Raw genomic sequence first — 56,680 nt, 5'->3', positions numbered from 1 at the left:
AGCGGGCGGCTCGGCAAGGGTCGTGCGCTGCCGTCGAGCCGCCGGCTCGCGAGCGATCTCGGCGTGTCGCGCAATACCGTCAGTTTCGCGTTCGAGCAGCTCGCCGCCGAGGGTTACCTGGAGATGTCCCACGGCAGGCGTCCGGTAGTGATGGTCGAGGGTGGCGAACGCATCGAACGCACAGGCGTTGCAACATCGCGTGTGCAACCCCGGCTCTCGCCCTGGGCCTCGAGGCTGCGCGAGACGGATTGGCCGATGTCCTATCTCGCGCGGTTGCGACCCCTGAGGCCCGGCCACGCCGATGCCCGGGAGTTTCCGAACGAGATCTGGGCGCGCTGCCTGCGCCGCAGCGCCGTGCGCGCTGCGAAACGCGAGCTCGGACCGATCAACCGGCCGCGTCTGCGCGAGGCGTTGGCGCACTACCTCGCGAGCAACAGGGGCGTGCGCGCGGCGTCAGAGCAGATCTTGATCCTGCCGAGCGCGCAGGCGGCGCTGACCTTGATTGCAGCCACCCTCATCACGCCCGGAGATGAGGTCTGGGTCGAGGATCCCGGCTATCCCGGCGCTGCGGCCGCCTTCCGCGCCTCCGGCGCGCGCGTGGTTGGCCTGGGGGCTGGACGAGCAGGGCATGCAGCGGGTGACCGGAATGGCCGCGCCAAAGCTCATCTTCATGACGCCGTCGCACCAGCACCCGACGGGGCGTTTGATGTCGCTTGCCCGCCGCACCGAATTTCTCACCGCAAGCCGGCCGGGCAAGACTTGGATCATCGAAGACGATTACGACGGCGAATTCCACTATGACAGCCGGCCGGTGCCGTCCTTGCAAGGGCTCGATGCCCATGGCCGCGTGTTCTATGTCGGTACCTTTTCAAAGGCGATGACCTCGGACATCCGGCTCGGCTACCTCGTTGCACCGCCGGCCCTGCGCGATACGCTGGAGATCGCGCAGCGGCACATGGGGTCGATCGCGGCCAGCCATATCCAGGAAGCACTGGCCGAGTTCATCGCCGATGGGCATTTTCTCGCGCATCTCCGGCGGATGCGCCGTCTCTATCATGCGCGCCGCGATCATCTCGTCAGCGAGATGGAACGCCGTCTGGGCGATGTTCTCGAGGCGGAGGTGCCCTCGGGCGGTATTCAGCTCGTTGCGCGCCTCAAGCGCGGCAGCACGGACCGGGCGGCGGTCAAACGGCTGGTCGCGGCCGGAGTCGAGACGCGGGCGCTATCGAGCCTGTCGCTCGGCCAGCCGCGCGATCACGGCCTGCTGCTCGGCTTTGCGGCATGGCGCGAGAACGAGATCAGCGCGGCCGTGCGAACGATGACGTCCTGCTTCTAGAGCGATACCTCAATCCGCGGCCTTCGTCACGATGCGGATCTCCGAGGTCAGCGTTCGGTGTACCGGACACTTGTCGGCGATCTCCATCAGCTTCTTGCGCTGTTCGGCATCGAGCGTGCCTTCCATCGCGATCACGCGATCGATCTGGTCGAGCATGCCCTCGCGCGTCTCGCACTCCGCGCAATCCTTGGCGTAGATCTTCGAATGCTTCAGCGTGACGGTGACGCGGTCGAGCGGCAGCGACTTGCGGTCGGCATAGAGCCGCATCGTCATGGAGGTGCAGGCGCCAAGGCCGGCGAGCAGGAAATCATAGGGTCCGGGGCCGGCATCCTCGCCGCCGACGGCAACCGGCTCGTCCGCGACCAGGCGATGCGGCCCGACCGAGACGATCTGGTTGAACTTGCTCTTGCGCGTCTCCTGCACCACGACCTGGCGCGGCGCCTCGGCGAGATCCATCGCCCTTGCCGGCTTTGCCGTCTCGATGTAGCGGCTCGCCCAGGCTGTGATCACGTCGGCTACATAGAGCGCGTCTGCAGGCTTCGTGAGCAGATGATCGGCGTGGTCGAGCGAGATGAAGCTCTTGGGATGTTTTGCCGCGACGAAGATCTTGGTCGCATTTTCGATACCGACAGTGTCGTCGACCGGCGAATGCATCACCAGGAGCGCCTTGTGCAGGCCGGTGACGTCCTTCATCAGTTCGTGCTCGACGATGTCGTCGAGGAATTCGCGCTTGATCCGAAACGGACGTCCCGCGAGGGACACTTCAAGCTCGCCTTGCGAGCGGATTGTTTCGACATGTTCTTTGAAGAGCCCGGTGACGTGCGCCGGATCGGACGGCGCCGCGATGGTCGCGACCGCCTTCGCCTCTGGAACCTTCTCGGCCGCAGCAAGGATCGCGGCGCCGCCGAGGCTGTGTCCGATCAGGATCGACGGCGCCTTGCGGACTTTGCGCAAGTGGTCGGCGGCGTGGACGAGATCGGCGACGTTGGAAGAGAACGTCGAATTGGCGAAGTCGCCCTCGCTGGAGCCGAGTCCGGTGAAGTCGAAGCGGAGTACCGCGATGCCTTTGGCCGCGAGCGCCACCGCGATGCGCTTGGCGGCCAGCGTATCCTTGCCGCAGGTGAAGCAATGCGCGAACAACGCGTAGGCCGCCGGCTCGCCGTCCGGCAACTCCAACGCCGCTGCAAGCTGATGACCGCCTTCGCCCTGGAATTGAAAGCGTTCCGTAGCCATGGGCTTTCCCCGTTCTGCTTGAAATCTAGTCGCCCGAATAGCGCTGTTCGGCCCAGGGATCGCCGCGGTTATGGCAACCGCGGACTTCCCAGAAACCCCGCGCATCCTCGGTCAGGAATTCGATGGCCTGGAGCCATTTGGCGCTCTTCCAGAAATAGAGATGCGGCACGACCAGCCGTACCGGACCGCCGTGCTCGTTCGTCAGCGGCTGGCCCGACCAGCTATGGGCGAGCAAAGCGTCTTCCGCGGCAAAATCTTCCAGCGCGAGATTGGTGGTGTAACCGTCATAGGAATGCAGCACCACGAAGCGCGCATCGTCGCGGGGCTGGCAGATCGCGAGCAACGCGCGCGTTGCGAGGCCCTCCCACTGATTGTCATAGCGCGACCAGGTCGTCACGCAGTGGATGTCGGAGGTGAATTGCGCCTGCTTCTGCGCGCTAAACTCCGCAAAGCTCCAGAACAGCGGATTGTCGATCGCACCATAGACGTCGAGCCGCCAGCGCTCGCGCGAGATCTCGGGTGAAAGGCCAAGATCCAGCACCGGCCAGTCCTTGGTGAGGTGCTGGCCGGGCGGCAGCCGATGATCCTCCAGGCGCGTGATCCTGCCGGTGAGGAAGCGGCCCTCGCGCGCCCATTTCTCCTTGGTGCGCGTCAGCTTGCTGTCGGGCGGTGGCTCGTTCTCGTCGGCCATTGGCTACTCGTGGCGATGCATCGCGGACGCATGCTTGGTGTCGCGCATCGTAGCATAGATGATCAGCGAGATGCAGATGATGCCGCTGAGGTAGAAGTAGAACCATTCCTCGCGCCCGACGCTCTTGAAGTAGAGTGCGATCGCAGGTGCCGTGCCGCCGAAGAGCGAGACGGTGATCGCATAGGGCAGGCCGACGCCCAGAGCGCGGACATTGGTCGGGAACAGCTCGGCCTTCACCACCGCATTGATCGAGGTGTAGCCGGCCACGAACAGCCAGGCGGCGCAGATCAGGACGAACGCGACGAACGGCGATTTGGTCTCTTTCAGCGTCATCAGCAGCGGCACGGTCGAGAGCGTGCCCGCGATGCCGAAGAAGATCAGGAGCGGCTTGCGCCCGATCTTGTCCGAGATCGCGCCATAGATCGGCTGCAGGATGGTCGCGAAGATCAGCGTGCCGAAGATCACGAAGGTGGTCTGGTCCTCGGTCAGCCCGACCGAGAGCTTGACGAAGGTCTGCATGTAGGTGGTGAAGGTATAGAACGCTGCGGTGCCGCCGGCGGTGAGGCCCATCACCAATAGCAGCTCGCGCGGATATCTCAGCAGGTTGGTGATCGAGCCGGTCGGCTTGACCACCTTCTTGGCTTCTTCGAACGCTTCGGTCTCATGCAGGCTGCGCCGCATCACCGCGGCGAAGATCGCCAGCATCGCGCCGATCGCAAACGGGATGCGCCAGCCCCAGCCCTTCAGCTCTTCCGGCGTGAGGAAGACCTTTTGCAGGAGCAAGAGCACGATGATCGCGGTGAGCTGGCCGCCGATCAGGGTGACGTACTGAAAGCTTGAATAAAAGCCGCGGTACCGGGGGTCGGCGACCTCGCTCAAGTAAGTCGCGCTGGCGCCGTACTCGCCGCCGAGGCTCAGGCCCTCGATCACGCGGGCCAGCGCCAGGATCGCGGGCGCGGCGAAGCCGATCGTGGCGTAGGTCGGCGTCACCGCGATGATCAGCGAGCCGAAGCACATGAAGACGACCGACAGCGTCAGCGAAATGCGCCGGCCGAAATGATCAGCGAGATAGCCGAAGAACCAGCCGCCCAAGGGGCGCATCAGGAAGGTCGCGGCGAACACGACCGCGGCGTTCAATTGTTGGACAACGGGATCGTTGCCGGGGAAGAAAGCCGGAGCGAAATAGAGAGCGAACGCCGTATAGGCGTAAAAATCATACCATTCGACGAGATTGCCGACGGAGCCGATGAAGATCGCCTTGATCCGCCGCTTGGCATCGGCGACGTCAAAATGCTCGGAGGCCGGTTTGATTGCTTGCTCTGTCATATCCGGCCTCTCCGCTCTGGTTTTGGAGAGGCCTACATCGCCTTTCCAAGCAGAAATGGCAACTGGCGGGGGCCTCTCACGGTGCCCTGCGACCAAGTCACGGTGCCTGCCGGGTCGAGCCGGAAATCCGGAATCCGCTTCAGCCACTCCTCCAGCGCGACCTGCATCTCCATCCGCGCCAGGTTGGAACCGACACAGCGGTGTATGCCGAGGCCGAAGGCGGCGTGGCGGTTTTCCCGCCGGTCGATCACAACTTTGTCAGCGTCCGGAAACATCTTGGGATCGCGGTTGGCTGCCGGGAAGGACAGCAGCACCATGTTGCCCGGCTTGACCGGGCAGCCCGAGACCGTCCTCTCCTTGACCACCTCGCGTGCCATCGTCACCGGGGAATAAGCGCGCAAGAATTCTTCGACGGCCGTCGGCATCAGCTTGGGTTCGGCGATCAGGCGCTCGCGGTCGGCCGGCGTGCGGGCGAGATGCCAGAGCGAGGAACCGATCGCGCTCCAGGTGGTATCGATGCCGGCGATCAGGAGCAGCCGCAGCGAGCCCAGTACGTGCGCTTCCTCCAGCGGCTGGCCGTCCTTGTTCCTGGCATTCATCAGATAGGAGATGAGATCGTCGGTCGGGTGCTTCCTGCGCTGCTCGATATGCGCCCTGAAATAGTCGCTCATCTCGTGGACGGCCTGGAGCAGCAGGTTCTCGTCCTTGATGCCGAGCTCCAGGATCATGTGGATCCAGTTGATGAAGAGGTCGCTGTCGCTTTCGGGAATGCCGAGCATATGCGCGATCGCACGCACCGGAATGTGCTTGGTGTAGCGTGCCGCCGCATCCACCTTTTTCTCGCCGATGAAGCCGTCGATCAGTTCATTGCAGATCGCGCGGACCCGCGGCTCGAGCTTCTTCATCGCGTCGGGCGTGAACGGCGGAAGCAGCAATTGCTTGGCCGGTTTGTGCGCGGGCGGATCGGAGGTGATCGGCGGGGCGGCGTTCTGGGTCACCTCGGGCCGCACGTCGCGCACGATGATGCGGCGCGAGGAGAAATGCTCTGGATCGTTGGCGATCTCGCGCACCGCTTCATAGGTCGTCGGCAGGTAGCAGCCGAGGAAGCGTCTGGTGTGCACGACCGGGCTTGCGGCGCGCAGCTCGTCCCAGATCGGGAAGGGATCTTCCGTCCATTGCGGATCGGTGTGGTCGAAATCGTTGAGCCAGTCGGTGACGGGCGGATGGACAACGGGTTGGCTGACGTCGGACATCTCAGGGAATCCTCGAAGCTGGTGTTCGCTGAAGGCACGCGCGTCGTGAAAGGCGCGCTATTCCTTGATTACGTCGATCGCGATTTCCGGGCAGTTGGATCTGGCAAGCCAGGCCTTGTCTTCCAGCCCGGCCGGCACGGTGCCGTCCCCGGCCTCGCGGGCGTTGCCGTATTCATCGAGCTCGAACAGTTCCGGCGCCAGTGCCTTGCAGCGGGCGTGGCCCTGGCATTTGTCCGGATCAACGTGAACCTTGAGTCGCTCTGCCATTGGCGTCCTCGGTCGTATGCGCGGGCCTGGAAGGCCGGACGCGTTTCCCCATGTTCGATTTATCGGCGCCCTTCGCCGATCTAAGTTATAGTATATTACATTCGCGGTGGGCTTCCCCTGTCAAGCGCAAACTTATAGGTTTCGCGTCAACATGCCGTCACAACTCGTCCGCAAGCCGCAGAACACCTATCATCACGGCGATCTCCGCGACGCTCTGATCAAGGCCGCCTTGCGCGAAGCGGAGCAGGCCGGAGCCGAGGCGATCAGCATCAAGGCGCTGGCGAAAGAGCTCGGCGTCTCGCAGCCGGCACCGTACCGGCATTTCGCCGACCGCGAGGCGCTGCTCGCGGCGGTGACGACTGAGGCGTTCCGGCAATTCACCGCCGTGCTGCGCGCGGCGATGGCGAAGCCGTCTAAGCAGTCGAAACTATCCCGGCTGGCCCAGGCGACGCTCGATTTCGGCCTCCGCCGCAACGGCATCTATCGTCTGATGTTCGCATCGCGCACAGTGTCATGCGCGGCCAAGGGCAGCGAGCTGCATGAGGCCACGCGCGAGACCTTCGCACTCGTGATCGAAGCTCTGGATGCACCGGCTGTGGGTTACTTGCGCGAGCGGCAGGCGCTCAAGATCTGGGCGGCGCTGCACGGCGTAGTGATGCTGGCCGAGCAGGGCCTGTTCACCGGGGAGGCGGCGCATGCCACGCGTGAAGAACTCGTCGAGGATTTCGTCAACGAGACGAAGACTGCGCTTGCGGCCGCGATCAAGGACGCGCGGCGCCGGAACAAGGCCAGCGCTTAAGCCTTCGCGCCAAGCAGCGTCATCAGCTTCTCGACCGCGCTGTCCGGTGTGGTCACGACGGGCCGCCCGGTTGCCTCCGCGACCAGCGGCGCCGTGGCGGCGATGCTGAACTGCGCGAGCGCGACGACGTCGCAGTCGCGCAAGTCCCGCGAAGCCTGAGCGATCAGCCGGTCATGCTCGGCGCGGTCGCCGCGGTCGAGCGCGGCCAGCGCGCCCTCGGCGAGCTTCGGTACGACCTGGACCGAGGCCGGAAACTCCGGCGGCATCGAGACCAGCGTTGGCGGGAAGGTCGAGAGCAGGCCGATCCGCCTGCCCATCGTCACGGCTCGCTCGATCATCGCCTCGTTGGGCTTGAGCACCGGCATCGGTGCATGCGCGCGCGCCACCGCCTCGATGCAGGGACCGAAGGCCGAGCAAGTGAACAGGATCGCGTTTGCCCCCGTCGCCACCGCATAATCGCCGAGCGCGAGGAAGCGCTCGGTCATGGCGTCGCTGAGCTCGCCGTCGTGCGCCAGGTCTGCCGAAAGGCTGTCATCGAGCAGGTTCATCAGCCGCGCCTGCGGCCAGGCCTTTGCGAACGCAGCCTCGATCGGCGCGATGGAATGCTTGAGGGCGTGGATGAGGGCGATGCGAGGAGGCGTCGTCATTGAACCTTGTTACCTGGCGAAGGTATCGCGCCCCGGACGCAGCGCAATGCGCAGTATTGCGCTGCTGAGCCGGGACTCATTCGTGGCCACTAGGTCCCGGCTCAGCGCAGCAGCGTTACACGCTGCAGCGCGTCCGGGGACACACGCGAGTGTCTACTTGAACGGGATGGCGTACATCAAACCGCCCTTGCTCCAGAGCCCGTTGAGGCCGCGCTCGAGCTTGAGCGGGCTCGCCTTGCCGACGTTGCGGTCATAGATCTCGCCGTAATTGCCACCGGCCTTGATCGCCGCGACCAGCCACTTGTTATCGAGCCCCAGTCGCGAGCCGAGGTCGCCGGAAGCGCCGAGCAGGCGCTGGATCGCGGGCGTGCTCGACTTCGTCATCTCCTCCACATTGGCCTGCATCACGCCGAGTTCCTCGGCCTCGATCAGTCCGTAATGCAGCCAGGTGATGATATCGCTCCAGACCTCGTCGCCGTTGCGGGTGAAGGGCCCGAGCGGCTCCTTGCTGATGGTCTGCGGCAGCACGACGTAGTCGGCCGGGTTTGGCGCTGCTGTGGTCACCGCGCCGGCGAGCGCGGAAGCGTCCTGGGTCATGGCATCGCAGCGGCCGCCGAAGAAGGTCTGGTACATGGTGTCGACGCGATCGAACACCAAGGGCTTCCAGTCGATGCCGTTGGCGCGGCCGTAGTCGCCGAGCGTGACCTCATGGGTGGTGCCTTGCGCGACGCAGACGGTAGCGCCCTTCAGATCCTTGAGCTCCTTCACGCCGAGATCCTTCTTCACGACAAAACCCTGGCCGTCGTAGAAGTTGATCGGGCCCTGGCGGAGGCCGAGCGTGACGCCGCGCAAATAGGTCTGCGTCGAGTTGCGGTAGAGCACGTCGATCTCGCCCGATTGCAGTGCGGTGAAGCGGTTCTGCGCGGTCAGCGCGACGTAGCGTACCTTGTTGGGATCGCCGAGCACGCCGGCCGCGAGCGCGCGGCAATAGTCGACGTCGAGGCCCTTGAAGTTGCCTTGCGAGTCCGGCGCGGAGAAGCCGGCAAACCCGGTGCTGACGCCGCACACCAGCGTGCCGCGGCTCTTCACCGTATCCAGCGTCGCGGCCGACGCCATCGCCGTCGATGCCACGAAAACACCTGCCGCGATAACCACTTTCCTCATCATACTAGTCTCCCCTCAGTGATTGACATTACGCAACACGTTGTCGACGGCCGTGCCGAGCTTGTCGACGATCAGGTCGATCTCCTCCGCGGAGGCGATATAGGGCGGGGCCAGCAACACATGGTCGCCGCGAACACCATCCACGGTGCCGCCGCCGGGATAGCAGCCGAGCCCGTTGGCAAAAGCCTCGGCCTTGATCTTCTGGTGCAGCTTGAGCGCGGGATCGAACGAGGTGCGGCTGGCGCGATCGGCGACGAGCTCGATTGCCCAGAACAGGCCCCGGCCTCTGATATCGCCGACATGGCGGTGATTTCCGAAGCGCTCGATGAGGCGCTGCTCGAGCTGCTTGCCACGCTCCTTCACCCGGTCGAGCAGGCGATCCTCGCGGATCACCTCCTGCACCGCGAGCGCGGCCGCGCAGGCGAGGGGATGGGCGAGGTAGGTATGGCCGTGCTGGAAAGCGCCGCTTCCCGCGCGAATCGTCTCGATGATCTTGCCGCTCGCGAGCATCGCGCCGATCGGCTGATAGCCGCCGCCGAGCCCCTTTGCGATCGCCTGGATGTCGGGTGCGATGCCCTCCTGCTCCCAGGCATGCGTGGTGCCGGTGCGGCCCATGCCACTCATAACCTCGTCTAGGATGAGCAGCGCGCCGTGCCGCTCGCAGATCTCGCGCACCGCCCTGAAGTAGCCGTCCGGTGCCGTCACGGCGCCCGCAGTGGCGCCGACGACGGGCTCGGCGAGAAACGCCGCGACGGTGTCGGGGCCGAGCCGCTGAAATTCGGCCTCTAACTCGGCGGCAAGCCGCGCCACGAATTGGGCATCCGACTCGCCGTCGTGCTTCTCGTGATAGGCGAAGGCCGGCGCCACATGGCTGAACGCGGCCGAGAGCAGCGGCGCATAGGGCGCGCGGCGCCAGGCATTGCCGCCGGCGGCGAGCGCACCGAGCGTGTTGCCGTGATAGCTCTGCCGGCGCGCGATGAAATGCTGCCGCTGCGGCTCGCCACGCTCGATGAAGTATTGCCGCGCAAGCTTGATGCTGGCTTCGATTGCCTCCGATCCGCCGCTGACGAAATAGGCGTAGGCGAGGCCGCCGGGCTCATGGCCGACGAGCATCTCGGCCAGCGCTTCCGCCGGCTCGGACGAGAAGAACGCCGTGTGGGCATAGGCCAAGGTCGAGGTCTGCTTAGCTATCGCCGCAATCACGCGTGGATGCTGGTGGCCGAGGCAGGAAACGGCTGCGCCGCCGGAAGCGTCGATCACGCGCCGGCCGTCCTCGGCAAAGAGATAGACGCCTTCGCCGCCGATCGCCTTGGGTGGCGTTTCGCGCAACGAACGGTGCAGCACGCGGCTGGTGCGAACGGCCATGGTCAACCTTTCTCTGAGACGTAGGTGGAGGCTGCGGCAAGCCGCGCCTCGGTGTCCTCAAGGCGTTTCTTCGCGGTCATGCCGCCGAGCGAGAACGTCACCGCCGCCAGCGATTGTGCGATTGCGATGGCGCCGGTGAGGCTCGGAAAGAAGCCGGGCGGCGAAGCCGCTTCGAACAGCAGCACCTGATCGGCGCCCTCGGCCATTGGCGCCGACACGCTATCGGCGATCGCTATCAGCGTCGCACCGGCACGGTAGGCGGCCCGTGCGACACGGACGCTCGCGTGGGTATAGGGCATGAAGCCGATGACGATGACGGCTTCGCCGGGGCGGAAGGCGCCGAGATCGAGGTCATCGGGCCCGGAGCCGCCGACGATCTGCACCTGATCGGGTCGGAACAGCCGTAGCTCGTAGTTGAGCAGTTCCGCGACACTGCGGCAGCTACGATAGCCCGCGATCCAGATCCGCTTTGCGCTGTGGAGCGCGCGGGCGGCATCCGCGATCGATTGAGCCGGGATCCGCGGAAGACCGGCGGCCTCTGCCTTCAGTTTGTCGGTGACGAGCGTGACATCGGCGTTGGGGCCATGGCGACGACTTTTGGCGCGTCCGGAGAAGGGGGAGGTCTGCGACGGCCGCCGGGCCTCCGTCAGCGCTGCGCGCAACTCCTCCCAGCCGGAATAGCCGATCGCCTTGGCAAGACGCGTGAATGCGGCGGGATCGGCGCCGGCTTCCGCCGCGAGATCGCGCATCGAACGGGTGGTGGCGTCGTAATCATTGGCCGCCACGAAACGCCCGACCTCCTGCAATCGCAGGGGGAGCGATGGCAATGCGCTGCAGAGTTCGCTCAAGGGCGAGGATTTCGCGGGCTCGACCATGAAACATTTGTTGCACGAATTGCAGATTGGTGCAACAGTTGACGTACGCTGCCGGAAATCGCCGCCTCTGACGAAGGATTTTTGTGCTGTGACCACCGATCATCCCAGACCGCCGCCGCGCCGCAGTTTTTTCGGCGCATGGGGACGCCGAGAGCTCAAGGGCCTATTCTGGCAGCTTCTTGTCGTCGGGATCGCGGTCGCGGTCATCGCCTTCCTCTGGTCCAACACCGTCACCAACCTCTCGGCCCGCCGTATCTCGACCGGCTTTGCCTTTCTCGGCCGCGAGGCCGGCATGCCCATCGCAGACAGCCTGCTCTCGTACAGTCCGAGGGACACCTACTTCTGGGCCTTCGTCGTTGGCGTCGCCAACACCTTGCGCGTTGCCGTCATCGGAATCGTGCTCGCGACCATCTTGGGTACGCTGATCGGCATCTCGCGGCTGTCGGCCAACTGGCTGTTGTCGCGGCTCGCCGCCGTTTATGTCGAAGTGCTGCGCGACATCCCGCTGCTGCTTCAGCTTCTGTTCTGGTACGTGCTGATGCAGGCACTGCCGGCCGCGCGCTTGGCGTGGCGGCCGGTCGACGGTGTGTTCCTGTCCAATCGCGGCCTCATCCTGCCGTCGATCCCGATCGGGATGCCCCAGCTTTGGGTACTCGGCACGGCCTTGCTGGGCCTTGCCGCGTTCTATGTCATCCGGCGGGCGTTGATCGCGCAGCAGATGCGTGACGGCAAGCCGCGCAAGGCGTGGCCGATTGCCCTCGGCCTCATCGTTGTGCTGCCGGCGCTGGTGTCCGTGCTGCTTGGCGTGTCCTGGAAAATTGAATGGCCGGAGCTGCGCGGCTTCAATTTCGTCGGCGGGCTCACGCTCGCGCCGGAATATTTTGCACTGCTGATCGCGCTCATCACCTACACATCGGCCTTCATCGCCGAGATCGTGCGTAGCGGCATTCAGTCGGTACCGCGCGGCCAGTGGGACGCCGCCAATGCGCTCGGCCTGCGCCGCAGCTTCATGCTGCGGCAGATCATCCTGCCGCAGGCGCTGCGCGTGATCGTGCCGCCGATGACGAGCCAGTATCTCAATCTCACCAAAAACTCTTCGCTCGCGGTCGCGATCGGCTACCAGGATGTGGTCTCGATCGCGAACACCACGCTGAACCAGACCGGGCAGGCGATCGAGGCGATCGCGCTGATCATGGCGGTGTTTTTGACGATCAGCCTCGGCATCAGCTTCTTCATGAATTGGTACAACGCGCGTATCGCGCTGGTGGAGCGCTGATCATGACGGTGATCACCGACGTTCCGGACGCACCGCGCGCCGCACGCCGCCCGCAAACGGGTAACCCGGTGCTGCGCTGGCTCCGCGCAAATCTGTTTTCGTCGATTCCAAACTCCATCATTTCGCTGGTGCTGCTGGCCGTGCTCGCCAAGGGTATCTTCAGCTTCGTGCAATGGGGCATCGCCAACGCCGTCTGGCTGACGCCGGCAAACGATTCCAGCGCCTGTCGCGCAGCCCGCGGTATCGGCGCGTGCTGGGCGATCATCCCCGAGAAATACCGCTTCATCCTGTTCGGCACCTATCCGTTCGACGAGCAGTGGCGGCCGGCGCTGTCGGTGCTCTTGTTCATCGCGCTGTTCTATCTCTCCACGCGCCGCGCCTGGTGGCGCCGCGAACTGATCTATATCTGGGTCGGCGCGCTGGCCTTGATCAGCGTACTGATGTGGGGCGGTGTGTTCGGGCTCAGCTTCGTCTCGCAGGACCGTTGGGGCGGGCTGCCGGTGACGCTGATCCTCGCTACCTTCGGTCTCGCCTTCGGCTTTCCGCTCGGCATCCTCGTCGCGCTCGGCCGGCGTTCAAAGCTGCCGGCGATTCGTTCGCTGAGTGTGCTCTATGTCGAACTGATCCGTGGCGTGCCGCTGGTGAGCCTGCTGTTCATGGCGAGCGTGATGTTTCCGCTGTTCATGCCAAGCGGCTTCAATATCGACAAGCTATTGCGCGCGCAGATAGCGATCATCCTGTTTGCAGGTGCTTATCTCGCCGAAGTCATCCGCGGCGGCCTCCAGGCCGTGCCGCGTGGGCAATATGAGGCCGCCGATGCGCTCGGACTATCCTACTGGCGCAAGAACCGACTGATCATCCTGCCGCAGGCGATCCGCCACGTCATTCCGCCGCTGGTGAATACCTTCATCGCGTTCTTCAAGGATACGAGCCTCGTCCTCATCATCGGCATCTTCGATCTGCTCACGACGGCCAAGACCGCGATCATCGATCCCGCTTGGCAGCAGTTCTCGGTCGAGGTCTACATCTTCGTCGCCGCGATCTACTTTGCGTTCTGCTTTGCCATGTCGCGCTACAGCCGCAGCCTGGAGGCGACGCGCGGGAGGTGACGTCTCCCTCGTGTCCCGGACAAGGTGCAGCGCGTCAGCGCTGCGCCGCAGAGCCGGGACCCAGAGGATGCACAGTGGATTGTTGATGAATGGGCCCTGGCTCTGCAGCGCACCGCTGAAGAAGCGCTGCGCTGCGTCCGGGGCACGAGAGAAGTTACTTCTTCACCCTTGGATCGATCGGCGTCGTCTCGCGCAGATCCAGAATATCCTCCAGCGCCTTTGCACCCGCTAGCACCTGCGCGTCGGCACGAGGCGCGCCGACAATCTGGATGCCAACCGGCAGGCCCGAGGCGGTGAACCCGCAGGGCAGCGACAGCGACGGACAGCAGGCGAGCGTGACGGCGTAGACGATGCCGAGCCATTCGACATAGTTGTCAAACCTCTTGCCTGCGCATTCGGCGACATAGCGGTTTTCGACCGGGAAGGGCGGCACGATCGTCGTCGGCACCAGCAGCAGATCGTAGGTCTTGAAGAATTCGATCGCGCGCGCGGTCATTCCGACGCGCTGCGCCTCGGCGCGTTCGAGTTGCTCGACCGTGAGCTTGAGGCCTTCCTCGATGTTCCAGATCACCTCGGGCTTGAGGAGATCGCGCTTGGTCCGCAACAATTGCGCCTTGCTGATCGCGAAATCGAACGCGCGCAGCACATGGAAGCATTCATGCGCATCGCGCCAGTCCGGATGAGCCTCCTCGACCGTGGCGCCGGCCTCAGTGAAGCGTTCCGCCGCCTTGCGCGTGATCGCCTTGATCTCGGGGTCGACCGGCGTGATGCCGAGATCGGGTGAATAGGCGATGCGCTTCGGCTTTTTGCCGGAGCACGCGGCCGACAGGAACGAGGCTGCGGGCGCCGGCAGCGACAGCGGATCGGCCGCGTAGTCGCCGCTCATGGCATCGAGCAGCAGCGCAAGGTCCTCGACATTGCGGGCCATCGGGCCCTGGACGCCGAGGTTACGGTCGATCGCCGATTTCGGCGTGTGCGCGACGCGGCCGATGCTCGGCCGCATGCCGACGATGCCGCAGAAGCTCGCGGGATTGCGCAAGCTTCCACCCATGTCGGAGCCCTGCGCGAGCCAGGCCATGCCGGTGGCGAGCGCCACCGCCGCGCCGCCCGAGGAGCCCGCCGCCGACTTCGATGTATCCCAGGGATTGAGCGTTGCGCCGAACACCTCGTTGAAGGTGTTGGCGCCGGCGCCGAATTCCGGCGTGTTGGATTTGGCGTAGACGACGGCGCCGTTGGCCTCGAGATTCTCGACCATGAGGTCGGACTTCGCGGGGATGTTATCCTTGAAGATAGGCGAGCCCTGCGTGTTCAAGACGCCGGCGACGTCGGAGAGATCCTTGATCGGCACCGGCAGGCCCGCGAGCAGTCCGCGCGCACCGGCCGGCTTCTGCATCAGCGCCTTCGCGCTATCCCGCGCACGATCGAAGCACAGCGTCGGCAACGCGTTGACCTTGTCGTCGACCTCCGCGATGCGTTGCTCCAGCACATCCAGCAGCTCGAGCGGTGTGACGTCGCCCGAACGCAGCTTGTCGACGACAGCGCATGCGGTTTCGCGGATCAGGTCTTGAGACAATTATTTTACTCCTGTGCCAATTCTTGGTGTCGAAAAACTCAACTCCACCCCGCGCTGATGCCGCCATCCACCGTGTAGATCACGCCCGAGGTGTAGCCGGAGCGATCCGAGGCGAGGAATGCCATGAGGTCACCGATCTCGCGCGCATGCGCGGGACGGCCGAGCGGTAGACCCTTCTGGAATTCCTTGTAGCGGTTCTCGTCGCCGAACTGGTGCTTGGCCCGCGTCTTGAGCAGCGTGACGTGGCGGTCGGTTCCGACCGGGCCGGGATTGATGCCGACCACGCGGATGTTGTCGGCGAGGCTCTTGCCGCCGAGCGCGCGGGTGAAGGCCATCAGCGCGGCATTGCCGGCGCTGCCGCAGACGTAGTTGGCGTCGAATTTCTCGCCGGCCGCGCCGATGTCGTTGACGATGACGCCGCCGCCTTTCGCCTTCATTTGTGCGTAGACCTGCCGTGTCAGGTTGATGTAGCCGAACACTTTCAATTCCCAGGCGTGCCGCCAGGTGGCCTCGTCGATCTTGTCGATCGAGCCGCCGGGAATGTCGCCGGCATTGTTGACGAGGACGTCGATGTCGGTGGCCTCCTTGGCGAGCCGCGCCACGTCCTCGGCCTTGCGCAGGTCCACCACGCTCGTCGCTGTATCGATCTGGTGCGCGGAGCGCAGGCGGTCGGCCAGTGCCTTGAGCTGGTCGCCGCTGCGGGCGGCGAGCAGGAGATGACAGCCTTCCTCGGCAAATGCCTCGGCGGCGGCTGCGCCGATGCCCTTGGACGCGCCAGTGATCAGGACGCGCTTGCCACGCAGATGCAGATCCATGGATGACTCGCTCGGTGGGAACAGGATGAAATCAGTAGGCGGTCGGCCGCGCCATGGTCAACATTGCAGTGCAGCGTTGCACTGCCCGCGAGTTTGGTCCATTGCAGGGCGATCAAAACGCGGCGGCTGCCGGACCAACCAAGGACGTTCTCGATGAGCAAAAAACAATACCGCATCGCGGTCATTCCCGGCGACGGCATCGGCAAGGAAGTGATGCCGGAGGGCCTGCGCGTTTTGGAGGCGGCGGCGAAGAAGCACGGGGTCGCCGTGCATTTCGACCATTTCGACTTCTCGTCCTGGGACTATTACGAGAGGCACGGCCAGATGATGCCGGACGATTGGAAGGAGAAGATCGGCAAGCACGACGCGATCTATTTCGGCGCGGTCGGCTGGCCGGCCAAGATTCCGGATCACGTCTCGCTGTGGGGCTCGCTCATAAAATTCCGCCGCGAGTTCGACCAGTATGTGAACCTGCGCCCGGTGCGGCTGATGCCGGGCGTGCCGTCGCCGCTCGCGAACCGCAAGCCGGGTGACATCGATTTCTGGGTGGTGCGCGAGAACACCGAAGGTGAATATTCCTCCGTCGGCGGCCGCATGTTCCCGGACACCGATCGAGAATTCGTCACACAGCAGACGGTGATGACGCGCACCGGCGTCGACCGCATCCTGAAATTCGCCTTCGAGCTCGCGCAGTCGCGGCCGAAGAAGCACCTGACCTCGGCCACCAAGTCCAACGGCATCTCCATCACCATGCCCTATTGGGACGAGCGCGTGGAGGCGATGGCGAAGAAGTATCCAGGCGTGAAGTGGGACAAGTACCACATCGACATCCTGACGGCGAACTTCGTGCTGCACCCGGACTGGTTCGACGTGGTCGTCGGTTCCAACCTGTTCGGCGACATTCTTTCTGATCTGGGTCCTGCCTGCACCGGCACGATCGGCATCGCGCCATCCGGCAACATCAACCCCGAGCGCAATTTCCCCTCGGTGTTCGAGCCGGTGCACGGCTCGGCGCCGGATATCGCGGGCCAAGGCATCGCCAATCCGATCGGCATGATCTGGTCGGGCGCGATGATGTTCGAGCATCTCGGAGAGAAGGAAGCCGGCAAATCGATCGTCGATGCGATCGAACGCACGCTCGCCGAGCGCACGCTGCGCACTCGCGACCTCGGCGGCAATGCCGACACCACGGCCTGCGGTAAGGCGGTCGCAGAGATGGTGGATTAGGGCAGGGAGCTGCCGAAAGGGACTAACTGTCTCTTGCGTTGGCTAACTCCGCTATCGCGGCAAACTCCGTTGTCGTCCCGGCGAAGGCCGGGACCCATAACCCCAGGGAGGGGTTGTGGCGCGAGCTGGCAACCCGAGCCTTCCCATAACCACGTCCTGTGGTTATGGGTCCCGGATCTGCGCTCCGCTTGTCCGGGACGACACCGAAAGATAGCGCTTCTTTCTCCAATCACCCCGCGATCTTCTCGATCGCCGCCTGGTCCAGGCCGAACTTTTTCCCGGCGTCCAGGATCTCCTGCCACGTATTCGGATCGACCGGGACGCCCTCGGCGAGCCGCTTCTTCTTGGTCTCACGCTCGGGCTCTCCGGCGATCTTGACCTTGTCGACGCCGGGGCCGGGCGGCGAGCCGGTGTGCCAGGCGACGAAGCTCTCGACCTCGCGCGCCAGATTCTCGGCGGTGCCGAGCTTGGTCGGGTCGATGATGATCGAGAGCATGCCGTTGAGAACGCGGCGCTTGCCGTCGGCCGGCCCCTTCACAGTCTCGCCGCCGGAGAGCGCGCCGCCGAGGATTTCGCACACCAGCGCGAGCCCCGAACCCTTGTGCTCGCCGAACGGCAAGATGGCGCCGTGCGGCGCGATCACGGTGTAGCGCGGATTGACGGTCGGCTTGCCCTCATTGTCGATGATGGTGCCGGGCTCGAGCTCAACGCCTTTGTTGAAGGCGACGCGCGTCTTGCCCTGCGCGATCTTGCTGGTGGCGAAGTCGAGCACGATCGGCTCCTTGCCGGCGCGCGGGATGCCGACGCAGAACGGGTTGGTGCCGTGGCGTGCATCGCTGCCACCCCAGGGCGCCACGATGGGCCGCGAGATCACGTTGACGAAGTGGATCGAGACCAGGCCGTGGTCGATGCACTGCTCGGCCCAGTGGCCGATGCGGCCGATATGGTGCGAGTTGGAAAGGCCGATCACGCATACGCCGTTGCGCTTGGCGCGCTCGGCGCCCAGCTCCATCGCCTCATAGCCCATCACCTGGCCGTAGCCGGTGAGGCCGTCGAGGGTGAGCAGGGGACCCGTGTCCATCACGATCTTGACGTGCTGGTTGACGGCGAGGCCGCCTTCGTTGACCGCTTCGGCATAGCGCGGGATCATGCCGACGCCGTGCGAGTCGTGGCCCTTCAGGTTCGCCTCGACGAGGTTGGTCGCAACGAGGTCCGCCTCGCGGTCCGTGGAGCCGCCCGCTCGGGCGATGGCGCGGATGACGTTGGTGAGGGGCTCGGCTTTGATGGTGCGGTAATCGGCCATTGTTGTTGCTCTTATCGTTTCGCGATCCGGCGGCAGTGCTCCCACGCCGCAAAAATCAGGTTCTCGCTGGCCTCCGGCGTGCGGAAGGCTGAATGCGCCGACAGCGTCACGTTCGGCAGCTTGGTCAGCGGATGATCGCCGGGCAGCGGCTCGATGTTGAAGACGTCGAGGCCGGCATGACGGATGTGACCCGACTTCAGCGCGTCGATCATCGCTTGCTCGTCGACAATGGCGCCGCGCGCGGTGTTGATGAGGATGACGCCGGGCTTCATCTTCGCGATCCTCTCGCGCGTGATCATGCCGCGGGTCTCGTCGTTGAGCAAAAGATGCAGCGACACCACGTCGCTTCTGGCCAGCACCGTGTCGAGGTCGGTGAATTCCACGCCCGGATGGCTTTTCGGCGTGCGGTTCCAGGCGATCACCTTCATGCCGCTGCCCAAGGCGATGCGCGCGACTTCCGCGGCAATGCCGCCGAAGCCGATCAGGCCGAGCGTCTTGCCGGTGAGCTGCATGCCGTCCTCGCGCAGCCAGTTGCCGACGCGCATCTCGCGATCCATCATCGCGATCACGCGGGCTGAGGCCCACATCAGCGCGATCGCGGATTCCGCCACCGCGGTGTCGCCATAGCCCTTGATCAGATGCACGGAGATGCCGAGTTGGCTAAGCTCCTCCGGATTCATATAGCTGCGCGCGCCGGTGCCGAGGAACACCACGTGCTTGAGCCCTGCACACTGCTTCGCGACCTCGGTCGGCAGCGCAGTGTGGTCGACGATTGCGATCTCGGCGCCATCGAGTATCTCAGGATACTGCTCGGGCTTGATGTCGGGATCGCGGTGGATCCGCACCTTGGGATCGCCGGGCCTCGTTAGCCGCTCCATGATCACGGCCAGGGCTTCACTGGCGTCGACGAAAACTCCGCGCATGACTGTCTCCGATCAGGACGCGACGCCGGCGATCGCCAGCACGGTATGCATGAGGACGTTGGTGCCCGCGGCGCAGTCGGGCTGCGTGGCGTCTTCCAGCTCGTTGTGACTGATGCCGTCCTTGCAGGGTACGAACACCATCGCCGCCGGAATGACCGTGTTGAGGTTGCAGGCGTCGTGGCCGGCACCGGAGGTGATGCGGCGGCTGGAATAGCCGAGGGTCTTTGCCGCGTTCTCGACGGCCGCGACGAGCTTCGGATCGAAGTGCGTCGGCGGCTTGCGCCAGACCAGGTCGAGCTTGACCTCGACCTTACGACGCGCGGCGATCTCGGCGATCGCAGCGCGCAGGTCGCGATCGAGCGCGTCCATGATGGCGGCGTCGGCGCTGCGGCAATCTACGGTGAAGGCGACCTCGCCGGGAATGACGTTGCGCGAGGGGCTGGCGATCACGGCTTCGCCGATGGTGCCGACTGCGTTCGGCCCGTGCTTCCTGGCGATGGCCTCCATTGCCAGCACGATCTCCGACAGCGTCGCCAGCGCATCGCGCCGCAGCGGCATCGGCGTCGAGCCCGCATGGCTCTCGAAGCCGGTGATCTTGCCGTCGTACCACAAGACGCCCTGGCCGGAATCGACCACCCCGATGGTCTTGCCCTCGGCCTCCAGGATCGGGCCCTGCTCGATATGCAGCTCGACGAAGCAGCCGAGCTTCTGGAAGCCGACCGGCCTGTCGCCACGATATCCGATGCCGTCGAGTGCCTGGCCAACCGTGGTGCCTTCGGCGTCCTTGCGCGACAGGATGTCGTCGGTGGTGAAGTCGCCGACATAGGCGGCGGAGGCCATCATCGCCGGTGCAAAGCGCGAGCCTTCCTCGTTGGTCCAGTTCACGACGCAGATCGGCGCCTCGGTTTCGATGCCGGCGTCGTTCAGCGTGCGGATGACCTCGAGTGCGCCGAGCGTGCCCAGAATGCCGTCATACTTGCCGCCGGTTGGCTGCGTGTCGAGATGCGAGCCGATGCCGATGGGCAGTTTCGACATGTCGCGGCCCTTGCGCAGTCCAAACATTGAGCCGAGCGCATCGACATGCACCTCAAGGCCGGCATCCTCGCAGGCCTTGCGAAACCAGTCGCGTACCTGCTTGTCCTCGGCACTTAGCGTCAGCCGCCGCACGCCGCCCTTGGCCGTCGCGCCGAACTGCGCGGTCTCGTGGATGGAGCCCCAGAGGCGGGCGGAATCGATTTGCAGATTGGTGGCGGCTCGGCTCATGCGTTCGTTCCATTGTCGCTGTCATTCCGGGGCGGTCCGCAGGAGCGAACCCGGAATCCAAGGATTCCACAATGCGCAATTGCGCATTGGGGTTCTCGCTCCCGGGCCGCGCTTGCGGTCCCGTCGCGAGCCCCGGAATGACGTTGAAGATTGTCCGGCGTCCATTTCAATGACGCGCCGTCGCGACGGCGTCAACCGCGAGGCTGGTCTGCGCGATCTGCCGCGCGAGCTCGGCGACGCGCTCGACCGCCACGACGTCGGGCGAGGCGAGCCAGCTCGCCGTGAACGTCAGTGGCGAGATGTTGAGGTCGGTGTCGAGCAATTGCAGCCGCCCGTCGGCGAGCTCATTCTCAACGATGGCCGCCGGAATCACGGCGATGCCGAGCCCCTCGACCGCCATGTGGATGACGGTCGCAAGCGACGCGGAGGCATGAAGACGAATCGGCGGCAGCTCCGGTCGATCGAACATCTCGCGTACCACCTCGTAGGGCCGCGTCTTGCGCGGGAAGGTGATGATCGGGAACCGAGCAAGCTCGGCTCGCGTCACCGGACCGCTCCCGAGTCCGAGCGAAGGGCTTGCAAGGAGGCCGATCGGATAATCGGCGAGCACGCGGTTGTGCACGCCAGAAGCCGATAGCGGCCCCACGACGAAGGCAAGCTCGATCTCCTGGCCGAGCAGGCGTGCGGTCAGATTCGGCGTGATGTCGACTTCGATCTCCAGCGACAGGTTCGGATAAGCCTGGTTCACGCTCTTGACGAGCCGTGGCAGCCAGGTGTGCACGATGGTTTCGGCGACGCCGAGCCGCATCACGCCGCGCATCGCGGAGGCGTTGCCGATCTCGGCCATCATTGCGGCGCGCAGGCCGATCAGCTTTTCGGCGTAGACCATCATCTGCCGACCGCTCGGCGTGGGCGATGCGACGCGATGATCGCGGTTGAGCAACTTCACGCCCATCTCGCGCTCGAGCTGGGCGATGCGCTGGGAGATCGCCGGTTGGGTGGTGTTGAGCCGCGCCGCGGCGCCACGGAAGCTGCCGAGCTTTACGACCCAGAGGAACGTTTCGATCGATCTGAAGTCCAGCATTGGAAGGATTCTCCCGATCGATAAATCCGTTTTATCGATATTGATTAGAAAGGACGATTAGACTTTATAGCACGCTTGGTGTTGGCTGTCCTTGTCGAGTTTATAGGCAGGTCGATCCCATGACTGTTTTAGTGGCAGCGCAGCAAACTGAAACGCCCGACACCCTCCCGAGCCGTCAGGCCCGGCTCGCATACCGCGATGGGCTCGTCGCCTCCACCGCGGGCATCGCCCCCAGTTTCGTCCAGGGCAATCTGGCGATCCTTCCCGAGAAATACGCCAGCGCCTTCCACCGCTTCTGCCAGCTCAATCCAAAGCCGTGCCCGATCATCGGCATGTCCGACGTCGGCAGCCCGCACATCCCTGCGCTCGGCGCGGACCTCGACATCCGCACCGACGTGCCGCGCTATCGCGTCTGGCGCGACGGTGAAGTCGTCGACGAGCCGACCGATGTGACCCGCTACTGGCGCGACGATCTCGTCACCTTCGTGCTCGGCTGCTCCTTCTCGTTTGAAGAGGCGCTGCTCGACGAGGGGATGCCGATCCGTCACATCGAGCGCAATGTGCGCGTGCCGATGTACCGCACCAACATCGCGTGCAGCGCGTCGGGCCCGTTCGCCGGTCCCATGGTGGTGTCGATGCGTCCCTTCAAGCCGGCGGACGCGATCCGCGCGGTGCAGATCACCTCGCGCTATCCCGCCGTGCACGGTGCGCCCGTGCATCTCGGCCATCCGCATCTGATCGGCATCAAGGACATCGCAAAGCCCGACTACGGCGATCCAGTGCCGGTTGCCGATGATGAGATCCCGGTGTTCTGGGCCTGTGGCGTCACGCCGCAATCGGTCATCAACGCCGCCAAGCTCCCCTTCGCGATCACGCATTCGCCGGGGCTGATGCTAGTGACGGATCTCAAGAACAAGAACATGGCCGTGATTTAGTGGGCAGCGATTGCTGCTTCTTCAGGCTTTACGGCATCCATCAATCGCTCCATTCGAGAGCCAAAATTCGTAACAGGGGAATTTGCCATGACGATCACTCGCCGCGACGTATTGTTGGGTGCCACCGCGACTGCGGCGCTCGTGCCGCTGGCGGCCCGTGCCCAGACCTCGGAAGTCGTGATCGGCGTGATCTATCCGTTCTCCGGCGGCAGCGCGCAGCAGGGCATCGATGCGCAGAAGGCCTATGAGACCGCGCTCGAGGTCATCAACAAGGACACCGATTTCGACCTGCCGCTGGCGAAGGGCGAGGGCCTGCCCGGCCTCGGCGGCGCAAAAGTCCGCCTCGTGTTCGCCGACCATCAGGCCGATCCGCAGAAGGGCCGTGCCGAAGCCGAGCGCCTGATCACTCAGGAAAAGGTCTGCGCCATCATCGGCACCTATCAGAGCGCGGTCGCCGTCACCGTCAGCCAGATCTGCGAACGTTACCAGATCCCGTTCGTGTCCGCCGATAATTCCTCGCCGAGCCTGCATCGCCGCGGCCTGAAATATTACTTCCGTGCATCCCCGCACGACGAGATGTACTCGGCCGCGATGTTCGATTTCTTCGATGCCATGAAGAAGAAGGGCACCAAGATCGAGACGCTGTCGCTGTTCCACGAGGACACCATCTTCGGCACCGACTCCGGCAACGCACAGGCCAAGATCGCCGCCGAGCGCGGCTACAAGATCGTCTCCGACATCAAGTACCGCGCCAACTCGCCGTCGCTGTCGGCCGAGGTGCAGCAGCTCAAGACCGCCAATGCCGACGTGCTGATGCCATCGAGCTACACCACCGACGGCATCCTCCTAGTGAAGACCATGGCCGAGCTCGGCTACAAGCCCAACGCGATCGTGGCGCAGGACGCCGGCTTCTCCGAGAAGGCGCTCTATGACGCCGTCGGCGACAAGCTCGAAGGCGTGATCTCGCGCGGCACCTTCTCGCTCGACCTCGCGCAGAAGCGCCCTATGGTCGGCAAGATCAACGACATGTTCAAGGCGAAGTCTGGCAAGGACTTCAACGATCTCACCTCGCGCCAGTTCATGGGCCTGATCATCCTGGCGGACGCGATCAATCGCGCCAAGTCGGCCGACGGCGAGAAGATCCGCGATGCGCTCGCCGCCACCGACATCCCGGGCGAGCAGACCATCATGCCGTGGAAGCGCGTGAAGTTCGACGAGGCGGGCCAGAACAACGATGCCGACCCGGTGTTGCTGCAATATCGCGGCGGCAAGTTCGTCACCGTCTTCCCGCCGCAGGCTGCGATCGCCGAAGCGGCCTGGCCGATGAAGTAAGCGGGGCGCGCAGGCAGGGTGGGGACCAGGCGCTGTGACAGCCGAGAGGACCGTACTGCTTAACCGCGTTGTCATTGCGAGCGCAGCGAAGCAATCCAGAAATGTATCCGCGGAGATAGTCTGTATTGCTTCGTCGCATCAGCGCAAAATTGCTTCGCAATTTTGTCGCGAGCTCCTCGCAATGACGGAAGCTGTAGCTCCCGCCCTCATCCTGAGGAGCGGGCGTAGCCCGTGTCAAGGACGAGGGCGGGCCCATCCTTCGAGACGCGCGCTGGGGCGCGCTCCCCAGGATGAGGTCGGAGTGTGGGGGACGATGCAGTGACAGCCCAAGCTATTATCCAAAGTCTCGCGAGCGGCCTCCTGATGGGGCTGCTCTACGGGCTGATCGCGGTCGGTCTCGCGCTGATCTTCGGCCTGATGGACGTTGTGAATTTCGCCCATGGCGAGTTCCTGATGATCGCGATGTACGCGACGTTCTTCCTGTTCGCGTTCTTCGCCATCGACCCCTTGCTGTCGGCGCCGCTGGTCGCCGCGGCGCTCTTCATATTCGGGGCGGTGGTCTACTTGTTGATCGTGCGCTTTGCCATGCGCGCCAAAGCAAACGCCGGCATGGTGCAGATCTTCTCGACGTTTGGTCTCGCCATCGTGATGCGCGGTCTCGCGCAGTTCTTCTTCACGCCGGATTACCGCAGCATTCCGCAGTCCTGGCTCGGCGGCAAGACAGTGTCGGTCGCCGGCATCTTCCTGCCGGAGCCGCAGCTCATCGGTGCGCTGGTCTCGATCGCGGCCTTTGCCGGCCTCTACTTCTTCATCAACCGCACCGATTTCGGCCGCGCACTGGAAGCGACGCGCGAGGATCCCGGCGCGGTGGCGCTGGTCGGCATCGACAAGAACCGCGTGTTCGCACTCGGCTGGGGCCTGGGCGCCGCGCTGGTCGGTCTGGCCGGCGCGATCATGGCGGTGTTCTTCTACGTCTATCCCGACGTCGGCGCGTCCTTTGCGCTGATCGCGTACGTCACCGTCGCGCTCGGCGGCTTCGGCAGCGTGTTCGGCGCCTTCGCCGGCGGCATCGTCGTCGGTCTCGTCGAAGCCGTTACGGCGCTTGTGCTGCCGCCGTCGCTGAAATCGGTTGGCATCTACGCCGTCTACCTGTTGGTCGTCTTCATCCGGCCGCGCGGCCTTTTCGGGTCGATGTGATGGACAAGAATTTTGCCGCGCGGCGCCGCCGCGACCTTCTGATCGCCGCTGTTCTCGCGGTTCTGGCAGCGCTTGCGCCGTTGTTCGTGAAGGACGTCTACGTCCAGAACATTCTTATCCTGACCCTGATGTATGCGGCGCTGTCGCAGAGCTGGAACATCCTCTCCGGCTATTGCGGGCAGATATCGCTCGGACACGCACTCTATTTCGGCATCGGCGCCTACACCACCGAACTCCTGTTCACCAAGTTCGGCGTGCTGCCCTGGTTCGGCATGCTCAGTGGCGGCGTGATCGCGGCGGCGATCGCAATGGCGCTCGGCTATCCCTTCTTCCGCCTGCGCGGACATTACTTCGTGATCGCGACCATCGTCATCGCCGAGATCGGGCTCCTGCTGTTCCAGAACTGGGACTGGGCCGGGGCCGCGCTGGGCATCACCATCCCGGTCCGCGGCGATAGCTGGCTGAAATTCCAGTTCATGCGCAGCAAGCTGCCGTACTTCTATTTCGCGCTCGCGCTCTGCTGTCTCGCTTGGTTCGTCACCTGGTGGCTGGAAGATTCCAAATGGGGCTTCTGGTGGCGCGCGGTGAAGGACAATCCGGATGCCGCCGAAAGCCTCGGCGTCGTCGTGTTCAATTCCAAGATGGGTGCGGCCGCCGTTTCCGCCTTCCTCGTCGCCGTCGGCGGCAGCTTCTATGCGCAGTACCTTGCCTATATCGACCCCGAAAGCGTCATGGGCTTCCAGTTCTCGCTGCTGATGGCCCTGCCGGCCGTGCTCGGCGGCATCGGCACGCTCTGGGGCCCGGTGCTTGGCGCGGCCATCCTGATCCCGATGACGGAGCTGACGCGCTCCTATATCGGCGGCTCCGGACGCGGCGTCGACCTCATCGTCTACGGCACGCTGATCGTGCTGATCTCGCTGGCCTTGCCGCAGGGATTGGTGAGCCTGTTCTCGCGTGCGAGGGCCAAGAACCAAGTCAAGGGAGCCACACGATGACCGCGCTCCTTCAAACCCGCGGCGTCTGGCAACGCTTCGGCGGCCTCGTCGCCAATAGCGACGTCTCGGTCTCCGTCGGCCGCGGCGAGATCGTCGGCCTGATCGGCCCCAACGGCGCCGGCAAGTCGACCCTGTTCAATCTCATCGCCGGCGTGTTGCCGCCGACCCAAGGCTCGATCTGGTTCGACGGGCAAGACGTGACCCGGATGCGCGCAGCCGAGCGCTGCCAACTCGGCATCGGGCGCACCTTCCAGGTGGTCAAGAGCTTCGAGACCATGACGGTCGTCGACAACGTCATCGTCGGCGCGCTTGTGCGCACGACCGTGATGCGCGAGGCGCGCCGCAAGGCGCATGAGGTGCTCGAATTCACCGGCCTTGCCGCGCGCGCCGACGTGCTCGCGAGCGACCTCGTGCCGGCCGAGAAGCGCCGCCTCGAGGTCGCGCGTGCGCTCGCGACCGAGCCGAAGCTGCTGCTGCTCGACGAAGTCCTCACCGGCCTCACGCCGACCGAGGCGCAGACCGGCGTCGCGCTGGTGCGCAAGGTGCGCGATGCCGGCATCACCGTGCTGATGGTCGAGCACGTCATGGAGATCGTGATGCCGCTGGTCGACCGCGCCATCGTTCTCGACCTCGGCAAGGTGCTGGTCGAGGGCACGCCCGCCGACGTCGTCCGCAATCCCAAGGTGATCAGCGCATATCTGGGAGATCGTCATGCTGTCAGTGCATGAGGTCACGACTGCCTATCAGGGCCTGGTCGCGATCTCCGCAGTCTCGATCGAGGTCGAGAAGGGCGAGATCGTCTGCGTCGCCGGCGCCAACGGCGCGGGCAAGTCGACGCTGCTGAAATCCATCGCCGGCGCCGAGCGTCCACGCGCGGGGACGGTGACCTTCGACGGCAAGCGTCTCGACGGCATGGCGCAGCATCACATCACGGCCGCCGGCATCGCCTATGTGCCGGAAAACCGCCGGCTGTTTCCGCGCCTGTCGGTGCGCGACAATCTCCGCCTCGGCAGCTATCTCTACCGCGGCGAAGCGGGCCGCGAGGGCCCGCTCGATCTCGTTTTCAAGCTGTTCCCGCGCCTGTCCGAACGTCTCGACCAACGTGCCGAGACGCTAAGCGGCGGCGAGCAGCAGATGCTCGCGATCGGCCGCGCGTTGATGACGCGCCCGCGGCTTCTGATGCTCGACGAGCCATCGCAAGGCATCATGCCGAAACTCGTCGACGAGATCTTCCAGGCGGTCAAGCGCATCCGCGACGCCGGCATGACTGTGCTGATTGTCGAGCAGCGCATGGCCGAGTGCCTGGAGATCGCCGACCGCGCCTACATCCTGCAAACTGGCCGCGTGCTGATGCAGGGCCCGTCCGCCGAGATCAAGGGCAACCCGGACGTCAGGAAGGCGTATCTGGGGCTGTAGCCGAGATCGCGGCACGTCCTCGCGACACTCTCTCGCTGTCGTCGCCGGCGAAGGCGGGCGATCCAGTACGCCGCAGCGCTAGCGGGGAACGTTTGACGTCTCTGGAATACTGGATTCCCCGCCTTCGCGGGGAATGACAGTGTGGACGAGACGGCACCATCCCGCTCATGACCGCATAACGCTAATGCCCATGCTCCGGCAGCGTGACTCCGAACACCTTCACCAGATCCGTCACCTGCTCCGGTGACAGATAACGCGGGTTCAGGCCGCGCAGCAGCAGGTACAGCTTCGCCGTCTCCTCCAGCTCCTCGGTCGCGAACACCGCCGCCTCCAGCGTGTCGCCGGCGACCACCGGGCCGTGATTGGCGAGCAGCACGGACGAGTATTGGCCGGCCAGTCCCTTGATGGCGTCCGCCACCGCCGGATCGCCCGGCCGGTAATAGGGCACGAGCGCGGTGGCGCCGCATTTCATCAGATAATAGGCTGTCATCGGCGGCAGCGCGGCGCGCGGGTCGATCTCGGGCAGCATCGACAGCGCCACCGAATGGGTCGAGTGCAGATGTACGATCGCGCGCGCACTCCCGCGCGTGTCATAGAGCGCGGTGTGCAGCGGAACTTCCTTGGTGGGCGCGTCGCCGGAGATCAGCCGGCGCTGTGCATCCAGCCGCGAGAGTCGCGTCGGATCGAGGAAACCGAGCGAGGCATTGGTCGGCGTCACCAGCCAGCCGCCGTCATCCAGCTTGACGCTGATATTGCCGGAGGAGCCCGGCGTCAGCCCGCGCTCGAACAGGGAGCGCCCGAAGCGGCAGATGTCCTCGCGAAGCCGTGTTTCGTTGCTCATGGCCGTCATGCCCGCTTGTCTCATGCTTTGGCAGCGCGGCCAAGCCGTGATATTCGGTTTGCCAAGCCGCCGACCAAAGCCGGCCACCGGGGAACGTTCCAAAGGATTAGTTGCATGTCCGCCTCCACCTCACAGAATCAGCGCGTTGCCGTCATCGGGCTCGGCTCGATGGGCTTTGGCATGGCGACATCGCTGAAACGCGCTGGTTTTGCCGTGACGGGCTGCGATGTTTCGGCCGATGCGGTGGCGCGTTTTGTCAAGGATGGCGGTGCGGGCGCCAAAACACCGGCCGAAGCCGCCAAAGGTGCCGACATCGTCGTCAGCGTGGTCGTCAACGCCGCGCAGACCGAGGCCATCCTATTCGGCAAGGATGGCGCCGCCGAGACCATGCCGAAAGACAGCGTGTTTGTGTCCTCCGCCACCATGGATCCGGAAGTGGCGCGGCGCCTCGCCAAGCAGCTCGAGGCGAGTGGTCGGCATTATCTGGATGCGCCAATCTCCGGCGGCGCGCAGCGCGCCGCACAAGGCGAGCTGACGATTCTCGCCTCGGGCAGTTCCGTCGCTTTTGCAAAAGCGCGCCCCGCGCTCGATGCCATGGCGGCCAAGCTCTACGAGCTCGGCGATGCCGCCGGCCAAGGCGCCGCCTTCAAGATGATCAACCAACTCCTGGCCGGCGTGCATATCGCCGCCGCCTCCGAAGCGATGGCGTTCGCGGCCAGGCAGGGCCTGGACATACGCAAGGTCTATGAGGTGATCACGGCCTCCGCCGGCAACTCCTGGATGTTCGAGAACCGCATGCCGCATGTGCTCGACGGCGACTATACGCCTCGCAGCGCGGTTGAGATCTTCGTCAAGGATCTCGGCATCATCCAGGATATGGCGCGCAGCGCCAGATTCCCGGTACCGGTCTCCGCCGCGGCGCTCCAGATGTTTCTGATGACGGCCGCCGCCGGCATGGGCCGCGACGATGACGCGTCGGTGGCGCGGATATATGCGCAGGTCACCGGCGTGAAGCTGCCCGGCGACAAGTAAGCAAGAGGATTCCAATGCCCCGTTTTGCCGCCAATCTCTCGATGATGTTCACCGAGGTGCCGTTCCTCGACCGCTTCGATGCCGCCGCGCAAGCCGGCTTCACCGCGGTCGAATTCCTCTTCCCCTACGAGCATCCGGCCGAGGCGATCGGCGAACGGCTCAAGCGCAACGGCCTGACGCAGGCCCTGTTCAACCTGCCGCCGGGCGACTGGAATGCCGGCGAGAAGGGCTTTGCGGCGTTGCCGGCGCGCTTTGCCGATCTCAAGCAGAGCCTTGAGACGGCGCTGCCCTACGCCAAGGCGACCGGCGTCAAGCGCCTGCACCTGATGGCCGGCATCGCCAATCGCGGCGACCGGCTTGCGATCGAGGCCTTCTACAAGTCGGTGGCCTGGGCCGCGGAATTCTTCGCACCCCACGGCATCGACATCGTGATCGAGCCGATTAACTCGCGCAACGTGCCCGGCTACTTCCTCAACGACTTCGGCTTCGCGCGCGACGTGGTCCAGGAGTTGAGGCTGCCCAACCTGAGGCTCCAGTTCGACATCTACCACTGCCAGATCATCCATGGCGACGTGACGATGCGCCTGCGCGAGATGATGCCGATCATCGGCCACGTCCAGATCGCCAGCATTCCCTCGCGCAACGAGCCCGACGGCGAGGAGCTGAACTATCCGTTCCTGTTCGCCGAGCTCGACCGGCTCGGCTATCCCGGCTTCGTCGGCTGCGAATACAATCCGCGCGGCAAGACCACAGACGGACTCGCCTGGTTCAAGCCCTATGCAGGAGTGAAGCCGTGACGCTTGCAGCGCAAATTTCTCTTGGCTGCATCGCCGACGACTACACCGGCGCCTCCGATCTCGCCAACACGCTGACGCGCGCGGGCCTGCGCACCGTGCAGACCATCGGCGTGCCCGCCGACGACCTCGCGCTGCCCGAGGTCGACGCCGTCGTGGTGTCGCTGAAAAGCCGCTCGATCGAGGCGGGTCTTGCCGTGTCGCGCTCGCGCGCGGCGGAGGCATGGCTGCGCGGCCGCGGCGCGCGCCACGTTCTGTTCAAGATCTGCTCGACCTTCGATTCGACCGATGCCGGCAATATCGGCCCGGTGATGGATGCCCTGCGCACCGATTGCGGCGAAGCGATCGTGTTGATGACGCCGGCCTTCCCGGAGACCGGCCGCACCGTCTACCAGGGCAACCTGTTCGTCGGCGCCGTGCCGCTCAACGAGAGCCCGCTGAAGGATCACCCGCTCAACCCCATGCACGATTCCAACCTGGTGCGCGTGCTGGCGCGCCAGAGCAGGACGCAAGTCGGTCTCGTCGACCTCGCGACCGTCACCCGCGGCGCGGATGCCGTGCGGGCGCGGCTGGCCGAGCTCGCAGGCAAGGGCATCGGTGCTGCGATCATCGATGCCGTGTTCGATCGCGATCTCGAGACCATCGGCCTCGTCGCTGCTGAGCATCGGCTCTCGGTCGGCGCCTCCGGCATCGGCCTCGGGCTGGCGCGGGCGCTGGTTTCGACAGGCAAGGTCGGATCGACCGCGCCCGGCAGTGCGACGGGCGCCGTGGTCGCCGGACCTGCGGCCTGCCTTGCCGGAAGCTGCTCGCAGGCGACGCTGCGGCAGATCGCCAACGCTGAAGCCATCATGCCGGTGCTCCATCTCGACCCGGACCGTACTATTACGGGCAAGGACGAAGCGCAGCGCGCGTTGGCCTGGGCCCAGCCGAGGCTCGCCGACGGTCCGGTCTTGATCGCGTCGAGCGCGACACCGGATCAGGTCGCAGCCTTGCAGGCGCGTCACGGCCGCGACGCCGCCGGCCACGCCATCGAGCAGGCCATGGCCGACATTGCGGAAAGCCTTGTGAACGCGGGCGTTCGGCGCCTAATCGTGGCCGGGGGCGAGACCTCTGGTGCCGTCGTCGATCGCCTGAAGATTCCCGGCTTCCTGGTCGGCGCGGAGATCGCCGCCGGCGTGCCCGTTTTGCGCGCGGTTGGCACTGATGTGGGCGACATGCTGCTCGCGCTGAAGTCGGGCAACTTCGGCGGACCGGAGTTTTTCTCCGACGCGCTTAGGCTCATGCGCTGAGCGCAGAGCACTCTTAGCCGCCTGTTCATTTGTTTCGGCTTCGGTACTCGCACGGAGTCGTAGTTAACATTTGCGTAGGTGCTCTGCGGTCAGATGTCGGCGCTGCTCCCCTTTGGTTGATTCTTACAGCTTCCGGATGCGCGCCCGCGCCTGCACCACGAGACCCGATTATGTTTGCCAAGATCTCCATTCGCGCCAAGATCATTAGTGTCGTGGCGCTCCTGCTCGTCGCGATGACCGGCATGGGCCTGCTCGCCGTCATGAAGATGCGGTCGATGAACGCCAACACGGCGGATATCACGACAAGCTGGATGCCGAGCGTGCGGTTTTTGGGCGATTTGCGCGCTGGCGTGATCACCTATCGCAACGTCATTCGCGAGCACATGCTTGCCGAGACGCTGGAGGAGAAGCTGGCAAACGAAAAGACGCTCGCGACTGTGGTGGAAGCCAATACCAAGTTCCGCCAGAAGTATGAGCCGATGATCACTTCGCCCGATGAGCGAGCGCTCTACAACGAGTGGTCCAAGGTCTGGGACGAATACAAGAAGGGCACCCAGGAAGTCATGGCGCTTTCGCGGAATGAGGCCGGCAAGGTCCCGCACGAAGCCCATGAGCTCAACGTCAAGGTGAACAAGATCGGTTTGCGGGCGGACGAAATCCTGAACAAGGACATCGAGCTGAACACCAAGGGTGGCGACCAGGCCGCCCAGGATGCGGCCGACAGCTACTTCTCCAGCTTCATGCTGCTCTCGATCATCCTCGGCACGGCTGTCGTGGTCGGTATCGCCGTCAGCTTCTACCTCGTTCACGATGTCTCCAGCGGCATCAACTCCATCACCGAGCCGATGCAGGCGCTGGGCAAGGGCGACCTCAGCGCGGAAGTCCCGCATCGCGGCGAGAAGACCGAGATCGGCGTCATGGCCGACGTGCTCCAGGTCTTCAAGGAGGCGCTGATCGCCAAGAAGGAAGCCGACGAGGCCGCCGCGCGCGACGCCGAAGCCAAGATCGAGCGCGGTCGCCGCGTCGACAATATCACCCGTGAGTTCGAATCGATGATCGGCGAGATCGTCCAGACCGTGTCGTCGGCATCGACCCAGCTTGAAGCCTCGGCCTCGACGCTGACCTCGACGGCCGACCGCTCGCAGAAGATGGCGACCACCGTCGCGGCGGCGTCGGAAGAAGCTTCCACCAACGTGCAGTCGGTTGCATCGGCGACCGAGGAGATGGCCTCGTCGGTCGGCGAGATCAGCCGCCAGGTGCAGGAATCGGCGCGGATGGCGGGCGATGCCGTCGGCCAGGCGCGCGCCACCACCGAGCGCGTTAGCGAGCTGTCGAAGGCGGCCTCCCGCATCGGCGACGTTGTCGAGCTGATCAACACCATTGCCGGCCAGACCAATCTGCTGGCGCTGAACGCGACCATCGAAGCGGCGCGCGCCGGTGAGGCCGGCCGCGGCTTCGCAGTGGTGGCTTCCGAAGTGAAGGCTCTCGCCGAGCAGACCGCGAAGGCAACCGGCGAGATCGGCCAGCAGATCGCCGGCATTCAGGCGGCGACCAACGACTCGGTCGGCGCCATCAAGGAGATCTCCTCGACCATCGAGCGTCTTTCGGAAATCTCCTCGGCCATTGCCGCCGCAGTGGAAGAGCAGGGCGCGGCGACCCAGGAGATCGCCCGCAACGTGCAGCAGGCGGCGCAGGGCACCCAGCAGGTGTCCTCCAATATCACCGACGTGCAGCGTGGCGCGACCGAGACCGGGACCGCCTCCTCGCAGGTGCTGTCCGCGGCGCAGATGCTGTCGAACGACTCGAGCCGGCTGAGGACCGAGGTCGGCAAGTTCCTGACCAACGTCCGCGCGGCGTGATCTGCTGAGGTTGTTGCCTTTGTATCCGAACGTCGTCCCGGCCCCCGTGCGCAATTGCGCACGAGGTCGGGACTGCACCGTGACCTGTCCTCGCTCGCATAGCTGCGATGCTTGTTCCGCAGTGCGGTAGCAGTGAATTGAATGGCGCGACGCCGCTTCGCGTTGGCGCTTCCGGCAGTGTCCGGGTAAAGGGAAAGAGGAATACCCGCGGGGGCGGACTCTTTTTTCCTCGCATGACCCGGAATTGCCTGGCGAATGATAGCTCTGGTCCGTATTGCCCTGAGCCGGCCCTACACGTTTGTCGTGCTCGCGCTGCTGCTTCTGATCATCGGACCGCTCGCCGCGCTGCGGACGCCGACCGACATCTTCCCGGATATCCGCATCCCTGTGATCGGCGTGGTCTGGCAGTACACGGGCCTGCCGCCGGACCAGATGTCGGGCCGCATCACCACGCCGTTTCAGCGCGCGCTGACGACCACCGTCAACGACATCGAGCACATCGTCGCCAACTCCTATAACGGCGTCGGCATCATCAAGATCTTCTTCCAGCCCAATGTCGACATCCGCACTGCGAACGCACAGGTCACCGCGATCTCGCAGACGCTGCTGAAGCAGATGCCGCCGGGCGCAACCCCGCCGCTGATCCTCAACTACTCGGCGTCCACCGTGCCGATCATCCAGGTGGCGCTGTCGGGCGAGGGGCTCACCGAGCAGAACCTCGCGGACCTCGGCATCAACCAGCTCCGTACGCCGCTGGTCACCGTGCCCGGCGCGGCGATACCCTATCCGTTCGGCGGCAAGCAGCGCCAGATCCAGATCGACCTCAACCCGACCGCGCTGCAGGCCCGCGGCCTCTCCGGCCAGGACGTGGCCAACGCGCTTGCGGCGCAAAACCTGATCACGCCGGTCGGGACCCAGAAGATCGGCAGTTTCGAATACTCGATCCAGCTCAACAACTCGCCGCTCCGGATCGAGGAACTGGGCGACCTCCCTATCCGTCAGGTCAACGGCGCGATGGTCTATGTGCGCGACGTCGCAACCGTCAGAGACGGCAATCCGCCGCAGACCAACATCGTCCACGTCGACGGTAACCGCTCGGTGCTGATGATGGTGCTGAAGGCCGGCGCGACCTCGACGCTCGACATCATCGCCGGCATCAAGCAGAAGGTGATCGACGTCAAGGACCAGCTACCGGACGCATTGAAGATCGGCTTCATCGGCGACCAGTCGGTGTTCGTCCGCGGCGCGATTCAAGGCGTTGCCTTCGAAGGCGTGATCGCGGCGCTGCTCACCAGCGTCATGATCCTCCTGTTCCTCGGTAGCTGGCGCTCGACCATCATCATCGCGATCTCGATCCCGCTGTCGGTGCTCGGGGCGATCATCATGCTCTCGGCAATCGGCGAGACGCTCAACATCATGACGCTCGGCGGTCTCGCGCTCGCGGTCGGCATCCTCGTCGACGACGCCACGGTGACGATCGAGAACATCAACTACCATCTGGAGCAGGGCAAGCCGGTCGAGCAGTCGATCCTGGACGGCGCCAACCAGATCGTGACGCCGGCCTTCGTCTCGCTGCTCTGCATCTGCATCGTGTTCGTGCCGATGTTCTTCCTCACCGGCGTCGCGCGCTTCCTGTTCGTGCCGATGGCCGAAGCCGTGATGTTCGCGATGATCTGGTCGTTCATCCTGTCGCGCACGCTGGTGCCGACCATGGCGAACTACCTTTTGCAGGCGCACGTCCATCACGAGGGTGCACCGCCGAAGTCGCGCAATCCGCTCGTTTGGTTCCAGCGCGGCTTCGAGGCGCGGTTCGAGCGTCTCCGCGGCGGCTATCGCGGCCTTCTGGGTATGGCGCTGGCACACCGTGCCGTGTTTGTGATCGGCTTCCTCTGCGTGGTCGGCGCGTCGTTCGCGCTGGTGCCGTTCCTCGGGCGTAACTTCTTCCCCGCGGTCGACGCCGGCAACATCTTGATGCATGTCCGCACCCAGGTCGGCACCCGCGTGGAAGAGACCGCTAACCAGCTCGCCGACGTGCAGAAGGCGATCCGCAAGCTGATCTCGGGCGAGATCGAGACGCTGACCGACAACATCGGCATGCCGATCTCTGGCATCAACATGACATACAACAACACCGGCGTGATCGGCCCGCAGGACGGCGACATCCAGATCAAGCTGAAGGAAGGCCACAAGCCGACCGATGAGCATGTGCGTGTGCTGCGCGAGCAGTTGCCGCGGCTGTTCCCGGGCGTCAGCTTCGCCTTCCTTCCGGCCGACATCGTCAGCCAGATCCTGAATTTCGGCGCGCCGGCCCCGATCGACCTGCAGATCCGTGGTGCCAACCAGGAGGCCAACTTCGCCTATGCCAACAAGCTGCTGGCGAAGGTCCGCAGGATCCCCGGTGTCGCCGATGCGCGCATCCAGCAGTCGCCGAACAGCCCGACCTTCAACATTGATGTCGACCGCACCCGTGCGCAATATGTCGGCCTGACCGAGCGCGACGTCACCAACAGCCTCGTGGTCAATCTCGCGGGCTCCTCGCAGGTGGCGCCGACCTACTACCTCAATCCGGACAACGGCGTGTCCTATTCCATCGTGATGCAGACGCCGCAATACCAGATCGACTCGCTCAGCGCGCTGCAGACGCTGCCGATGCCGGCGTCCGGCAATTCGCAGTCGCCGATCCTTGGCGGCATCGCCGACATCAAGCGCTCGACATCGAGCGCGGTGGTGTCGCAATACGACATCCAGTCGCTGGTGCAGATCTTCGCGACGACGCAGGGCCGCGACCTCGGCGCGGTCGCCGCCGACATCCGCCAGGTGATCGCCGATACCGCGAAGGAAGTGCCGAAGGGCTCTTCCGTCGTGCTGCTCGGTCAGGTGCAGACCATGAACAGCGCCTTCACCGGCCTCTTGTTCGGCCTGCTTGGGGCCGTCGTGCTGATCTACTTCCTGATCGTCGTGAACTTCCAGTCCTGGTCGGATCCCTTCGTGATCATCACGGCGCTGCCGGCCGCGCTGGCCGGCATCGTCTGGATGCTGTTCACGACCGAGACCACGCTGTCGGTGCCGGCGCTTACCGGTGCCATCATGTGTATGGGCGTTGCCACCGCCAACAGCGTGCTCGTGATCTCCTTCGCCCGCGAGCGCTATGAGGAGCTGGGCGATCCCGTCGCGGCCGCGCTCGAGGCCGGCTTCGTCCGCTTCCGCCCGGTGCTGATGACGGCGCTCGCCATGATCATCGGAATGGCGCCGATGGCCCTGGGGCTGGGCGAGGGCGGCGAGCAGAATGCGCCACTTGGCCGCGCCGTAATCGGTGGCTTGATCTTTGCAACTTTCGCGACGCTGATGTTTGTTCCGGTGGTGTTCAGTATGGTCCACAAGAAACAAGGCGCCAAAGCCGCCGCCCCATTGGAGACTCCGCATGTCGCCCACTGAACTCCGCTCGCCGGTGTCGCACCGGAAACTGGGCATCTTCGGCGTGGTGGCACTGATCGCGGCAGGCCTCGTCGTCGGCACCGGCATCCGCGCCCGCGAGGAGCAAGGCTCCAAGCTGAAGGAATGGACCGACGATCAGGCTGTTCCCAGCGTCGCCGTCACCCTGCCCAATGCCAAGGGTCTCAACGCCACCATCGACCTGCCGGGCCGGCTCGAGGCCTATTACCGCGCGCCGATCTTCGCCCGTGTCAGCGGTTACCTGAATAGCTGGAGCGCCGACATCGGTGCGCGCGTCAAGGCGGGGCAGGTGATCGCCGAGATCGAGGCGCCCGATCTCGATCAGCAACTGCTCCAGGCCCGCGCCGACCTCGCCAGCCAGCAGGCCAGCGCGCGGCTGTCGGAAGCGACACTGAACCGGCGCAAGACGCTGGTCGCCTCCAACTTCGTTTCGGCGCAGGAAATCGACGAGCGCACCGCCGACCTCTCCAACAAGAACGCGGCCGTCCACTCGGGCCAGGCCAATGTCGAGCGGCTGGAAGCGCTGGCCGGCTACAAGAAGATCACCGCGCCGTTCGACGGCGTGGTCACGGCGCGCGACACCGACGTCGGCGCGCTGATCAATGCCGGCGGCGGTTCGGGTCCGGCGATGTTCGTGATCTCTGATATCACCAAGCTGCGGGTCTACGTCAACGTGCCGCAGAATTACGTGCCGGCGATCAAGATCGGCGCCAAGGCCACCATCACCCTGCCGGAGTACCCGAACCGGACGTTCCAGGCCACGGTGGAAGCTTCCTCGCAGGCCGTCGACGTCGCCTCCGGTACCACGCGGATGCAGCTCGGGCTCGACAATTCCAGCGGCGAATTGATGCCTGGCGGCTACGCCAGCGTGAAGCTGAGCCTGCAGCGCGACTCCGCGCCGCTCAGCATTCCCGCCAGCGCTCTGATCTTCAACAGCAGCGGCCTGCGCGTCGCGACCGTCGGTCCCGACGACAAGGTGCTGTTCAAGACCGTGACGATCGCGCGCGATCTCGGTCGCGAGATCGAGCTCGCCTCGGGCATAGCCCCGGACGACCGCATCATCACGGCCCCGCCGGACGGCCTCTCCGATGGCGATCAGGTCCGCGTCGTCGGCGCCGCCGGCGGCAAGCCCGCCACGGCGTCGGAGAAGCAGGCGCCGAGGAGCTAGCTCTGAGCCTGTAGGGTGGGCAAAGCGAAGCGTGCCCACCATTTTCCTCACAATTTCGGAAAGAAAGGTGGGCACGGCGCTGACGCCTTTGCCCACCCTACAAGAATTTATCCCACCCGCCATTCCGGCACGCCGTCGGCAGCCGTCGTGATCTCGCCGAGTGAGCCGACCGGTGTGCGGTCCATGTTGAGCAGATACGCCAGCGTCGCCTCGTCGCTCGCCGGAATCCGCGCCAGTGTGCGCCGGTCGTCGCTCGTGCGAAGCATGACCACGCCGTGCTCCACCTCGCCGCCACGGCCATAGAGCACCGTAAAGCTCTCGACCTTGCCCGTGCCGCTAGCCGCCGTGACGAACTCCGGCACCGCGCGCTTGTTGCGGTCGGCTACGGCCTGCACGCTGGTCTCCTGCGCCAGCACGTCGCGTGGTGGCGTCTTCGACACCAACAGGGCGTGGTGCTTGGTGACGAAGCCGCCCTGGCCATAGAGCAGGCCGAGTTTCGCGCCGTCGCGCAGGCGCCGCACCATCGCGCAGGCCGCATGCGTCATATAGGTGTTGAGCGGGGCGCCGAAGAAGGTGAGGCCGCCGTTCACGGTGGGTTGCACGTCCGGTCCCAGGCCCAGCGTTCGCCGTGCCATCTTCGGCACGCAGGGGAAGCAGCTATAGAGCTCGATCGCGTCGAACTTGCTGCCGTCGCCGCCGGCGAGATCCATCACGGCTTTCAAGACGGCGTTCTGCGGATGGCTCTCATAAAATTGGTCGCGCAGCAGATAGTCGCGCGGCTCCTCCGCCGAGGCGCCGCCGAGCGGGTACACCAGCCGGTCCTCGGCGATGCCGGCCGCACGCGCCTTGGCGAGGCTGGTGAGGAGCAGCGCGCCGCCCATGTTGACCGTGGGGTTGGCCACCATCAGTTTCGTGTAGGGCCAGGCGATCAGGCGGTTGTCGGCGGTCGGCGTCGTGATCTCCTCCGGCGCATAGCGGCGCTTCAACCAGGCGCTGGGATTGTGCGCGGCGGCCTCTGAATAGCGCGACCACAACGTCCCCGATTCCGCCATCGCCTCGCGCGGCGTCTGGCCCCAATGCGCCGAGGATGCCGCTTCATAGAATGGATAGACCGTAACGGGGCGGAATACGCCGAGCTTCACGGCGAGCGGCTTCTGGAACGCCGCGCCGCGCTTGGGCTCCTCGACGTCATGGGCGAACGGTGTCCACGGCAGCTTGGCGCCGGCGCGCTCGGCCTTGGTCGCGGTCGATTGCGCCTCGGCGCCGCAGACCGCGGCGACGGTGCATTCGCCGCGCGCAATTCGCTGCGCCGCCTCGTGGATATAGCGGATCGGGCTCTCGCCGCCGACCGGGCCGTAGTAGCAATGCGCAGGCGTAACGCCGAGGCGCTGCGCCAGCAGCTTCTCCGGGTCGCGATAGCGCCAACTCAGGAAGTTGACGACGTCGAGCGACTGCACCTCGCCGAGCAGCTTTGCGCCTGCATCCTGCTCCGCGCGGCGCAGCGCTTGCTCGAGCAGATCGAGCGGCTCGAGGCCCTCTGTGATCTCCTTGGGGCGGTCGATGATCTCACCGATGCCGACGATGACGGGGATGCGGTCTGGGGGAACGTTGGTCTTGTCTGTCATGACTTCAATTCACGGTGTTGATTGTTCGTCATTGCGAGCGCAGCGAAGCAATCCAGACTGCCGCCGCGGAAAGATCCTGGATTGCTTCGCTGCGCTCGCAATGACGGTGTGGCTGCTACTCCCCCACCAGCGCATTCATGTGCTCGACGGCTTCGGCAAATTCTTCCTTGAACTCCTGCACCACGGCGCCGGCCGACTTGACGCTGTCGATCAGGCCGACACCCTGGCCGACGAAATAGCTGACGAGATCGCGTGCCTTGTCGTTGCCGGCGGCCGCGGCGCGATCGATCGAGTGAAAGGCGTCGCGGCTGATGATGCTTTGCAGCGGCATGGGCAGCGCGCCCGGGCTCTCCGGCGCGCGGTCCCAGGCATCCGTCCAGACCGAGCGGAGTTGCCGAGCCGGTTTTCCCGTGCGGCCCTTCGATCGCACCGCATCGCGCGAGGACGCTGCGATCATCTTCTCGCGAAAAATCTCCGTGGTCTCGGCCTCGACGGTCGCGAGCCACACCGAGCCGGTCCAGACGCCAGCAGCGCCCATCGCCATGCAGGCGGCCATCTGCCGCCCGGTCATGATGCCGCCGGCCGCCAGCACCGGCACGTCGCGGATCGGCTTGATGGCCTTGATCACTTCCGGCACCAGCACCATGGTCGAGACCTCGCCACAATGCCCGCCGGCCTCGGTGCCCTGCACGACGAGGATGTCGACCCCGGCCGCAACTTGGCGCAGCGCATGCTCCTTGGCGCCGACGAGCGCGGCGACCGGCACGTCGTGCTTCTTGCCCATCTCGATCATCGCCTTCGGCGGCACGCCGAGTGCGTTCGCGATCAGCCGGATCGGATGGCGGAAAGAGACCTCCAGCAGTTCCATCGCCGTTTTGGTGTCGAACGGCTGCGGCTGGTTGTCGGCGACGGAGGTCGTCGTCAGCTCGATATCGTACTTCTTGAGGAGATCACGGGTATAGTCGCGGTGCCCTTGTGGCACGCGCGCCTCCAGGCTCTTCCAGGTGACGTCCTTCTCGCCCGCGGTCGAGATGTTCTCGGGGATCAGAACGTCGACGCCATAAGGTTTGCCGTCGACGTGGTCGTCGATCCATTTCAGTTCCTGCTCGATCGTCTCCGGCGTATGCACGGTTGCGCCCAGCACGCCGAATCCGCCGGCGCGGCTGACGGCCGCGACGACGTCGCGGCAATGGCTGAAGGCGAGCAGCGGGAACTCGATGCCCAGCATGTCGCAGATCGGCGATTTCATGATCCTCTCCCGGCGGCGTTTGCGCTGCTGTTGTTGCTGTTGCTGGCGCAGCATTCGACGCTAGCCCATCGTCGCGCATGATGCCACGCCGGATTTCGCCGTACATCTTGCGTGCAGGCGTCGCGTGGTGGGTAACGCATTCCGCTCCACAAAATAAGCGGTCAGAGCAACGCCGATTTGCCACTTGCGCTTTCGCGAGGCGAAGAGAATGCTGTCCGACAGCAAGCAATAACGAGGGAGCGCCCAGCGATGTCGTCAGCGGATTCGAGCCCGGCCCATGCAACCGAAGCCTACGACGTGGTCGTCGTCGGCGCGGGCTTTGCCGGCATGTACATGCTGCATCGTCTGCGCGGGCTTGGTTTCTCGGTGCGGGTCTATGAGCAGGGTGGAGGCGTCGGCGGCACCTGGTACTGGAACCGCTATCCCGGCGCGCGCTGCGACGTCGAGAGCATGCAGTATTCCTACTCGTTCTCGGAAGAGCTGCAGCAGGAATGGGACTGGAGCGAGCGCTACGCGCCGCAGCCGGAGATCCTGAAATACGCCAACCACGTCGCCGACCGCTTCGATCTGCGTCGCGACATCCAATTCGACACCCGCGTCGATCGCGCCGCATTCGATGCGCGCTCGAATAGTTGGTCGGTGACGACCTCTGACGGAAAAACAGTGAGCGCCAAATTCGTGGTGCTTGCGACCGGCTGCCTGTCGAATGCGCGCAAGCCTGACATCAAGGGCCTCGAGGACTTTGAGGGAGCGGTCTATCACACCGGCAACTGGCCCCATGAGCCGGTTGATTTCACGGGCTTGCGCGTCGGCCTCATCGGCACCGGCTCCTCGGGCATCCAGTCGGCACCTGTTATCGCGGAGCAGGCAAGGCATCTGACCGTATTTCAGCGCACCGCGAATTTTTCGATTCCCGCCCGCAACGCCGCGCTGACCGAGGAGGAGCGCAGCGCGTTCCGGAAAAACTATCCGGAGATCCGCCGCTTTGCCCGCGAGGTGACACGCAACGGCATCTATGCGCAGCAGCCCGATCGCGGCGCGCTCGATGACGACACGGACGCGAGGCGCGCCAAGTATGAAACGCGCTGGGAGCGCGGCGGGCTCACCTTCATGTATGTCTACAACAATCTCGCTCTCGACCGGGCCGCGAACGACACGGCCGCCGATTTCGTGCGCGGCAAGATCGCCGAGATTGTGAAGGACCCTGAGACCGCAAGACTGCTCCAGCCCGACAGCCATCCGATCGGCACCAAGCGCATCTGCATCGACACCGATTATTTCGCGACCTTCAACCGGCCGAACGTCTCGCTGGTCGATATCAAGTCCAACCCGATCGAGGAAATCACCGCGAACGCCGTCCGTGTCGCAGGCACCGACTATGAAGTCGATGCGCTGGTGCTCGCAACCGGGTTCGACGCCATGACCGGATCGGTGGCGAAGATCGACATTCGCGGCCGCGGCGGACACACGCTGAACCGGAAATGGGCGGAAGGGCCAAAGACCTATCTCGGCCTGATGAGTGCGGGCTTTCCGAACCTCTTCATCGTCACTGGCCCCGGCAGCCCGTCGGTGCTGTCGAACATGATCGTCTCGATCGAGCAGCATGTCGACTGGATCGCGGACTGTCTCGTCCACATGCGCAAGCATGGCCTCGCCGCGATGGAGGCGGGCAGGGCGGCTGAGGACAAATGGGTCGCCCACGTCAACGAGGTTGCCCATGGCACGCTCTATCCGCAGGCCAATTCCTGGTACATGGGTGCCAACATCCCCGGCAAGCCGCGCATCTTCATGCCCTATATCGGCGGCGTCGGCGTCTACCGGCAGATCTGCAACGACGTCGCGGCCAAGGGATACGAGGGGTTTGTGATGGAGCGGGCGGAGCAGGCGGGGGCGGCTGCGTCGTAGATGTCGTCATTCCGGGCCTCGCGAAGCGAGAACCCGAAATCCATTTCTCCGAGCATTCCCGCGGCGCGATGGATTTCGGGCTCGCCCTTCGGGCGCCCCGGAATGCCACGGTATGAGCGGCGGCCATGACGAAACGGGCAGGGTGTCCTCCCGGCGCTGCATTCCCGTACCCTTGCCAATCCCGCCCCGGTCGCTAGCTAACACCCCACGCGCCCTTCCGCGCCGGAGCATTTTCATGACTGACACCCCCGCCTACGTGCCGCCCAAAGTCTGGACCTGGAATAAGGAGAACGGCGGGCAGTTCGCCAACATCAACCGGCCGATCGCCGGTCCCACCCACGACAAGGAGCTGCCGGTCGGCCGCCATCCCCTCCAGCTCTATTCGCTGGCGACGCCGAACGGGGTGAAGGTCACTGTGATGCTGGAGGAGCTGCTGGCGCTCGGCTATAAGGGCGCCGAATACGACGCCTGGCTCATCAAAATTGGCAACGGCGACCAGTTCGGCAGCGGTTTCGTCGCGGTCAATCCGAACTCGAAGATTCCCGCACTGATGGATCGCTCCGGACCGGAGCCAATCCGGGTGTTCGAGTCCGGTTCGATCCTCTTCTACCTCGCCGAGAAGTTCGGCGCCTTCCTGCCCAAGGACATCAAGACCCGCACCGAAGCGATGTCCTGGCTGTTCTGGCAGATGGGCAGCGCCCCCTACCTCGGCGGCGGCTTCGGCCACTTCTACGCCTATGCGCCGAGCAAGATCGAATATGCCATCGACCGTTTCGCGATGGAGACCAAGCGCCAGCTCGACGTGCTCGACCGCCGGCTCGCGGACAACGAGTATCTCGCGGGCAACGAGTACACCATCGCCGATATCGCGGTGTGGCCCTGGTACGGCGCGCTCGCCAAGGGGCTGGTCTATGGCGCGGGCGAATTTTTGTCCGTGCAGGACTACAAGAACGTGCAGCGCTGGACCGACCAGATCGCCAAGCGTCCCGCCGTGAAGCGCGGCCGCATGGTCAACCGCGTCTCCGGCGACCCCGCAAGCCAACTCCACGAACGTCACGACGCAAGCGACTTCGAGACCAAGACGCAGGACAAGATCGCCGCGGCGGCGTCGTAGGTCACTTCACCTCGCCCCGCTTGCGGGGAGGGGACTCTCCGCGAGTTCAACTCCGATCGTTCGTGTGGAAAGAGCCCCTCACCCTGACCCTCTCCCCGTAAGAACGGGGAAAGGGAGAGGAGAGATCGTACCTCACGCCATGCTCAGCTCGTGGCGTCCGACCACCATCCAGTGCACCTCGTCCGGACCGTCGGCGAAGCGGAGGTGGCGCACGTCCTGATACATCTCGGCGAGCGGCGTCCAGTGCGAGATGCCGGTCGCGCCATGCATCTGGATCGCCTGGTCGATGATCTTGCAGGCGCGCTCCGGCACCATGGCCTTGACCATGGAGACCCAGACGCGGGCCTCCTTGTTGCCGAGCACGTCCATAGCCTTCGCCGCCTTCAACACCATCAGCCGCATCGCCTCGATCTCGCAGCGCGCCTGCGCGATGATCTGCATGTTGCCGCCGAGATGGGCGATCTTCTTGCCGAAGGCTTCGCGGGTGAGGCCACGCTGCACCATCAGGTCGAGCGCCTTCTCGGCCTTGCCGATGGTGCGCATGCAGTGATGGATGCGACCCGGTCCGAGGCGGAGCTGCGAGATCTCGAAGCCCCGGCCTTCGCCGAGCAGCATGTTCTCCTTCGGCACCCGCACATTGTTGAAGCGCATGTGCATGTGACCGCGCGGTGCGTGGTCCTGGCCGAACACGTACATGGGCCCGAGCACCTCGACGCCGGGCGTGTCGCGCGGCACCAGGATCTGCGACTGCTGCTTGCTCGGCGGCGCGTCCGGATTGGTCTTCACCATCACGATCAGGATCTTGCAGCGGGGATCGCCGAGGCCGGAGATGTAATACTTCTCGCCATTGATGACCCACTCGTCGCCGACGAGTTTTGCGGTCGTCGAGATGTTCTTGGCGTCCGAGGAGGCGACGTTGGGCTCGGTCATGACGTATGCCGAGCGGATCTCACCGTTGAGCAGCGGCTTCAGCCACTTCTCCTTCTGCTCCTTGGTGCCGACGCGCTCCAGCACCTCCATGTTGCCGGTATCGGGCGCTGAGCAGTTCATGGTCTCCGAGGCCAGCGGGCTCTTGCCGAGCTCGGCCGCGATATAGGCGTAGTCGAGGTTCTTCAGGCCCTGCCCGGTCTCGTCGTCGGGCAGAAAGAAGTTCCAGAGGCCTTCCTTCTTGGCCTTGTTCTTGGCCGCCTCCAGCAACTCGAGCTGCTTCGGCGTAAAGCTCCAGCGGTCTTCCTTGTTCTCGCCGGCCTTGGCGAACTCGATCGACATCGGATCGACGGTGTCGCGGATGAACCTCTTGACGTGATCATAGAGCGGCCGGACCTGGTCCGACATCCGCAAATCATTGAGTTCGTCGCCGGGGTTGAGCGTGTAGTTGGTGGTGCGGGGAATGTAGGTGTGTTTCGTCATTGTTCCTCCCGTTTCCCGTTTCGCTGAAGCGTGTTGGCTGCGAGAATAGTCGCAGCGCTGCCAAAGCGCGAGCGCGCATTTTTCACGAGAGCCATGCCACGCGATGGAATATCGCGAGAGCGTTTGAAATGTTGTTTGAACGGCGGCGCCAACACATGGCTGTCATTCCCCGCGAAAGCGGGGAATCCAGTACGCCGCGGCCTCTCCGTGAATCACCGACGCCTCTGGAACGCTGGATCGCCCGATCAAGTCGGGCGATGACGGCGGATATTGTGACGGGTGCGCGGTGCGTATAGTCAGCTTACCCCAGCCGATGCATCGCGCAGAGCTTGTTGCCGTCGAGGTCGCGCAAATAGGCGAGGTAGAGCTTGCCGGTCGAGCCCTGCCGGATGCCGGGCGGATCCTCGCAGGTCTTGCCGCCACCGGCGATGCCGGCGGCATGCCAGGCGTCGACCTGCTCCGGCGAGTTGCAGGCAAAGCCGATGGTGCCGCCATTGGCGGGCGTTGCAGGTTCACCGTTGATCGGCTTGGAGACGGAGAAGACACCGGCCTTGGTGATGTAGAAGATGCGGTGGCCGTCGACCCTGGCCGGCCGCACCTCGAGCGTACCGAGCAGCCTATCGTAGAACGCCTTGGCCTTGTCGAGATCGTTGGTGCCGACCATCACGTGTGAGAACATGTTTTGCCCCTCCTTGAGTTGGTAGCCCGGATGGAGCGAAGCGAAATCCGGGTTCGTTCAACGTCCATAGTCCCGGATTGCGCTTCGCTCCATCCGGGCTACGGGCTTGCAAACTCAAAACGCGGTATAGCCGCCGTCGATCACGAACGTATCGGCGGTGTGATACGACGAGGCCTTGCTCATGAGGTAGACCGCGATGCCGCCGAAATCGCTGGGCTCGCCGAAGCGGCGCTGCGGAATCCGCGGCATCACGTTGGCGACGAACTTTTCGTTGGCCATGATGCCGGCGGTCATGTCGCTCTTGATCCAGCCGGGCAGGATCGCATTCGCGGTGACGCCGTAGCGCGCGAGCTCGACGCCGAGCGCACGGACCACTGCATTGATCGCGGCCTTGGTTGCGGCATAGTGCTCGTTGCGCGCGGTGCCGAAGATCGAAGCGAGGCTCGAGGTTGCGACCAGCCGGCCGAAGGGATCGCCCGCATTGGCGCGGTCGGTCATGTGCTTTGCAGCGGCCTGGAACGCGTGGAACACGCCGTCGAGATTGGTGGCGAACATCGTGCGCCATTCATCCTCGGTGCGCTCGATGAAGGAACGCCGGCCACCGCCGCCGATACCGGCATTGGCGAAGCAGCCGTCGACCCGGCCGAACGTATCGAGCGTGGCCTTCATCGCGGCGTTGACGGAAGCCGGGTCGGTGACGTCGCAGACGCGGCCATCGACCTTGCCGGGCAGCCCCGCCATGCTCGCGGCGGCGATTCTGTTCTTGTCGGGATTGCGGCCCCAGATTGAGACGTTACAGCCCTGGCCGGCGAGCGCCTGTGCGATGCCAAGCCCGATACCGCCATTGCCGCCGGTGATTACGGCCACGCGGCCGGTGAGGTCGAAAATGTTCATGGGAAGCGTTTCCTGGTTTTGGCACGCCTGCGTGCCAGCCGGTGCCCGCAAGATTGTGCGATACGACGGTACGGTATGTTCAGTCCACCATGGACAAGGCCGCGCCAAAAATCAAATATGCGCTCCGGCAAAAGTAATTCCGGTCTGCGAAACATCGCAGGCGGCAACTGACGAGGAAGCGATGCAGTTCAAACACGTCACGCTCGAATTCGACGGACCGGTGGCCGTCCTGAAGCTCGACCATCAGGAGGTCATGAACGCGGTCTCGATGGACATGCTCGGCGGCCTGTCGGACGCGCTCGATGCGATCGAGGAAAAGAAGGAGGAGGTACGCTGTGTCGTGCTGACCGGCGCGGGGCGGGCGTTCTGCACGGGCGCGAATCTCCAGGGCCGCAACAACCAGTCGAAGAAGACCAAGGCCGGCGTGGCGCTGGAGACGAGCTTTCACCCGTTCTTGCGGCGCATCCGCAATCTGCATTGCCCGATTGTCACTGCGGTCAATGGCCCGGCCGCCGGCGCCGGCATGAGCTTCGCGCTGCTCGGCGATATGATCCTATGCGGGCGCTCGTCCTATTTTCTCCAGGCCTTCCGCCGTATCGGCCTAGTGCCCGACTGCGGTTCGACCTGGCTGTTGCCACGCCTTGTTGGCAGGGCGCGATCCATCGAGCTGTCGCTGATGGGGGAGCGGCTGCCTGCGGAGAAGGCTCTGGAATGGGGCCTCGTCAACCGCGTCTATGACGACGCCGTCCTGATGGACGAGGCGATGAAGCTTGCGCATGAACTTGCGAGCGGCCCGACGGTCGCGCTGTCGCTGATCCGTGAACTGTACTGGGACAGCCCGGAGAATTCCTTCGAAGATCAGCTCAATCTCGAATTCCAGTGTCAACTGCGTGCGGGCGACACGCAGGACTTTCGTGAGGGCGTCGGCGCGTTCCTGGAGAAGCGGCCGGCGCAGTTCAAAGGCAAATGATCGAAGCGGAGCTTTCCCACAGCGTCGTGCGCTGGTGCCCGGGTGCCACCGGCGCGAGCTGTGCCGCGAAGCTGTCCGGCGGCGCCAGCCAGGAAACCTGGCGCTTCGACATCGAGCATCCCGACGGGGTGATCGGCGCGATTTTGCGTCGCGCGCCGAAGGGGTATGGGGCCGCGCCGACGCGCGCGGCGGGCCTCGCCGCCGAGGCGAGGTTGATGCAGCTTGCCTATGAGGCCGGCGTGCCGTCGCCGTGGGTGCTCCACGTCCTGGTGCCGGAGGACGATCTCGGCATCGGCTTCATCATGCAGCGGGTCGAGGGCGAGACCATCGCGCGCAAGATCCTGCGCGATGACGAGTTCGCCGCGGCGCGGCCCATGCTGGCGCGGCAGATCGGTGGCGTGCTCGCCGGCCTGCACAATCTGCCGCAGGACAAACTGCCCGCGCTGCGGCAGATGACGGCGGCGAAGGAGATCGACGAGTTCGAGCGCGACTATCGCAGCCTGAACTGGCCCAAGCCCGTGTTCGAGCTCGCGCTGCGCTGGCTGCGCGACCACGATCCCGGCCCCTCGACTGAGGTGACGCTGGTGCACGGCGACTTCCGCAACGGCAATCTCATCATCGGCGCCGAGGGCGTGCGCGCCGTGCTCGATTGGGAGCTCGCTCATCTCGGCGATCCCATGGAGGATCTCGGCTGGGTCTGCGTCAATTCCTGGCGCTTTGGCGAGATCGACAAGCCCGTCGGCGGCTTCGGCTCGCGCGAGGAGCTGTTCGCCGGTTACGAGGCCGCGGGCCGCAAAGTCGATCCGGCGCGCGTGAAATTCTGGGAAGTGATGGGCACGCTGCGCTGGGGCATCATGTGCGGCGGCATGATGCAGCGGTTTCGCGAGGGGCCTGACCATTCCATGGAGCGCGCCATGATCGGCCGCCGCGCCTCCGAGACCGAGATCGATCTGTTGCGGCTGCTCGCGCCGCGCGGGAGGTGAAGCATGCAGGACGAACCGACGCCGATCGAGCTGACCAAGGCGGTCGCCGATTTCCTCCGCAACGACATTGCGCCGCTGATCTCCGGTCACCAGGCCTTCAAGCTGCGCGTCGCCATCAACATCCTCGACCTGGTCACACGGCAACTCACGCTGGAGGAGGGGAGCGACGCGAGAGAGGTCGAGCGGCTGCGCGCGCTGCTCGGCATGGACGGTTCGGTGACCGAGCTCAATCGCGCGCTCGCCGGACGCATCGCCAACGGCGAGGTGGATCTCGCAACGCCAGGTCTCGCCGAGCACCTTTGGCAGACCACGATGGACAAGCTGGTCGTCGACCAGCCGAACTACGCGTCCTACAAGCGGGAGCTGTCGCAAAATTCGTAGGTGGGTAGAGCGCAGCGAAACCCACCATCTCAATCCTTACTCTGCTCATTGATGGGTTTCGCTGCGCTCTTTCCATCCTACGCGCTGTACCATGAGCTCTCCCTGTCATCGCCCGCGAAAGCGGGCGATCCAGTATTCCAGAGACAGCGATGGGATATGGAGAAGCCGCGGCGTACTGGATGCCCCGGTCAAGCCGGGGCATGACAGTGGTGGGTGTTGCGGCGTCCGTCGTCGTGACGGGCGGAAAGCGCGTCACTTCCCCAGCCACTTCGGCGGCCGCTTCTCCGCGAACGCCTTCGGGCCCTCGATATAATCCTGCGAGGCCACCATCGCCTTCACTGCCGGATAGTCCCGCTGCTCGGTGATTGCCTGCTCCAGCGAGACGGCGAGCCCCTTCTGAATCGTCTGCTTCGACGCCCGGATCGACATCGGCGAGTTTTTGGTGATCATCTCGGCCCAGCGCAGCGCAGCCGCGAGGGCTTCACCCTGCGGCACCACCTCGTTGACGAAGCCGAGCTCAAGACCTTCCTTGGCGCTGACATGGCGCGCCGTGAGGATCATGCCCATGGCGCGCTTCAGGCCGATCTGGCGCGGCAGCCGGTGCAGGCCGCCGGCGAGCGCGGCGAGGCCGACGCGCGGCTCGGGCAGCGCGAAGGTCGCGTTCTCCGAGGCAATGATGAGGTCGCAGGCGAGCGCGATCTCGAAGCCACCACCCATCGCGACGCCGTTGACGGCGGCGATGATCGGCTTGTCGCAGTCGAAGCGCGAGGTCAGCCCGGCAAAACCGCCCTTGTCCCAACCGCGCTTGCCGCCCGCCGCCTGCCACTTCAGATCGTTGCCGGCGCAGAACGCCTTGTCGCCGCTACCTGTGACGATCGCGACCCACTGCTCGGGGTCGGCGGAGAAATCGTCGAACACCTTGTTGAGCTCGAAATGCGCGTCGATGTGCAGCGCGTTGTAGACCTCGGGCCGCGACAGCGTGACGATCGTGATCGGCCCCTTGCGTTCCACTTTGGAAAATTTCAGCTCCATGGTCGCTCCCGCATTTTTCTGTGGCAGAGAATATGGCTGCATAGTAGCGCGCGACCACGCTGCAACACCATCGAATTGCGCAACGCGCCTTGCACGCTTCACACGCCTCGGCTTGCTTGACTTGCGCGCGCTCTTCTCACCTTAATCGATCCAACCAGAAACACGCTTAGCGCCTTAACGCAAAACGAAAAAACATTCCGGGAGAGAACAGTGGATTTCTCATTGCCTGCCGATCTCGTCTCCTATCTCGGAGAGCTCGACCGTTTCATCGAGCGCGAGATCAAGCCGCTGGAAGAGGCCGACGACAACATCCGCTTCTTCGATCATCGCCGCGAATGGGCGCGCACCGATTTCGAGAATGGCGGCCTGCCGCGCCACGAATGGGAGGCGCTGCTGCGCAAGGCGAAGGACCTTGCCGATGTGGCCGGTCACCTGCGCTTTCCGGTGCCGAAGCAATATGGCGGCAAGGACGGTTCCAACCTCTGGATGGCGGTGATCCGCGAGCATTTTGCCGCCAAGGGTCTCGGCCTGCACAACGATCTCCAGAACGAGCACTCGATCGTCGGCAATTTTCCCGTCGTGACCATGCTCGACCGCTACGGCCGCGACGACCAGAAGGCGATGATCGACGGCTCGATCAGGGGCAAGTACCGTATCACCTTCGGCTTGACCGAGCCGCATCATGGCTCTGATGCCACCCACATGGAAACGCGCGCGGTGCCGGCAACGCGCGACAACGTCAAGGGCTGGATCATCAACGGCGAGAAGATGTGGACGACCGGCATGCATGTCGCCACCCATTGCGCGCTGTTCGCGCGCACCGGCGGCAATGACGGCGATGCCCGCGGCATCACCTGCTTCCTGGTACCGGCCAAGAGCCCGGGCGTGAAGGTCGAGGAGTACATGTGGACGTTCAACATGCCGACCGACCATCCCCGCGTGAGTTTCACCGACGTGTTCGTGCCGGAGGATGCGCTGTTCGGTGAGGTCGGCCGCGGGCTGTCGCTGGCGCAATGTTTTGTGCATCAGAATCGCATCCGGCAGGCGGCGAGCTCGCTGGGAGCGGCCGTCTACTGCATCAACGAGAGCGTGAGGTATGCACGCGAGCGAAAGCCGTTCGGCAAGGCGCTCGCCGAGAACCAGGCGATCCAGTTCCCGCTGGTCGAGCTTGCCACGCAGGCCGAGATGCTGCGCCTCTTGATCAGGAAGACCGCCTGGGAGATGGACAAGCTCACCGAGGAGCAGATCGAACGCACGCTCTCCGACCGCGTCTCGATGTGCAACTACTGGGCAAACCGCCTCTGCTGCGAATCCGCCGACCGCGCCATGCAGGTCCACGGCGGCATGGGCTACTCACGCCACAAGCCGTTCGAGCACATCTACCGCCACCACCGCCGCTACCGCATCACCGAAGGCAGCGAGGAGATTCAGATGCGCAAAGTGGCGGGGTTCTTGTTCGGATATATGGGGCCGGGGAAGCATTGAGGCGTTATTGCCCGTTATCTCTCCCAACGTCGTCCCGGCGAAGGCCGGGACCCATAACCCCAGGGAGGGGTTTGGCGCGAAGTGCCAACCACGAGTCTTCGCCAAACCCAATCCTGTGGGTATGGGTCCTGGCTTTCGCCAGGACGACAATTGAAAGCCGGGGGAGAGCGCCGGCCTCCTTACACAGTCCTGCCTTCCGCCAGGACGACACTACCCCCTCGCAGCCCGGTCCTTCTCGTTCTGCGCCATGATGCTCTCGCGCGCCTGCTTCCAGTCGTCGTCGCTCCAGTCGCGGAGCTGGTAGAAGTTGCCGCCCATCGCGAGCGCCTGCGCGCCGTCCATGGCGATGGTCTCGCCGTTGATCCAGTCGCAGCCGCCGGAGATCAGGAACACCGCGAGGTTCTGCAGCTCCTCCATGGTGCCGACGCGGCCCATCGGGTTCATTGCCTTGGTGCGCGCGCCGGCCTCATCACCGGGCTTGATGCGCTTGCTCATGCCCTCGGTCGGGATCTCGCCCGGCGCGATCGTGTTGAGGCGGATGCCGTGTTTGCCCCATTCGGTCGCAAGCGACATCGTCATGGCGTGGATCGCCGACTTGCTCATCGCCGACGGCACCACGTAGGGCGAGCCGTTGCGCACCCAGGTCACGGTGATCGAGACGACGTTGCCGGGTTGGCGCGCGGCGATCCAACGCTTGCCGACCGCATGCGTCACGTAGAACGTGCCGTGCATGACGATGTTGGCGACGGCATCGAAGCCGCGCGGCGAGAGCTCTTCGGTGCGCGAGATGAAATTGCCGGCGGCGTTGTTGATGAGATCGGTGAGCGGCGCCTCGCGAAAGATGTTCTCGACCATCTCCTCGACCGCGAGCGCGTTGCGGATGTCGACGCCGTGGCTGGTGACGCGGCCGCCATACTGATCCATCAATTCGGTCGCGGTCTCGTCGCAGACGATCTTGCGCCGCCCGCAGATGTGCACCTCCGCGCCGAGCTGGAGGAAGCGCGCCGCCATCGACTTGCCGAGACCCGTACCACCGCCGGTCACGAGAATGCGCCGGCCGGCCAGAAGATTTTCCTTGAACATGGGTGTTTCCCCCGTAGGGATTGTCAGTTAATTGGTCGATTGACTAAATCCGGCCGTCGGCTTCCTGTAAAGCGGCACCGAACAAGAACAGGGGAGAATTGATCCATGGAAGAGCGCGTCTCGATTTCGATCTCGGAAGGCGTTGCCGATGTCCGCTTGGTGCGCGCGGACAAGATGAACGCACTGGATCAGGCCATGTTCGAGGCGCTGGTTGCCGCAACCGACCGCCTTTCCAGGGAAAAAGGTGTGCGCGTCGTGGTGCTGTCCGGCGAGGGCCGTGCCTTCTGTGCCGGCCTCGACATGGGACGCTTTGCCGCCATGAAGGAGAAGGGCGGCAACGGAATTCCGGGTGGCGAAAAACGCGACCTCACCGTGCGCACGCACGGCAAGGCGAACTTTCCGCAGCAGGCGGTGTGGGGCTGGCGTCAGCTTGCAGTGCCGGTGATCGCGGCCGTGCATGGCGTGGCCTTCGGCGGCGGCTTTCAGCTCGCGCTCGGTGCGGACATGCGCTTTGTTGCGCCCGATGCGCGAATGTCGGTGATGGAGATCAAATGGGGTTTGGTCCCCGACATGGCGGGCACGCCGATCCTGGCCTCGCTCGTGCGCGACGACATCCTGCGCGATCTCACCTACACCGGGCGCATCTTCTCGGCGCAGGAGGCGATGTCTTACGGTCTCGCCACGCGCATTTGCGATGATCCGCGTGCCAGCGCGCTCGAAGTCGCACGCGAGATCGCCGGCAAGAGCCCCGATGCGATCCGCGCCGCGAAACGGCTGCTCAACAATCTCTCGGTCGATCCGGGCCCGGCGCTGCTCGCCGAGTCCGTCGAGCAGCAGAAGCTGATCGGTAGTGCGAACCAGACCGAAGCCGTCCGCGCCAATCTCGAAAAGCGCGCACCGAAATTTGCGGACTAGCACAGACCTCATCCCGAGGAGCCGCGAAGCGGCGTCTCGAGGGATGGGCCACGGGCGTTCATGGTTCGAGACGGCGCTCCGCGCCTCCTCACCATGAGGTGAAACTCCAAACAACAAAGAAAAACAACAATGAGCGAAACGTCCCAATTCCTCGGCATCGTCTCCGGCGCGCGCCGCCGTTCCCATGCCGATGTCGCCAATCGTGCCGACCGCATCGCGAGCGGCCTTGCCAGGATCGGCGTTGGGCAGGGCGATTGCGTCTGTATGCTCATGCGCAACGACATCGCCTTTCTGGAGGCTGCCTACGCCGCGATGCGGCTGGGTGCCTATGGCGTGCCGATCAACTGGCATTTCAAGCCGGAGGAGATCAACTACATCCTGAAGGACTCCGGCACCTCGGTGCTGATCGCGCATGCCGACATGCTGCACGCCTTGCGCGATGCGATCCCCGAGGGAGTCACCGTGCTCGGCGTGCCGACGCCGCCGGAGATCCTCATCAGCTACAAGATCGATCCGGATCATTTGGCAGCGCCGGATTTCGCGATCGACTTCGATGCCTGGCTCGCGCAATTCCAGCCTTATGATGGCCCGGTCGTGCCGCAGCCCATGAACATGATCTACACCTCAGGCACGACCGGCCATCCCAAGGGCGTGCGGCGCAATGCGCCGACGCCGGAGCAGCAAGCCGCCGGCGAACGCATGCGCGCAATGATCTATGGCCTGAAGCCGGGCGCCCGCGCATTGCTGCCGGGCCCGCTCTATCATTCCGCACCGAACTCGTTCGGCATCCGGTCGGGCAAGCTAGGCGGTGCGCTGGTGCTGATGCCACGCTTCGAGGCGGAAGAGTTTCTCGAGCTGATCTCGAGGTACAGGATCGACACCATCTTCATGGTGCCGACCATGTTCATTCGCCTGATGAAGCTGCCGGAGGCGATGCGCAGGAAGTACGATGTCTCCTCGCTGCGCCATGTCATCCACGCGGCTGCGCCGTGCCCGGCAGACGTCAAGCGTGCCATGATCGAATGGTGGGGGCCGGTGATCTACGAATTCTACGGCTCAACCGAATCCAGTGCCGTGACCTTCGCGACCTCCGAGGATGCGCTCAAGAAGCCGGGCACCGTCGGCAAGATCTCGCCAGGCGCCGAGCTGCGCTTCATCGGGGAAGATGGCCGCGTGCTGCCGGTGGGCAAGATCGGCGAGATCTATTCCCGTATGGCCGAGATGGCGGACTTCACCTATCACAACAAGCCGGAGAAGCGCGCCGAGATCGACCGCGACGGTTTCATCACCTCCGGCGACGTCGGTTACATCGACGAGGACGGCTACGTCTTCATCTGCGACCGCAAGCGCGACATGGTGATCTCGGGCGGCGTCAACATCTATCCGGCCGAGATCGAATCGGTGCTGCATGCGGTGCCCGGCGTGCATGATTGCGCGGTGTTCGGCATTCCCGATGCGGAGTTCGGCGAGGCGCTGATGGCAGTGGTCGAGCCGCAAACCGGTATCACGATCGATGCTGCCGACATCCGCGCCAGGCTGAAGACACAGCTTGCCGACTACAAGGTACCCAAGCACATCGAGATACGTACCGACTTGCCGCGCGAAGATTCCGGCAAAATCTTCAAGCGCCGCCTGCGCGATCCCTATTGGGAGCAGGCGGGACGGAAGATCTGACACGGTTCGGGCCTACGGGATCTGTCTTCGCAGAGACAATATTCGAGCCTATACAAGCAGGGTCATTGACCACGGATAGTCCCATGGCTCCTGTTTCCATCCTGCTTAACTTGCTCTGGATTCTCATCGGCGGTGCCTGGATGGCGTTCGGCTGGCTGGTAGCCTCGATCATCATGGCCATCACCATTGTCGGCCTGCCCTGGGCGCGGGCGGCGTTCAACATCGCCGCCTACACTCTCCTGCCGTTCGGCTCGAAGGCGGTGCGGCGCGACGAGGTCACCGGCGAGAGCGATATCGGCACCGGCCCGCTCGGAGTGCTCGGCAATATCGTCTGGTTTCTGCTCGCCGGTTGGTGGCTGGCGCTCGGCCACGTCATTACCGCCGTGATCCTCGCGATCACCATTATCGGCATCCCCTTCGCCTGGGCCCACCTGAAGCTTGCGGGCATCGCGCTCTGGCCGATCGGAAAGGTGATCGTGCCGGCGTAGCGTCGAAAAGAGGCGATAGATCGCGCGGTTCGCCAGAACGACGGCTGAGGAATTGGCCCAGCTCCAGCCTCTATGTGCACCGCCCCCAACTTCACCTTGCGCTGCGGCAAAAAACTTGCACACTCGGCCGGCCGGGCAGCTTTTGGGAGCGAGCAATGTCCCTCCAGACCGTATCATCCGACACCGCTGATCAGCGCCCGAACCGTCCCGAGGACGTCCAGGCGCAGGAGGCGGATGCGCGGCTGCGGGACGACATCCGCCTGCTCGGGCGCATCCTCGGCGACACCGTGCGTGACCAGGAGGGCCCCGACGTGTTCGACCTGGTCGAGCGCATCCGGCAGACCTCGATCCGGTTCCACCGCGACGAGGATCGGCTCGCCCGCCGCGAACTCGAGCAGATCCTCGACAGCATGTCGACCACCGAGACGGTGCGGATCGTCCGCGCCTTCAGCTATTTCTCCCACCTCGCCAACATCGCCGAGGACCAGAACAATATACGCCAGATGCGGGCCCGCGCGGCGACGCACAGCGGCGGATCGGGCGTCTTGGCCGAAACGCTGGCACACGCGAAAGACGCCGGCATCAGCGCCGAGGAGCTACGCGGATTCTTCAAGGGCGCGCTGGTCAGCCCGGTGTTGACCGCGCATCCGACCGAGGTCCGCCGCAAGAGCACCATGGACCGCGAGATGGAGATCGCGGCGCTGCTCGATCGCCGCGAGCGCCTCGCCATGACAGCGGAGGAGACTGAGGCGAGCGACGAGCAGCTCCGCCGCGAGGTGCTGACGCTGTGGCAGACGAACCTCTTGCGCCGGACCAAGCTCACCGTGCTCGACGAGGTCGGCAACGGGCTGTCCTTCTATGACTACACCTTCCTTCGCGAAGTGCCGCGCCTCATCAATGTGCTGGAAGACCGGCTGGAGGAGGGCGGCGAGCAGGCGGCAGGTGAGCTCGCC

At 64.7% G+C, this 56,680-nt stretch carries 49 protein-coding genes and 1 pseudogene (2 of these 50 cut by a window edge); 27 read left to right on the top strand and 23 right to left on the bottom strand.

Going from position 1 to position 56,680, the window contains the following annotated elements; genetic code table 11:
- A pseudogene (pdxR, locus tag MTR72_RS03910) lies at nt 1-1,336 on the top strand (MocR-like pyridoxine biosynthesis transcription factor PdxR); it begins 87 nt to the left of the window's first position.
- A gap of 9 nt (nt 1,337-1,345) precedes the next feature.
- Here pdxR and MTR72_RS03905 read toward each other — a convergent pair.
- Genes MTR72_RS03905 through MTR72_RS03885 form a run of 5 tightly spaced genes read right to left on the bottom strand, consistent with a single transcriptional unit; the run spans nt 1,346 to nt 6,106 of the window.
- Nucleotides 1,346-2,569, bottom strand: coding sequence for a bifunctional alpha/beta hydrolase/OsmC family protein (locus tag MTR72_RS03905; RefSeq protein ID WP_280965118.1), 1,224 nt, complete (start codon nt 2,567-2,569; stop codon nt 1,346-1,348).
- 25 nt (nt 2,570-2,594) lie between these two features.
- Nucleotides 2,595-3,260 (bottom strand): sulfite oxidase-like oxidoreductase, encoded by a 666-nt coding sequence (locus tag MTR72_RS03900; protein WP_341510112.1) that lies wholly within the window; start codon nt 3,258-3,260, stop codon nt 2,595-2,597.
- 3 nt (nt 3,261-3,263) lie between these two features.
- On the bottom strand, nt 3,264-4,586 hold the full coding sequence (locus tag MTR72_RS03895) for an MFS transporter (protein ID WP_280965116.1): 1,323 nt from the start codon (nt 4,584-4,586) through the stop codon (nt 3,264-3,266).
- Between the two features lie 32 nt (nt 4,587-4,618).
- A complete protein-coding gene (locus MTR72_RS03890; protein WP_280965115.1) occupies nt 4,619-5,839 on the bottom strand; it encodes a cytochrome P450 in 1,221 nt (406 codons plus the stop codon).
- A gap of 57 nt (nt 5,840-5,896) precedes the next feature.
- Nucleotides 5,897-6,106, bottom strand: a complete 210-nt coding sequence (locus MTR72_RS03885) for a ferredoxin (RefSeq protein ID WP_280965114.1) — start codon at nt 6,104-6,106, stop codon at nt 5,897-5,899.
- Between the two features lie 151 nt (nt 6,107-6,257).
- On the opposite strand from MTR72_RS03885, the gene MTR72_RS03880 reads away from it, so the two are divergent.
- Nucleotides 6,258-6,905 (top strand): TetR/AcrR family transcriptional regulator, encoded by a 648-nt coding sequence (locus MTR72_RS03880; RefSeq protein WP_280965113.1) that lies wholly within the window; start codon nt 6,258-6,260, stop codon nt 6,903-6,905.
- On the opposite strand, the gene MTR72_RS03875 is transcribed toward MTR72_RS03880, so the two are convergent.
- From MTR72_RS03875 to MTR72_RS03860, 4 genes are all read right to left on the bottom strand, one after another.
- Nucleotides 6,902-7,552: an aspartate/glutamate racemase family protein gene (locus MTR72_RS03875; protein ID WP_280965112.1), complete on the bottom strand. Its 651-nt coding sequence runs from the start codon at nt 7,550-7,552 to the stop codon at nt 6,902-6,904. The genes MTR72_RS03880 and MTR72_RS03875 overlap by 4 nt on opposite strands.
- A 153-nt stretch (nt 7,553-7,705) precedes the next feature.
- The gene (locus MTR72_RS03870) at nt 7,706-8,719 is read right to left on the bottom strand and encodes an amino acid ABC transporter substrate-binding protein (RefSeq protein ID WP_280965111.1); all 1,014 of its coding nucleotides are present in this window, start codon (nt 8,717-8,719) and stop codon (nt 7,706-7,708) included.
- A 12-nt stretch (nt 8,720-8,731) separates the two neighbouring features.
- The gene (locus MTR72_RS03865) at nt 8,732-10,081 is read right to left on the bottom strand and encodes an aspartate aminotransferase family protein (protein ID WP_280965110.1); all 1,350 of its coding nucleotides are present in this window, start codon (nt 10,079-10,081) and stop codon (nt 8,732-8,734) included.
- Between the two features lie 2 nt (nt 10,082-10,083).
- Nucleotides 10,084-10,956: a MurR/RpiR family transcriptional regulator gene (locus MTR72_RS03860; protein ID WP_341510111.1), complete on the bottom strand. Its 873-nt coding sequence runs from the start codon at nt 10,954-10,956 to the stop codon at nt 10,084-10,086.
- An 88-nt stretch (nt 10,957-11,044) separates the two neighbouring features.
- On the opposite strand from MTR72_RS03860, the gene MTR72_RS03855 reads away from it, so the two are divergent.
- Both MTR72_RS03855 and MTR72_RS03850 read left to right on the top strand, forming a co-directional pair.
- On the top strand, nt 11,045-12,232 hold the full coding sequence (locus tag MTR72_RS03855; RefSeq protein ID WP_280965108.1) for an amino acid ABC transporter permease: 1,188 nt from the start codon (nt 11,045-11,047) through the stop codon (nt 12,230-12,232).
- 2 nt (nt 12,233-12,234) lie between these two features.
- Nucleotides 12,235-13,341 (top strand): amino acid ABC transporter permease, encoded by a 1,107-nt coding sequence (locus MTR72_RS03850; protein ID WP_280965107.1) that lies wholly within the window; start codon nt 12,235-12,237, stop codon nt 13,339-13,341.
- A 154-nt stretch (nt 13,342-13,495) separates the two neighbouring features.
- Here MTR72_RS03850 and MTR72_RS03845 read toward each other — a convergent pair whose 3' ends face one another.
- Nucleotides 13,496-14,914 carry an amidase gene (locus tag MTR72_RS03845; RefSeq protein ID WP_280965106.1) on the bottom strand — a complete coding sequence of 473 codons (1,419 nt, stop codon included), beginning with the start codon at nt 14,912-14,914 and terminating at the stop codon, nt 13,496-13,498.
- A 38-nt stretch (nt 14,915-14,952) separates the two neighbouring features.
- The gene (locus tag MTR72_RS03840) at nt 14,953-15,729 is read right to left on the bottom strand and encodes an SDR family oxidoreductase (protein WP_280965105.1); all 777 of its coding nucleotides are present in this window, start codon (nt 15,727-15,729) and stop codon (nt 14,953-14,955) included.
- Between the two features lie 153 nt (nt 15,730-15,882).
- On the opposite strand from MTR72_RS03840, the gene MTR72_RS03835 reads away from it, so the two are divergent.
- Entirely contained in the window at nt 15,883-16,956 is a 1,074-nt protein-coding gene (locus MTR72_RS03835; protein WP_280965104.1) for a tartrate dehydrogenase, read from the top strand.
- A 229-nt stretch (nt 16,957-17,185) separates the two neighbouring features.
- On the opposite strand, the gene MTR72_RS03830 is transcribed toward MTR72_RS03835, so the two are convergent.
- From MTR72_RS03830 to MTR72_RS03815, 4 genes are all read right to left on the bottom strand, one after another.
- A complete protein-coding gene (locus MTR72_RS03830; RefSeq protein WP_280965103.1) occupies nt 17,186-18,259 on the bottom strand; it encodes a malate/lactate/ureidoglycolate dehydrogenase in 1,074 nt (357 codons plus the stop codon).
- An 11-nt stretch (nt 18,260-18,270) separates the two neighbouring features.
- Nucleotides 18,271-19,182 (bottom strand): NAD(P)-dependent oxidoreductase, encoded by a 912-nt coding sequence (locus MTR72_RS03825; protein WP_280965102.1) that lies wholly within the window; start codon nt 19,180-19,182, stop codon nt 18,271-18,273.
- Between the two features lie 12 nt (nt 19,183-19,194).
- Nucleotides 19,195-20,445: a Zn-dependent hydrolase gene (locus MTR72_RS03820; RefSeq protein WP_280965101.1), complete on the bottom strand. Its 1,251-nt coding sequence runs from the start codon at nt 20,443-20,445 to the stop codon at nt 19,195-19,197.
- A gap of 166 nt (nt 20,446-20,611) precedes the next feature.
- A complete protein-coding gene (locus tag MTR72_RS03815; RefSeq protein WP_280965100.1) occupies nt 20,612-21,529 on the bottom strand; it encodes a LysR family transcriptional regulator in 918 nt (305 codons plus the stop codon).
- Nucleotides 21,530-21,648: 119 nt separating this feature from the next.
- Here MTR72_RS03815 and MTR72_RS03810 point away from each other — a divergent pair, with 119 nt between their 5' ends.
- The 6 genes from MTR72_RS03810 (at nt 21,649) to MTR72_RS03785 (ending at nt 27,404) form a co-directional block, all read left to right on the top strand.
- A complete protein-coding gene (locus MTR72_RS03810) occupies nt 21,649-22,464 on the top strand; it encodes a putative hydro-lyase (protein ID WP_280965099.1) in 816 nt (271 codons plus the stop codon).
- A gap of 87 nt (nt 22,465-22,551) precedes the next feature.
- Nucleotides 22,552-23,796 carry an ABC transporter substrate-binding protein gene (locus MTR72_RS03805; RefSeq protein ID WP_280965098.1) on the top strand — a complete coding sequence of 415 codons (1,245 nt, stop codon included), beginning with the start codon at nt 22,552-22,554 and terminating at the stop codon, nt 23,794-23,796.
- 363 nt (nt 23,797-24,159) lie between these two features.
- Entirely contained in the window at nt 24,160-24,993 is an 834-nt protein-coding gene (locus tag MTR72_RS03800; RefSeq protein WP_280971035.1) for a branched-chain amino acid ABC transporter permease, read from the top strand.
- Nucleotides 24,993-25,988, top strand: coding sequence for a branched-chain amino acid ABC transporter permease (locus MTR72_RS03795; protein ID WP_280965097.1), 996 nt, complete (start codon nt 24,993-24,995; stop codon nt 25,986-25,988). Before MTR72_RS03800 ends, MTR72_RS03795 begins: the two co-directional genes overlap by 1 nt.
- Nucleotides 25,985-26,716: an ABC transporter ATP-binding protein gene (locus MTR72_RS03790; protein WP_280965096.1), complete on the top strand. Its 732-nt coding sequence runs from the start codon at nt 25,985-25,987 to the stop codon at nt 26,714-26,716. The genes MTR72_RS03795 and MTR72_RS03790 overlap by 4 nt, the downstream gene beginning before the upstream one ends.
- A complete protein-coding gene (locus tag MTR72_RS03785) occupies nt 26,700-27,404 on the top strand; it encodes an ABC transporter ATP-binding protein (protein WP_280965095.1) in 705 nt (234 codons plus the stop codon). The genes MTR72_RS03790 and MTR72_RS03785 overlap by 17 nt, the downstream gene beginning before the upstream one ends.
- A 181-nt stretch (nt 27,405-27,585) precedes the next feature.
- On the opposite strand, the gene otnC is transcribed toward MTR72_RS03785, so the two are convergent.
- Nucleotides 27,586-28,254, bottom strand: coding sequence for a 3-oxo-tetronate 4-phosphate decarboxylase (gene otnC, locus MTR72_RS03780; RefSeq protein ID WP_280965094.1), 669 nt, complete (start codon nt 28,252-28,254; stop codon nt 27,586-27,588).
- A gap of 42 nt (nt 28,255-28,296) precedes the next feature.
- Between otnC and ltnD the strand changes: the two genes are divergently transcribed.
- The 6 genes from ltnD to MTR72_RS03750 all read left to right on the top strand — a co-directional run bounded on the left by ltnD (nt 28,297) and on the right by MTR72_RS03750 (nt 37,840).
- Entirely contained in the window at nt 28,297-29,277 is a 981-nt protein-coding gene (gene ltnD / locus MTR72_RS03775) for an L-threonate dehydrogenase (RefSeq protein ID WP_445819556.1), read from the top strand.
- 14 nt (nt 29,278-29,291) lie between these two features.
- Complete coding sequence (otnI, locus tag MTR72_RS03770) at nt 29,292-30,074, top strand: 2-oxo-tetronate isomerase (RefSeq protein WP_280965092.1); 783 nt, start codon at nt 29,292-29,294, stop codon at nt 30,072-30,074.
- Nucleotides 30,071-31,360, top strand: a complete 1,290-nt coding sequence (otnK, locus tag MTR72_RS03765) for a 3-oxo-tetronate kinase (RefSeq protein ID WP_341510110.1) — start codon at nt 30,071-30,073, stop codon at nt 31,358-31,360. Before otnI ends, otnK begins: the two co-directional genes overlap by 4 nt.
- Nucleotides 31,361-31,530: 170 nt before the next feature.
- A complete protein-coding gene (locus MTR72_RS03760) occupies nt 31,531-33,219 on the top strand; it encodes a methyl-accepting chemotaxis protein (protein ID WP_341510109.1) in 1,689 nt (562 codons plus the stop codon).
- Nucleotides 33,220-33,474: 255 nt separating this feature from the next.
- A complete protein-coding gene (locus MTR72_RS03755) occupies nt 33,475-36,654 on the top strand; it encodes an efflux RND transporter permease subunit (protein ID WP_280965089.1) in 3,180 nt (1,059 codons plus the stop codon).
- Nucleotides 36,641-37,840, top strand: coding sequence for an efflux RND transporter periplasmic adaptor subunit (locus tag MTR72_RS03750; RefSeq protein ID WP_341510108.1), 1,200 nt, complete (start codon nt 36,641-36,643; stop codon nt 37,838-37,840). The genes MTR72_RS03755 and MTR72_RS03750 overlap by 14 nt, the downstream gene beginning before the upstream one ends.
- Nucleotides 37,841-37,947: 107 nt before the next feature.
- Here MTR72_RS03750 and MTR72_RS03745 read toward each other — a convergent pair whose 3' ends face one another.
- Together MTR72_RS03745 and MTR72_RS03740 are read right to left on the bottom strand one after the other, a co-directional pair.
- Complete coding sequence (locus MTR72_RS03745) at nt 37,948-39,465, bottom strand: acetyl-CoA acetyltransferase (RefSeq protein ID WP_280965087.1); 1,518 nt, start codon at nt 39,463-39,465, stop codon at nt 37,948-37,950.
- Nucleotides 39,466-39,580: 115 nt separating this feature from the next.
- Nucleotides 39,581-40,714, bottom strand: a complete 1,134-nt coding sequence (locus MTR72_RS03740) for a nitronate monooxygenase (RefSeq protein ID WP_280965086.1) — start codon at nt 40,712-40,714, stop codon at nt 39,581-39,583.
- A 249-nt stretch (nt 40,715-40,963) separates the two neighbouring features.
- Here MTR72_RS03740 and MTR72_RS03735 point away from each other — a divergent pair, with 249 nt between their 5' ends.
- Both MTR72_RS03735 and yghU read left to right on the top strand, forming a co-directional pair.
- Nucleotides 40,964-42,619, top strand: a complete 1,656-nt coding sequence (locus MTR72_RS03735; RefSeq protein WP_280965085.1) for a flavin-containing monooxygenase — start codon at nt 40,964-40,966, stop codon at nt 42,617-42,619.
- A gap of 235 nt (nt 42,620-42,854) precedes the next feature.
- Entirely contained in the window at nt 42,855-43,733 is an 879-nt protein-coding gene (gene yghU / locus MTR72_RS03730; protein WP_280965084.1) for a glutathione-dependent disulfide-bond oxidoreductase, read from the top strand.
- 132 nt (nt 43,734-43,865) lie between these two features.
- Here the strand turns inward: yghU and MTR72_RS03725 are convergent, their stop codons facing one another.
- From MTR72_RS03725 to MTR72_RS03715, 3 genes are all read right to left on the bottom strand, one after another.
- Nucleotides 43,866-45,143: an acyl-CoA dehydrogenase family protein gene (locus tag MTR72_RS03725; protein WP_280965083.1), complete on the bottom strand. Its 1,278-nt coding sequence runs from the start codon at nt 45,141-45,143 to the stop codon at nt 43,866-43,868.
- A gap of 301 nt (nt 45,144-45,444) precedes the next feature.
- Complete coding sequence (locus MTR72_RS03720) at nt 45,445-45,822, bottom strand: VOC family protein (protein ID WP_280965082.1); 378 nt, start codon at nt 45,820-45,822, stop codon at nt 45,445-45,447.
- A gap of 114 nt (nt 45,823-45,936) precedes the next feature.
- Nucleotides 45,937-46,716, bottom strand: a complete 780-nt coding sequence (locus tag MTR72_RS03715) for an SDR family NAD(P)-dependent oxidoreductase (protein ID WP_280965081.1) — start codon at nt 46,714-46,716, stop codon at nt 45,937-45,939.
- A gap of 181 nt (nt 46,717-46,897) precedes the next feature.
- Between MTR72_RS03715 and MTR72_RS03710 the strand changes: the two genes are divergently transcribed.
- From MTR72_RS03710 to MTR72_RS03700, 3 genes are read left to right on the top strand one after another with little or no spacing between them, the layout of a single operon-like run.
- Nucleotides 46,898-47,686 carry an enoyl-CoA hydratase/isomerase gene (locus tag MTR72_RS03710; RefSeq protein ID WP_280965080.1) on the top strand — a complete coding sequence of 263 codons (789 nt, stop codon included), beginning with the start codon at nt 46,898-46,900 and terminating at the stop codon, nt 47,684-47,686.
- Nucleotides 47,683-48,669, top strand: a complete 987-nt coding sequence (locus tag MTR72_RS03705) for a phosphotransferase family protein (RefSeq protein ID WP_280965079.1) — start codon at nt 47,683-47,685, stop codon at nt 48,667-48,669. Before MTR72_RS03710 ends, MTR72_RS03705 begins: the two co-directional genes overlap by 4 nt.
- Before the next feature lie 3 nt (nt 48,670-48,672).
- Nucleotides 48,673-49,050 carry a DUF6285 domain-containing protein gene (locus tag MTR72_RS03700; protein WP_280965078.1) on the top strand — a complete coding sequence of 126 codons (378 nt, stop codon included), beginning with the start codon at nt 48,673-48,675 and terminating at the stop codon, nt 49,048-49,050.
- A gap of 252 nt (nt 49,051-49,302) precedes the next feature.
- Here MTR72_RS03700 and MTR72_RS03695 read toward each other — a convergent pair whose 3' ends face one another.
- Nucleotides 49,303-50,082: an enoyl-CoA hydratase-related protein gene (locus MTR72_RS03695; RefSeq protein ID WP_280965077.1), complete on the bottom strand. Its 780-nt coding sequence runs from the start codon at nt 50,080-50,082 to the stop codon at nt 49,303-49,305.
- Nucleotides 50,083-50,292: 210 nt separating this feature from the next.
- Between MTR72_RS03695 and MTR72_RS03690 the strand changes: the two genes are divergently transcribed.
- Nucleotides 50,293-51,567, top strand: a complete 1,275-nt coding sequence (locus MTR72_RS03690; RefSeq protein ID WP_280965076.1) for an acyl-CoA dehydrogenase family protein — start codon at nt 50,293-50,295, stop codon at nt 51,565-51,567.
- A 210-nt stretch (nt 51,568-51,777) separates the two neighbouring features.
- Here MTR72_RS03690 and MTR72_RS03685 read toward each other — a convergent pair whose 3' ends face one another.
- Nucleotides 51,778-52,650, bottom strand: coding sequence for an SDR family oxidoreductase (locus MTR72_RS03685; RefSeq protein ID WP_280965074.1), 873 nt, complete (start codon nt 52,648-52,650; stop codon nt 51,778-51,780).
- Nucleotides 52,651-52,755: 105 nt separating this feature from the next.
- On the opposite strand from MTR72_RS03685, the gene MTR72_RS03680 reads away from it, so the two are divergent.
- From MTR72_RS03680 to ppc, 4 genes are all read left to right on the top strand, one after another.
- Nucleotides 52,756-53,565: a crotonase/enoyl-CoA hydratase family protein gene (locus MTR72_RS03680; RefSeq protein ID WP_280965073.1), complete on the top strand. Its 810-nt coding sequence runs from the start codon at nt 52,756-52,758 to the stop codon at nt 53,563-53,565.
- A gap of 129 nt (nt 53,566-53,694) precedes the next feature.
- Nucleotides 53,695-55,239: an acyl-CoA synthetase gene (locus MTR72_RS03675; protein WP_341510107.1), complete on the top strand. Its 1,545-nt coding sequence runs from the start codon at nt 53,695-53,697 to the stop codon at nt 55,237-55,239.
- A gap of 83 nt (nt 55,240-55,322) precedes the next feature.
- Entirely contained in the window at nt 55,323-55,727 is a 405-nt protein-coding gene (locus tag MTR72_RS03670; protein ID WP_280965071.1) for a YccF domain-containing protein, read from the top strand.
- A 155-nt stretch (nt 55,728-55,882) separates the two neighbouring features.
- Nucleotides 55,883-56,680, top strand: the beginning of a protein-coding gene (gene ppc, locus MTR72_RS03665; protein ID WP_280965070.1) for a phosphoenolpyruvate carboxylase. 2,001 nt of this gene lie beyond the right edge of the window; the window shows 798 of its 2,799 coding nt (coding positions 1-798); its start codon is at nt 55,883-55,885; its stop codon lies beyond the right edge, outside the window.

The organism is Bradyrhizobium sp. ISRA442 (assembly GCF_038085055.1).
In the GTDB taxonomy this organism is placed as follows: Bacteria; Pseudomonadota; Alphaproteobacteria; order Rhizobiales; family Xanthobacteraceae; genus Bradyrhizobium.
Note: the sequence above shows the minus strand (reverse complement) of the source record. Positions and strands in the feature narration are given on the sequence as shown.

What these genes read in the sequence shown, in the direction of transcription:
- MTR72_RS03880 (WP_280965113.1), top strand. Translation starts at nt 6,258, where the DNA reads ATGCCGTCACAACTCGTCCGCAAGCCGCAGAACACCTATCATCACGGC.
- MTR72_RS03680 (WP_280965073.1), top strand. Translation starts at nt 52,756, where the DNA reads ATGGAAGAGCGCGTCTCGATTTCGATCTCGGAAGGCGTTGCCGATGTC.
- MTR72_RS03840 (WP_280965105.1), bottom strand. Translation starts at nt 15,729, where the DNA reads ATGGATCTGCATCTGCGTGGCAAGCGCGTCCTGATCACTGGCGCGTCC.
- otnI (WP_280965092.1), top strand. Translation starts at nt 29,292, where the DNA reads ATGCCCCGTTTTGCCGCCAATCTCTCGATGATGTTCACCGAGGTGCCG.
- MTR72_RS03905 (WP_280965118.1), bottom strand. Translation starts at nt 2,569, where the DNA reads ATGGCTACGGAACGCTTTCAATTCCAGGGCGAAGGCGGTCATCAGCTT.
- MTR72_RS03805 (WP_280965098.1), top strand. Translation starts at nt 22,552, where the DNA reads ATGACGATCACTCGCCGCGACGTATTGTTGGGTGCCACCGCGACTGCG.
- MTR72_RS03695 (WP_280965077.1), bottom strand. Translation starts at nt 50,082, where the DNA reads ATGGAGCTGAAATTTTCCAAAGTGGAACGCAAGGGGCCGATCACGATC.
- MTR72_RS03900 (WP_341510112.1), bottom strand. Translation starts at nt 3,260, where the DNA reads ATGGCCGACGAGAACGAGCCACCGCCCGACAGCAAGCTGACGCGCACC.
- MTR72_RS03800 (WP_280971035.1), top strand. Translation starts at nt 24,160, where the DNA reads ATGGGGCTGCTCTACGGGCTGATCGCGGTCGGTCTCGCGCTGATCTTC.
- MTR72_RS03705 (WP_280965079.1), top strand. Translation starts at nt 47,683, where the DNA reads ATGATCGAAGCGGAGCTTTCCCACAGCGTCGTGCGCTGGTGCCCGGGT.
- MTR72_RS03875 (WP_280965112.1), bottom strand. Translation starts at nt 7,552, where the DNA reads ATGACGACGCCTCCTCGCATCGCCCTCATCCACGCCCTCAAGCATTCC.
- MTR72_RS03895 (WP_280965116.1), bottom strand. Translation starts at nt 4,586, where the DNA reads ATGACAGAGCAAGCAATCAAACCGGCCTCCGAGCATTTTGACGTCGCC.
- MTR72_RS03865 (WP_280965110.1), bottom strand. Translation starts at nt 10,081, where the DNA reads ATGGCCGTTCGCACCAGCCGCGTGCTGCACCGTTCGTTGCGCGAAACG.
- MTR72_RS03740 (WP_280965086.1), bottom strand. Translation starts at nt 40,714, where the DNA reads ATGAAATCGCCGATCTGCGACATGCTGGGCATCGAGTTCCCGCTGCTC.
- MTR72_RS03700 (WP_280965078.1), top strand. Translation starts at nt 48,673, where the DNA reads ATGCAGGACGAACCGACGCCGATCGAGCTGACCAAGGCGGTCGCCGAT.
- MTR72_RS03820 (WP_280965101.1), bottom strand. Translation starts at nt 20,445, where the DNA reads ATGAGCCGAGCCGCCACCAATCTGCAAATCGATTCCGCCCGCCTCTGG.
- MTR72_RS03735 (WP_280965085.1), top strand. Translation starts at nt 40,964, where the DNA reads ATGTCGTCAGCGGATTCGAGCCCGGCCCATGCAACCGAAGCCTACGAC.
- MTR72_RS03790 (WP_280965096.1), top strand. Translation starts at nt 25,985, where the DNA reads ATGACCGCGCTCCTTCAAACCCGCGGCGTCTGGCAACGCTTCGGCGGC.
- MTR72_RS03685 (WP_280965074.1), bottom strand. Translation starts at nt 52,650, where the DNA reads ATGTTCAAGGAAAATCTTCTGGCCGGCCGGCGCATTCTCGTGACCGGC.
- MTR72_RS03675 (WP_341510107.1), top strand. Translation starts at nt 53,695, where the DNA reads ATGAGCGAAACGTCCCAATTCCTCGGCATCGTCTCCGGCGCGCGCCGC.
- MTR72_RS03815 (WP_280965100.1), bottom strand. Translation starts at nt 21,529, where the DNA reads ATGCTGGACTTCAGATCGATCGAAACGTTCCTCTGGGTCGTAAAGCTC.
- MTR72_RS03725 (WP_280965083.1), bottom strand. Translation starts at nt 45,143, where the DNA reads ATGACGAAACACACCTACATTCCCCGCACCACCAACTACACGCTCAAC.
- MTR72_RS03720 (WP_280965082.1), bottom strand. Translation starts at nt 45,822, where the DNA reads ATGTTCTCACACGTGATGGTCGGCACCAACGATCTCGACAAGGCCAAG.
- MTR72_RS03670 (WP_280965071.1), top strand. Translation starts at nt 55,323, where the DNA reads ATGGCTCCTGTTTCCATCCTGCTTAACTTGCTCTGGATTCTCATCGGC.
- MTR72_RS03745 (WP_280965087.1), bottom strand. Translation starts at nt 39,465, where the DNA reads ATGACAGACAAGACCAACGTTCCCCCAGACCGCATCCCCGTCATCGTC.
- MTR72_RS03715 (WP_280965081.1), bottom strand. Translation starts at nt 46,716, where the DNA reads ATGAACATTTTCGACCTCACCGGCCGCGTGGCCGTAATCACCGGCGGC.
- MTR72_RS03755 (WP_280965089.1), top strand. Translation starts at nt 33,475, where the DNA reads ATGATAGCTCTGGTCCGTATTGCCCTGAGCCGGCCCTACACGTTTGTC.
- yghU (WP_280965084.1), top strand. Translation starts at nt 42,855, where the DNA reads ATGACTGACACCCCCGCCTACGTGCCGCCCAAAGTCTGGACCTGGAAT.
- MTR72_RS03885 (WP_280965114.1), bottom strand. Translation starts at nt 6,106, where the DNA reads ATGGCAGAGCGACTCAAGGTTCACGTTGATCCGGACAAATGCCAGGGC.
- MTR72_RS03850 (WP_280965107.1), top strand. Translation starts at nt 12,235, where the DNA reads ATGACGGTGATCACCGACGTTCCGGACGCACCGCGCGCCGCACGCCGC.
- MTR72_RS03750 (WP_341510108.1), top strand. Translation starts at nt 36,641, where the DNA reads ATGTCGCCCACTGAACTCCGCTCGCCGGTGTCGCACCGGAAACTGGGC.
- MTR72_RS03710 (WP_280965080.1), top strand. Translation starts at nt 46,898, where the DNA reads ATGCAGTTCAAACACGTCACGCTCGAATTCGACGGACCGGTGGCCGTC.
- MTR72_RS03810 (WP_280965099.1), top strand. Translation starts at nt 21,649, where the DNA reads ATGACTGTTTTAGTGGCAGCGCAGCAAACTGAAACGCCCGACACCCTC.
- MTR72_RS03760 (WP_341510109.1), top strand. Translation starts at nt 31,531, where the DNA reads ATGTTTGCCAAGATCTCCATTCGCGCCAAGATCATTAGTGTCGTGGCG.
- otnC (WP_280965094.1), bottom strand. Translation starts at nt 28,254, where the DNA reads ATGACGGCCATGAGCAACGAAACACGGCTTCGCGAGGACATCTGCCGC.
- MTR72_RS03825 (WP_280965102.1), bottom strand. Translation starts at nt 19,182, where the DNA reads ATGCGCGGAGTTTTCGTCGACGCCAGTGAAGCCCTGGCCGTGATCATG.
- MTR72_RS03785 (WP_280965095.1), top strand. Translation starts at nt 26,700, where the DNA reads ATGCTGTCAGTGCATGAGGTCACGACTGCCTATCAGGGCCTGGTCGCG.
- MTR72_RS03860 (WP_341510111.1), bottom strand. Translation starts at nt 10,956, where the DNA reads ATGGTCGAGCCCGCGAAATCCTCGCCCTTGAGCGAACTCTGCAGCGCA.
- MTR72_RS03870 (WP_280965111.1), bottom strand. Translation starts at nt 8,719, where the DNA reads ATGATGAGGAAAGTGGTTATCGCGGCAGGTGTTTTCGTGGCATCGACG.
- MTR72_RS03890 (WP_280965115.1), bottom strand. Translation starts at nt 5,839, where the DNA reads ATGTCCGACGTCAGCCAACCCGTTGTCCATCCGCCCGTCACCGACTGG.
- MTR72_RS03830 (WP_280965103.1), bottom strand. Translation starts at nt 18,259, where the DNA reads ATGGCCGATTACCGCACCATCAAAGCCGAGCCCCTCACCAACGTCATC.
- MTR72_RS03795 (WP_280965097.1), top strand. Translation starts at nt 24,993, where the DNA reads ATGGACAAGAATTTTGCCGCGCGGCGCCGCCGCGACCTTCTGATCGCC.
- MTR72_RS03835 (WP_280965104.1), top strand. Translation starts at nt 15,883, where the DNA reads ATGAGCAAAAAACAATACCGCATCGCGGTCATTCCCGGCGACGGCATC.